Genomic DNA, 48,133 nt, shown 5'->3' on the forward strand with positions numbered 1-48,133 from the left:
GAAAGGCCTTATTATACACACTGACCAGGGATGGCAGTACCAGCATTACGGATATTGCAGAAAACTACAAAGCCATGATATCATCCAAAGCATGTCAAGGAAAGGGAACTGCTTAGACAATGCTGTGGCTGAGAATTTCTTTGGGATAATGAAGTCGGAACTGCTATATGCAGAAAACTTTGATTCCCCAGAAGAATTTATCAAGGCTTTAGAAGAATATATTGACTATTATAACAATAAAAGAATAAAAATCAAGTTAAATGGTATGAGTCCAGTACAATACAGAATGACTCAATTAAATACGTAAATGTTTAACCCGTCCAACTTCTTGGGGTCACTTCATAAGATACTCACGCTCGAAACTAAAAATATATCGCGATTTATTTTGTAGTTTGCTCGCTTATTCGTATCTTTGCAAAATCGCTTGTTAGCCCTTAGGGGTAAGCGGGCGGTCTTATTTTATGAGAAAGACGTTTTCGGACGTCTGTCGTTGTGAGACACGAACTTCGCAAATCCGTAAAACCACAACAGACAGATGACAACGAAGCGTCACGTGGGGCGTATCTATATACCTCTTTATATATAGTTCGTTCTGGCGTGGGCTAACTGCGTTGTCTATCCTGTGTGGTTTGGGCAATGCGAAGGCCTGTGTCTCCGGGATGGGCAGAGAAACAGACACCTACGCCTTTTTTGTATCATAAGCTGAACCTAAAGCAAATGTTTAACTGCCTACTCTGGGGTGTTTGTTGGCATCAATAACTATGAGATTACTATGTATAAATCAAATAATACCTCTAACCAGACAAAATGTGAAGTCAATTTGTATTCCAAGATGATAGAATATGTTCATAGTCATAATGGTTATAAGTCTTTGAATGGATGTGATATTCTGTGGTTTCCATTAGTAACTCCACTGAATGTTTCTATGTATGATTATCTGAAAGATGTTTTTGAAAAATATGAAGCCCTTATTAATCTGCATGAATTTACAAACGAAATATCATCAGAAATAAAGGATGAAGTAAAAAAAGTAATTAATGGATTGCTTAGTGTCTTGATGATGTACAAAACCGGTGATGTCATTGAAGCATTTAAGGAATTTGAGGTGTTAATGGATGGATGCTATAAAGATTCATTCCCTATAAAGAAACTCGAAATAGGTCATACTTTTTATAGAATGCGTGCTAATAAACATAACATTATGGATGAGAAGGAATTTTACCATATTCCATCAAAACTCAGACATTTATGTGCAAGCTATAGATTCAGTATTGCTGGATATCCTTGTCTTTATCTTGGTTATTCTAAAAACGTCTGTTTCTCAGAGATATCAAACAATGGCACCATGTGTGGCCTTGAACTATTACGACAACAATCAAACGATTTATTCCTTCTTGATTTGACATTCCCCAAAACCGTTGAAAAGGCAGAATCCGATACAATTTCAAATTTCATTAAAGCGTGGCCACTTGTGGTTTCATGCTATATTGTTATGGCAAACAGTCAAATTAACAGAGATAGTAAATTTAGGGAAGAATATATTATTCCGCAAATGTTAACTGCATATCTAAAGCACAAAACTAAATTGGATGGAATATGCTACTATTCTACTCGCAATGAGAATTTAGATCCATATGGTAAAGATGAAGAGGATTATAGAAATGTTGTGTTGTTCACGAATCTATCAGAGAATGACGATTACGACATAAGTTTGATTGAAAGATTTCATTGGTATAAACCTTTCAATGTTGGGACTATTGTATAAAATAGTTATTTACTGCTATCCAATAATTATATGTGTAACTTATGTGACATGGAAACTGTATTTATTAATAATAACTAAAAAGGAAAAACTATGAAACAGAAAAGAACATTTATGATGGTGATACTAAGTTTGGTATTTGTCATCTGTGGATTTGCACAAAGTCAAACTCAAATTCCTGTTGAGAAGATTGCCAAATTGTTTGCTCAAGGTTATAGTTACTGTGGAGAATTTCATGATGGAATGGCAAAGATTCAACGCAATGGGAAATATGGCTATATTAACAAAGATGGAGATTTAGTGGTCCAATGTATATACAAAGAAGCAAAAGATTTTTCTGATGGAATTGCATTGGTGGCAATTGAACGAATGCAAGATGTAGAAGATGTGGAATCAGAAGAAAAAGGAACTGGAAACCAAAAGTATATTGTAGATAAAACTGTTATAAAAAAGGAATTAGTAACATTATGGGGAATGATAGATAAAACAGGAAAGAGTGTATTACAATGTGAATATAATGATATCCAAAAATACACTTCTGATTTTTATGTAACAATCGTGATACCAAACAAATTGCCTCGGAAGTGGAGATATGGTGCGGTGGATAGAAACGGGAAAAACATCATACCAATTATTTATGAAAATATTGTTTGTTTTAGATTATCATCTGAAGAACCCATGGCGACTGAAGCTCCTGTCGTAGTATGGAAAAAAGACGGTGACTCATCTAGTTGCGCATTGTTTAACACAAAGGGAAATGTGATTGTTCCTTTTGGCAAATACGGTGGTATCGGAACATATAAAAATTCTTACTACATAATTCGTGATAAAACAATAGGATGTGGGCTTTTGGATAAGAATGCCAAAATTATTTTCCCTGCATCTATGTGTAATGATGTATTTGAATATGATGAGATAATATATGCAGAAATTGACAAATCAAAATATAAAGTTGCAGTAAAGGGTGGAGCACAAATATTACCTGAAGTGTTTGACGATTATGATAAAAGAGAAGGTTTTATGGAATTTAAAAAAGGAAATGAATCGTTCTATATAACTCCCAATGGAGTTAAGCTACCCAAATCGAAATATCCTAATTATAGATTCGAGAAGTATAAAAATGGTCATTATATAGTAAAAAGTGACAAGGGCTATGCCATAATGGATTCTTATGGAAAAATAACATCGGCTTTTTACAAGAAAATACATCGGATAACTGATGATGGCTTCGCTGTTGTTGAGAACGAATCAAAAAAATGGGGGGTTATCGATTTTAAAGGAAATATAATATTTCCGTTTAAATATAATAGATTTAGTATTGCAGAATGTAAAGTTGATAATAAGGATTATGTATATCATCCTATAAATAATTATATGGTAGTGTCAGAATTCGGAAAGAATGGGAAATCTAACTCTGCTTTGTTTGACAAACAAGGAAATATAGTAATTCCATTTCGTGAAATGGAAGGAGGTTATACTTTTAAAAATAATGGTGATATATTATATAGAATTATTTGGGGTGGAAAGTGTGGCTTGCTAACAAAAGAGGGAAAAGAATTGCTACCTATGATTTATGATGAAATTGGAAATCGTTGTGACGGCCTTATTCCTGTAAAGAAAGACGGTGTGTGGGGATATGCAGATGAAAACGGGCACAGCACCTTTGACTATAAGTTTGAAAACGTTAAGAATGAGCAAATAGAGGCAAAACCTGCACAAAAGGAAAACAAACCTCAGGTTAAAGAGAAGAAAAAGAAATCAAAGTTTTTGAATTTCATAAATAAGGTGATGGAAGAAGGTAAGAAACAACAATAAAGAGGAAACAGATGAAATGTAAATATTGTCAGGCAGAGATTGAACAAGATGCAATGTTCTGCACTAATTGTGGAAAGGACTTGTCAAAGTTTCCTAGATGTGTGAAATGTGGCGAGATTCTGGACGAAGATTCGGAGTTCTGTCCATATTGTGGTACTAAACAGCCTAAAAAAGAACCTATTTTGAATGAAGAAGAACCTAAAAAGTCAAATAAGTGGCCTTGGATAGTAGGGTGTTTGGCACTACTCATTTTAATCATTGGTGGTGCGTTGCTTTATTTCAATAGGTCATCGGAAACGTCAGGAAATGAGTTGGCACAAGATTCCATTCCTGTTGTAGAGAAAACGGAAAATGGTGTTAAGGAGAATATTTTTAAAGAGATTAACAAGAAAGACGTATGGGTAAAAGCTGCTGATGAATATAAGATTATTTATATTAATATAGATTGGCCGGAAAATTTGGAAGTAGGAGATGTTAAGACTCTACAAGACAAATTGTCAATGGAAGGATTTGGATTTAAGGGTCTCAGCATTGACGAAGCTATAACCAAATACATTTCAAGCATAGGAACTCCAATAAAGACGCCTGAACTCTCACCTGACGACAGAGACTATAATGGGTGTGAAGTAACCGATGTTTGTTTAGAAATTAAGAAAGTAGCTTTTGAGCAGGGTAAATTTATTACGTTCTATGTACAAAAGAATGAGGCTCCACATTTTTCATCGGCTTATCCTGGTGACTATGACTATTTTACCTACGACTTGAAAGAAAGTAAGTTCTTGACAAAGTCTGATATCATTAAGAATTTTAGTCCTACAAATGCTGAGTTAATGGATATTGTTAAAAGTAATATTCGAAAAGAGGATATAGATGTCCTGACCTTTAGTGATGCTGATGGGATTAATAATTTGGACCTTTCTAATGATATATATGTAGGTGATAAGTCTGTAGTGTTTACTTTTACAGGATACCATAATTATGAAGTAAAAGTGCCTATTTTCTATAAAGAGATAAGTGACTTCATAACCAATAGAATATACGAATATTTTAAGGAATATAATTAAATAGCGTATGTATTGCAAAAAGTGTGGAACAGAACAACATTTGGGGCAGAAGTTCTGCCCTAAATGTGGTACACCATTTCCCGTCATTGAAAAAGAGGAAAAAGTAGTGGAAGAAAAAGAAACTATGGTTGAAGATGTTGAGCCAGAAACTGTTGAACCTGAAATAGTTGAACAAGACAATGCAACGGTGACAGAAGAAACAGAATCCATTGTAGAAACTCCTGCCGATATTGAAAAAGAGGATAAGGAGGAAATAGTGGAGAATGAGGAGGTAAAAGAGGATAATACTGTCGCTGACGATTATGTAGAGAAATTGAAGACGGTGATAGATACGAGTAAGGGAGCTGAGGCTATAGACAACTTAATCACAAATTTGAAAAGTGTAGATTGGGAAGAAAAGAAAGTAAAAACTATCAATACATTGCAGAACTTCATTTCTGATTCCGATAAACTTAGGAAAGCTACTATATGGATAGCTATTATTGCTGTTTTATGGTTCTTCGTTTTTAATCATGGATTTTCCTCATCTTGGACATGGTGGCTGTTTTCTATTGCTTTTGTTGTTGGCGCTTTCTATAAGATTGAGGCAAAAGACAAGATTGATGAATTGAACAAGGCGCGATGGTCATTTGGAATAGCAGTTATACTTGGTTTTGTTTTTCTATTTCATAGTCCAAGAAATGATGCTTTTGGCGATTTCGATGATGATATAAATGTTGAGGCTAACTCTTCAAGTGAAGAGCAAATACTTATGAAAATGTCTAATATAAAAGCAGAAATTAGATCATTGCTTCCTGAGGTTGAGGAACTTTACAATATGCACCAACAGCATTTAGCACGCGGAGGAATGGATTTGAATTCTCCAGCATGGGGAAGGTGGCAAAAATATAATAATAGGATTAATAGACTATGGGATGAGTATATCAGTTTGGCCAGACAACTAAGTGATAATGAAGACATAATACAAGAAGCTAAAGAGTCGAGGAATAAAATGGACAGGGCTTTTTCAGAGATGTTTGTTCGTCATAATTATTAGGCGTAATGGATAGTAAGAAGTGTAAGACAAGAAATGGATGTATAAAAGCATTTGTCTTATCCGTCTGTGTTATTGGATGTGTTTTGCTAATATGGGGGTTGTTAAAACCTTCATCTACAGAAAGTAATAATAGTAGCAATCCTTCTGAATACAGCAGCGGTGCTGATGTGGAATTCACAAGGGAAGGGGACGTTTGGCTGTACTTAACAAGCCATAGTTTCACTTCTCAGGATGGACGCACTATTTCCTTTTCTTATCGTTCAAGCATGTTGTATAGCAACGGAAAGGCAATTCCACAAAGTGCCGAGATGCAGACTTTTTCAAGCACTTCTGCAACAATTCGTACTCGAAACCCTTATGGTAAAACAACATTGTATCTATCTAATGGCTTTTTAAAAGATTCAGAGGGGACATGTTATTACGCTAAGTAAACAAGACAAAACAATTGGAATAAAAAACAATAGGAAAACTATGAAATGTAAATATTGTCAAGCAGAGATTGAACAAGATGCTCAATTCTGTACAAATTGTGGAAAGGATTTATCTAATCTTCCGAGATGTATAAAATGTGGTGAGATACTGGACGAGGGTTCAGAATTCTGTCCATATTGTGGAACCAAACAACCAATGCAAGGGAGCCCACAAATAGAAAAGGCTAATGGCAAAACAAAGTATTGGATTGTCGGCGGTATCATTGCTATTCTAATAATTATAGGTTGTGGTCTGTTCTATTATTCTCAAACGAAAGGTAACAATGAGCAAACGGAATCAGACTCAACAGCCGTAGTAACAGAAGAAATAAAAGCGACCGATAATATTTCTTTTGAAGACATGTTAAAGGTTGCCGATGTGATTTTTTCTTATGGAGAAAGCGGTGATAAGGATATGTCAGCACTCAATAAATTGGGTGTAGAATTATTATATGAATATCGGGTTGAACGAGTTGACGAATATGGTGATGAAAATATATATTATGGCAAAGATGCAAAAGTATTACCTTCATCAAACGGGATAAAGTTTGAAGCCAAATCGTCACACGCTATCGTCATCGACAAATCCTTTACGACAACAGACATCTATTTTATAAATGAATCAGACTATGAGCTATTTAAAAAACAAGCTTTAGAACATGGGTTAATAAAGGTAAAAGGTAATCAATCTAATTATTATATAATTCCAAACGAAAAACATGAAGAAGGTGTTATCGAGAAGGAAATGATGGATGCATATAAAGATGCAAAATACTATCTTAATCTCGGTGGGAAAAATGATAATGGATGGTATTCTTGCTCTGTGAATGAACCTACTTGAATTAATCTGTTGAAATTATGTTTTGTAAGAAATGCGGTAAAGAACAAACGGCTGGGCAGAAATTTTGCCCGGTCTGTGGTGAACCATATCTGGATGAAAATGGTAAGCCATATTTGAAAGGATTTAAGAAAGATATTCAGGATGCTAAAGAAAAGGTCTCGGACAGGATTGATGAGATCTCTCAAAAAAGCATTGATTTTGGAGCAAAAGCCAAAGAGAGAAGCAAGGTGTTTGCAGAAGAGGGACAGAAGGCTTTAAAAGAGAAAGTTGTTCCGAAATTGAACAAGGCAATAGAAGAGGTAAGAAACTTGCGTCAGCGTCCCAAGAAGCTGACACTTTACATTATAGTCATTATTGGAATAATCTTTGTCCTTCGTCTTATATTCGTAAATGGGGGTGAGGGTACTTCACAGTCCTCATCCATTTTCTCTGTTTTTTCGTCATCAAAAGAGGTAAAGATAGAATTGTCATTTGAAGGAGAACGACAAGTTGACGAAAAAAGAAATTATGTTACTGATGTAGTTACATCCGTATCCAGCAATTATGGAGGAGGGTCAAACGATAGGGCAGTATTTACTGATTGTATTCTTGTCCCCAATGGAAAGATGTGGATTTTTAAGAATTACACCACAAAAATTAATACAAGCGAAGGATTTCATGCACAATTGTACTATTTTCGCGGAAAGAATCTCAATAATCGTCGTGTCTATTATTTCCCCAATGATGAAAGGGATATCCCGATATTTAGAGAAGGGGATATAATCCAAATTGTTGTACCTCGATGGGTTGCAAATGTACCTGTAAAGGGTGAATTTGAAGTAACATTTGTTGAGAAGGATAATGAGTATTGATATGTGAGATTCGTGGGGTACTGCTGATTCTTTCTTGAAGTTTCTCCGGCAGTAATTTCAAATACTCCGAATAGAAATTAAATTTCTCCAAAAGTAACGAAAAATACTTTCGGAAAATTAGGAATGCGATTTTACCCTCCCTTCCTCCCGTCACCTCCCTCAAATGCCGATGTACAGGGCGTTTGAGGCACGGGAGGGAGAATCATTCTCCCTCCCGTTACCCTCCCTTTTTTTAGTTCGCTCCCTCACATTTTGAAAACAAGGGACCCTAGACGGGAGGGAGACGGGAGGGACATTTGTTTTCCCTCCCGTCCGTGAACCCCAGTAAATAAAGACGTTCCGAGCGGAAAAGGGAGGAAGGGAGGGTAAAATCGCAAAAACTTTTTGTGGCGCGAATAAGAAACGGTTATTGATGAATAAGGAACGGTTATTGGGAAATAACCCAAGGTTATGAGGGAACAACCTTGGGTATTAATGGTAGCCGGGAGTCCGTAGGCTTCGGACTCTCAGTCCGAGCCGTACGGACTGAAAGTCCGTCGGGACGGACTAAAACAAATGCCGGGAAATGAAAAAAATGGTGTTTTGTTTTGAGTTTCTCTTAAAATATATTAATTTTGCACGTTGAAACAGACGTCCTGATGAATAACATTAAACGAATCGTATTGACTGGTGGTCCTTGTGCTGGTAAGACAACGGCCCTAGTGCGCATCATTGAGCATTTTTCGAATCTGGGTTTCAAGGTGTTTACCGTCCCGGAGGTTCCAACCATGTACAGTCAGGGAGGGTGGAGTTATCTGACGCCTAATCCTAAGCTCTATTACGAGGGCGAACTGGCTATCCTGCAGACGCAGCTGGCGCTGGAAGACTCGTTTATGCGACTGGCAGAGACTTGCACGAAGCCTACCTTTGTGGTGTGCGACCGCGGAACAATGGACATTTCCGCCTATATCGCTCCCGAGATGTGGCAGGACATTACAGCCAAGTGCGGCACGTGCAGCAACCAGCTTCGCGAGCGCTATGATGCCGTGCTCCATCTGGTGTCAGCAGCCGATGGTGCCGAGCAGTATTATACGGTGGCAACCAATGCCAATCGCTATGAGCAAGCCAACGAGGAAGGCCTTCAGTTGGCACGTGACTTGGACAAGAAGGTAAACCGCGCCTGGACGGGACATCCCCATCTGCGTGTCATCAACAACCACGACGATTTCGATACCAAGATTCATCGTGTGCTGAAGGAGATTTCCAACGTGCTGGAAATTCCTCAGCCCATCGAGGAGGTGCGCACCTATATCGTTGAGGTTACAGGACAATTGCCTGAGTGCATCGAGAGTGAGATTACCCAGACGTACCTCGTGGCCGATCCCGACTGTGAGGTACGCCTGCGCCGTCGCGACTGGGGTGGGGAGGTGGTTAATGTCCACAAGACCAAGAAGCGCATCTCAGCTACTGAGGTGCTCGAGACGGAGCGCCAGGTGAGCAATGCCCTCTACGAGTCGCTGTTGCAGCAGGCCGATCCGTATCGTTTCACGATTCGCAAGACGCGCCGTTCGTTCATTTGGAAAGGCCAGTATTTCGAGATTGACTTTTTCCATACGCCCGTCAGCAACCTCACCATCCTTGAGACTAAGGGTGTGGCAGAGCAGGAAAATGTCAACTTCCCGCCCTTCATCAAGGTCGTCAAGGACATTACGGGAAACAAGGAGTACTATAATTATAATATAGCATTGAGAAGATAACTATATAGTAAATTGAACAAACTAAAATGAAGAAAAAGTTTTTATTATTGGTTGGTACATTGATGCTGACCATGGCGGCTCATGCCCAGTGGAGGCTGGGAGCCACTGTGGGAACCACAAGCAACCACTATCGTATGGACCGACAGTACTTGACGGACTATTACTTGAAGGACCGCTGGGGCCTGACGTTAGGCATTACCGGTCAGTATGACATCAACGAATGGCTGGGCGTGCGAGCCGACCTGAACTGGACGCAGAAGAACCACCGTATAGGGCGCGATCGCGTGACGATGTGCTATGACTACACGAACAACTACTTGCAGCTTCCTGTCATGGCGTCGTTCAGCTTCGGTGGCAAGAAGTTGCGCGGCTTCTGCAATGCAGGCGTCTATGGCGGCTACTGGCTTTCGAGCAACTATGAAGGCTATGACTTTAGCAGTATCAGCGATGTCAATTTCAAGGTCAAGGGACACGTCGACTTCAACTCCGATCGCGACCAACGCTGGGACTTCGGACTGGTGGGCGGTCTAGGCATGGAGTATCGCTTTGCCCCTCACTGGGGAGCACAGGTGGAAGCTCGCTACTACTATAGCGCAACCAGTGTGCAGAAACAGTATATGCGCGTGGATGACTACCGCTACAACTCGACTTTGGCTTTTCAGGCTGGCGTGAGTTACTTCTTTTAATGTTTGAGCATTAACAAATAGAAAATGACAATGAAAAACAAGATAGGTTTACTGGGAGCACTGCTCCTGTTGCTGACTTTCGGCTCGTGCCAGAAGGAAAGTACGACATTGATTCCTTACGACCACGAGAACGTCGTGTCCTTTGCGGCAGCCGACACCAGCTTTGCCGCTAAGTATGATGTATTCTGGAACGGTATGAACCAGAACTATGCCCTCTGGGACTACGAGATGGAACACGGACTGGACTGGGATGCCGAGTACGAAAAATTTTATCCTCAGTTTGCGGCACTCGACAAGCAGAAAATCGTGATGGACGAAGACCTGAGGGCACTGATGGAACAGATGGTGGCTCCCCTGCACGATGGTCATATGTATGTTGACTTTTTGAATCATCGTACGGGAAGATATGTTACCGTCGATCCACAAAGCCTTCGCATTAAAGAACGCGCAGACTACAAGGACGGATACATTCCTCCTGTGTTTACGGAGCGTTGGGCACTACTGGCAGCAGTGAATCAAAATGATTTGCTGGAGGAGTACCTTGGTTCTACGCACCTGAAGACAGCTTTTTCCCATGTGCTGAAAGGAGGCAGTACCAACCGGTGGATAGAAACGGAGATTGAAAGGCTGTCAGCAAAGACCACACCTACCGAGAAAGAGGTGGAAAGGCTGCATGGACTCAAACAGCTGTCTGAGTCCCTGAAAAATATTATTCAATCTTATTATGGCACACAGCTCGTCAATAGCTACAACCAGCTGGTGATGGTCTACGCCTATCTGAATGTGCCCGGATTGGAGGAAATCAGTCCTGAATTCGTCAATAATGGCATGAGGGTGTCCTACGCACTCTTTAAAGGAAATATTGTCTATATGTATCTGAGTGACTTTAACCTGACAACCTATCTACTCCCCTCATCCTACAACAAAATGAACCTGACGGGTAGCAATGACGTGATGGGCAAGAGCATTCAGATAGCTTGGCAGAAGTGGTTCAATAAGATTCAGGAACTGCACAAGGCAGGCACCTTGGGGGGTGTCATTATCGACCTTCGCGGCAATGGTGGCGGAAAGCTTAACGACTTTCAGTTCGTATTGGGAGCCTTATTGCCCTCCGGCGGCTTCACTCCTTGCCAGTTACGCTTTAAGCGCGGCACCGGCCGACTGGACTATTCGCCTCTGATGCCTCAGGTGATGCCGACTTTACCTGATGAGCATGCTGTCGTTACCGAGCCTATCGTTGTGCTGGGTGACTGCAACTCTGTCAGCATGTCGGAGATGACTGTACGTAGCTGTCAGCTGATTCCTAATGCACGCTTCATTGGTAAACGCACTTGGGGCGGTCTGTGCGGCCTGAATGATAATTACTTCTATTCTATCAACTATTCTGGTCACGTCGGTGTGAAAGGACAGACGAGCGTCTATGTCTATACCCCTGTGATGGCTTCTTTCTCTATGGATGGAAAGCAGCTTGAAGGAGTCGGCATTGATCCCGACATAGAGGTTGACCTGGATACCAAACTCTTTAATGCCAACACCAAAGACACCCAGTTGGAGCGGGCTCTTCAGTACATCCGCACTGGGAATTAACAGACAATTCTTTGACCTAAAGGTACAAAGCGTTTTAGAAACGATTAAAAAAGAGAATTGAAAGATGAAAACAAGACGTTATAATAATAAGCTATGGGCGCTGCTGGTCGCTGTGCTGTTGGGCACCATGACGACCAGTTGTGAGCGCGACAACGAGGTGGAAGCCCTCAATAATCCCTATGAGGCAAAGCAAGGCGAGTCGGAGTCAACGACCCCCGAAGAAGAGGACTATATAGCCAAGGCACTGAGTGCCATCCCCGGCATCAGCGATGTGCGCATGGATCTGCAAGTTTTATCAACTCGGAAGGGCTACTACTTCAAGGTTGAGCAGCTTGTCGACAACAGCGATGTCTCCAAGGGTACCTTCAAGCAGCTCTGTCTCCTGGAGGTCAATGATCTCGATGCTCCTGTGATGCTCTATACCAACGGCTATAACCTCGATTCATACATCGGTAATATAGGACCCGAGGATATCGCCAAATATCTGAATGCTAACTCGCTGTATGTTGAGCACCGCTACTTCGGACAATCATTGCCCGAGGATGCCAACGACCTCAATTTCACGTACTTCAATGCACAGCAGGCCGCTGCCGACCTACACCGTGTGGTGACACTGTTGAAGCAGTATCTCTTCAACAAAGGCAACAAGTGGGTAAGCACCGGTGCCAGCAAGTGTGGCATCAACACAACGCTTTACGCCTATTACAGCGATTTGTACGGATGGGACGACATAGACCTCTATGTGCCTTTCTGCGCTCCCTTCCTGGTTGGTACGCCCCAGTCGCCTGCCGACAAGTCCGTAGGAACCTACCTCAAAGACGTGTGTGGCAGTCACTATCCTGCCAACAGCCCGCAGGCTAAAGCCTATCAGTATCTGCGTGCCTATCCTTCAGCCATCGCTAACAACAAGGCCCTGCGCGATGCCTGTCTGCGCTATTTTAACCAGACGGATAGTTATGACTATCTGCGACTGCTGAAGGACTATCCCAACGACATTGAAAGGGCTGCCACTGCTGGTGTCTTATACGTATTCTACGCGTATTTAGCTGAGAAGTTTGCATACCTTGACTTCAGCGACTGGTGTTCCTTGGTACCTGATCCTACGGCTATCAGTACTACCAAGCCGGAGGACGACTTTCGTCTGTATGAAGTGCTCGAGTTTATATTTATGGACAAGAAAAAATTGGAGGCGAAATTGCCGGAGCAAGACACTTCTGAGGAAGGTCCCGCCTCAGTCCGTCGCCGTAGCGGATATACCGAGGAAGAAATCCTAAAATTGCGTAGCACCTATCCGAACGCTCCTTACGATATCCAGGCAGTCCGCGAACTCGGCAGTATATTCTTCGATTTCTCGCTGCTGCCCGCTAATAGCTTTGTCACTAGCGACTATTGTGAGCAGGTTGTCAAGAATAGCTTAGCCCCTGTGGCCAACTACGGACTCTATGCGGGACAATGGGATGGTGGCAAACTGATGACGAGTGTCCGCAACTGGGTCAATACCACCAAGAAGCACATACTCTTCGTCTACGGTACCAACGACCCATGGACGGGTGGTGCCATTGACAGCGGCAATCCTTGGCCGGGTGAGGTCATTGCCGTCAATCCGGCTAATGCCAACGTCAGCAAAGTCCTGTCGTTGCACACCAACCATAACAGTGATATTCTGGATGCCAAAAGCTATCCTGTAGCTGCCTCTAATGCCATCAAGCAGGCACTGGATAAATACATTAAAAGCAAGTAAAAAAGCCTTTTCGCTGAAAAAATAAGACCGTTCACTGAAATTTTCATGTGGACGGTTTTACTTTTGGTACCTTTGCAACGTCTTATTAATGTCGGCGACAAAAAACGAAAATGAATGTTTCACTAAAAAACAACAAAACAAAATGAAAAAGATTTTATTGACAATGGTTGCCCTGCTCTCAATGACAGCAGTAATGGCACAGGATGGTGACAAGAAAGAACGTAAGGCTCCCAAGGAGATTACTCCTGAGCAGATAACAGATCGTATGGCAAAGGATCTGGAACTGACGGACGACCAGAAGGCTAAGGTGTTGGCTCTCAATGCAGAATATAAAGATGTGCTTCGTGGTCCGGGTATGCGTGGCGGACATCGTGGTCCGCGTCCAGATGGGCAGACAGGTGCTACCCAACAGAACCAGCAACAGCGCCCTGAGCGCCCTCAGCTGACCGACGAACAGAAGGCCCAGATGAAACAGCAGATGGAAAAGCGCAAGGAGTATGACCAGAAGTTGAAGAGTATCCTTACCGATAAGCAGTACAAAAAGTTCCAGGAGCAGCACAAACGTGGTCCTCGTGGAGGTCGTCATGGCGGTCCTCGTGGTCCTCGCGCCGAAATGCAGGATTAACAAACGGATAGTGCTATGAGACGGAGAATGGCGATTCTGCTGTGGCTGACGAGTTGCTGGGCAACGGTAATGGCGCAGGGATTGACGCGCTCAGGACTGGATCCCCAGCGATTCGACTCCGTGATGGACGGTACGCGCACAGCACTCTATACCCTCGTCAATCGGCAGGGCATGGAGGCTTGCGTGACGAACTACGGAGCACGACTGGTGAGTCTGGTGGTCGACGGCAAAGACTGTGTGACGGGCTTTGACAACGTGGGCGACTACCGGCGCTACCGGCAGAACTATGGGGCTACGGTAGGTCGCTATGTCGGTCGAATCAAGGGTGCCCGTTTCGTGTTAGACGGCATGGAACACCGGCTGCAAGAGAACGGGCGGGGCGTGACCTCGCATGGGGGCTATCCCGGTTTTGCCGACCGCATCTGGACGATGACGGCGCTGACGGACAGTACGGTGACGCTACAGTATGTGTCGGCAGACGGAGAAAATGGATTCCCCGGAGAACTGACCGTGCGGCTGACCTACACGGTGAGCAGCAGGAACGGACTGGAAGTGAGCTATGAGGCTACGACGACAAAGCCTACGGTGCTGAACTTGACGAACCACTCGTTCTTCAATATCAGCGGACGGATGGACCGTGAGATTACTGACGAACTGTTATGGGTGAACAGTAGACGCATAGCCGAGTTCGACGCACAGAAGAACCTGACCGGACGAATGATGAAAGTGAAGGGTACGCCCTTTGACTTCAGAAAGCCGCGGAGGATAGGCGACCGCATCGATGAGGATCATGCACAGCTGAAGGTAACCAAAGGCTACGACCATAGCTTCGTGCTGGACACGAAAGGCAACGACCAAAAGGCTGCTGCCATCGTGACGGACGAGGCGAGCGGGATGCAGATGACGGTTTACACGACAGAACCAGTGCTGCATATCTATACGGGCAACGGACTGAAAGGCAACACCCGAGGCAAGCAGGCTGTATGCTATCCGCGTCGGTCGGCAGTATGCTTCGAAGCGATGCATTTGGCAGACTCGCCCAACCAGCCGTCGTTTCCGTCGACTGTGCTGAGGCCTGGCGAGACATTCCGCTCGCACACAGCCTATGTGTTTTCTAAGATAAAGTAAGTACGACCTCGCGGTTGGGTAGAATGTCCACCGACTGGTCTTTGTAATAGAGCGTGCCGCGGCCTTCCGTGGCACGTACTTTTATCTGTCTGCGGTCCATCGAAACGTGTATCATGCCATGTGGTGTGGGCACATCTCCTTCCATCCATTCCAAGTCACCCAAAGCAGGACGCACCTCGTATTCCTCGTAGCCAGGCTTGGTAGGTTTCACTCCTAAGTAATACTTGCCCAGCAGATAGACTGGCGAGGCACCCCAGGCGTGACATAGTGATTTGCCGTAGGGACGCCCGTACATGGCGAGATGCTGGGTCCCCTGTTCCGTAGGGACATATTTCTCCCAGAACGAGGTGGCTCCTTCGCGCAGCATACCGCCCCAATAGTCGCGCATCTCCTTCAGCACTTGTGTGTGCAGACCGTCCATGCAGAGCACTTCCAACTCGTAGAATCGCATGTAGGGGGTAGTGATGGGGGCAACGTCAGGATTGAGCATGACGCTTTGCATGATGTCACGCCGTTGGTCCTCGTGAGACAGTCCGTAGAGAATGGCAAACATGTTGGGGAACTTGGTGATCTGCTTGTTCATCTGTCCGTCCTCGATGGCGTGATAGTAGGCCTTCTCGTCGTTGCTCCAGAAGGTTTGGTTGATCTTCTCGCGCAATGCTTCAGACTTCATGTGGTAGTCGTTCTTGTCGATTCCCAGCAGTTGGGCACAGACTGCCATCGTCTCCATCGCCTTCATGAGTAGGATCTGTTCGAAACACAACGTACCGCGCTTGTGCATGGGGAAGTCCACCCAGTCGACGAAGATCCAGTCGTCAGGCTGTCCTTCTGCCATTCCATCATTGTTCAGGCGCCCCTCGACATAGTCCATGAGTGTTACCATTCGCGGCCACATCTCACGAACGAAATCCACATCGCCCGTATATTGGTAGTAGTCAAGAACGGACTTAAACCAATAGAAAGTGTAGTCCATGATGGTATTCACATGAGCTGTTACAGGGTCTTTCCCTCTGAGTTGTCGAATGGTGCGCTTCACACATTCTGTATCGAAGCGCAGGTAGTAGTTCATCAGGTACGATTGGATGGCATCGCCCGACCAAGTCCAGCGGTCGCGCTTGATGCCGTCCATGAAGAACTCGCGGGTGGTGAGGTCCATCGTGTAGGCTCCCACTTGCCATATCTTGTTAATTTCCTCGTCGGAACAACGGAACGAACCGCTATGGTTCTGGTCGTGCGGGGCGTATTCGTAGTCCATCAGTACCTCGCCATAGGTGGTGCCTTCCTCTTTCTCTATATATACATAGCGGAAAGCCTTGCTGGCGATGTCTGAGGGATGATGGCTGATGGATGATGTTTGAGGGCTGACGTCTGATGTTAGCACATCCAGCGTTTCGCAATGCTCCTTATCCTGTGCTTCCTCAGGGCTCTCTCCGTAGTATATGCGGATAGACCCTTGAAAATCTTTCACTTTCAGATAGCCGAAGGTCTCCTTTCCGAAGTCGTAAAGGGTGCCGCCTGTTGCTGTGGTACTGCAACTTACAGGACGGTGCTCCTCGCGCGCTAAGTGGTAGGAAGAGGGCGGGGTGTCGGGACTGTCGAAGCACCAAGAAGCTGCAGGGACGTAGATGCCTGAACCATGGGCTACACCGTTCTCGTCAATCCACAGTTTGTCTTCATAGGTGGCGAGCCAGGTGGAGTCGGTTATGATGGTCTTACCCTTGATAAAGAGGGCAGGAGGCGTGGCCTGGTTCCATACCTTCAGGTTGAGTTTGTGCGCTCCTGCTGGAATGGTGTAAGTGGTGGAGGGAAACAGTAACTTTCCATCGAGTTGGAAGTTGAACTGACCTTCGCAGACTATCGTGATGGTTTCCGATTCCTGGAGGTTGAAAGCCTTCGAGAATTCTACCGTCGCATAGTGGGAGTCTTGTTTCCAAAACGGTGGAAACATGGCGCCACGCTCCGTTCTGCGATTGTTGAAGATGTTGCCGAGCCATATCTCGAAATCGCCCGGATACCATATCCATGTTGGTTTACTGTTTGCCTGCATTGCGTTTGATGTTTTCGTTTACTTGTGGTCCGTTATTCTCCCAGATGTTGCCAGGGCCGTTGGCATTCTTCAGGAACTTCTCCTCGGGGGTCCAGTTGTCTTTCAAAGTGATGTTGCTGGAGCCTTCGTCGGTATAGAGATAGAACCAGTGGTTGGGGTCGTGAACATAGGAAGGCTTGGCAATGTCGCGCACCACATTCTCCGTAATCAGGGTGCCTGGTTGGTTGCCAAGGGTATAGATGCCGGCACAGTCGTACATGTGCTGGGCGTAGTTGTAGATGAGGTTGGCGTGTACTTTGTTGTCCTTCATGCACACCAAGTCGCGGTTCCATCCCCAGCCAAGCGAAATACCTGTATAGGATACGTCGTGGATGGTGTTATGCTCGATATTGATGCCACTCACGTAGCCTGCACAGATAGCTACACAGCCCCAGTCTTCGTTGGTGATGTTGTAGAACTCGCAGTTGCTCACCTCCTGTTGTGTGCACACCTCACGGAAGTCGGTGGGTTGGTAGGGCAGATGGGTCTCCAGTCCCTCGGGTGAGAATGAACCGCAGACATACCCGTTCATAGCGATATCGGTAAACGTGCAGTTGGTCGTCGTGCCACGACGACATGCCGTTATGTAATCCAGGCCAGAGCCGCCTAAATGTTCGAAACGGCAGTCGCTGAAGTGACAGTCTTCCGTGTAACGCAGCTCCACCGCAGCATCAGCACGCCCCAACCATCCTTGGTTGTCCAACTTATGGTTGTTGGGACGGTCAATGGACGGACGTAACTTATAAGCCTCCGTCAGGTACATGCCGGCCTGCAGGGGAACATGTCCTTTCTGCGAGGGACGCATCCAGGTGGTATGCTGGAAAGAGATACCCTTGATGGTGACGTTGCGAACTGGACGTTCTGGAGAACCGATGAACTCCAACAACGTCTCCAACAAAGGGACGACGGCCTCTTGTATCGTCTCACCCTGATGAGGCATATAATACAGCTTGTGGACACGGATATCGTGATACCATTCTCCAGGCTCATCCAACAGCTCTTTGGCATTGGTCAGATAGAACGGCGAAGGGTGCTTGGTGTCGGGTGTCATGGGTGAAGGCCAGGGGTGCTCAAACTGAAGCTTAGCCTCCGGATTGTGGAATCGGACGGCGACAGAGTCTCCTTGTGGAGTCAACGACTTAATACGTAAGTTGCTGGTGCACCACATCTCATGCAGCACCATCTCGGCGTATGGTGCCTTAAGAATCTTCTCTACTGCCTTCTTGGGAACCCAAAGCACATGGTTCTTCTTGTCGTAAGTGCGAATGCGCGTCATCTGTTCGAAATCGCTGACGTCGCGAGCCCGAGCGGCCTTCTTTCCATTTATCCACAACTGACGGAAGTCTACGGGACATCCGTTGAAGTCTGGCACGTCTGCAACCATTAGCTTGCCTTGCTTCTTCCAGTTGGTAACCTGCATACCACCACTGATGACGGCGTTATGCCCTTCTATTGTCAGACCACTGTCCTCTGGGCGCAACCGGAGTGGTTCGTAAAGATGGTAAGTTCCTGCCGATAGGTGAATAGTGACCTCTGTAGCCTTGCCCAGACGGCGCATCTCACGAGCCTTGCGGACTGCATCGGTGAGTGACGAGTCGGGTGTGATGTTGATTTCTGCAGCCTGCAGTCCGATGGTGCAGAACATGCAGATGGAAAGGAATAACTGTCTCATATATTTCTAAGACGCATCAATTGCCAAATTGTCACTAGTAAGGTATTAAACCTTAAGACCGTGAAAACGTCTAATAGGCATGTTATAAATTACTATTATCAATATTGCAATATGAGAGATTTTAATTATTATGCCCCTACGGAGGTGGTTTTCGGTGAGCAGGCTGAAGAGCAGGTTGCTCATCTGGTGAAAAAATACGGTGGAACGAAAGTACTCGTGCACTATGGCGGAAAGAGTGCCGTCAAGTCCGGGCTTTTGGATAAGATATGCGGCCTGCTTAGCGAGGAAAATATCGCGTATGTGACCTTAGGCGGTGTTGTGCCAAATCCACGCCTGTCGCTGGCCCAACAGGGTATTGAACTCTGCCGCAAGGAAGGTGTCGATTTCATCCTGGCCGTAGGTGGTGGTAGCGTTATTGACTCTGCTAAGTGCATTGCCTATGGTGTACCCTATGAGGGTAATGTGTGGGACTTCTATCTAGGTAAGGCGCAGCCCGTGAGCATGTTGCCTGTAGCCTCGGTGCTCACCATACCTGCCGCTGGTAGTGAAATGAGCGAGAGCAGTGTTATCACCAACGAGGACGGCGACGTGAAACGGGGCTACTCTCACAATATGTCGCGCCCCAAGTTTGCCATCATGAATCCGCGTAGAACGTTTACCTTGCCTCCTTATCAGACGGCAGCTGGTGTGACGGACATGATGATGCACATCTTTGAACGCTACTTTACCAAGGACGATGATATGGATCTGACTACTGATCTGGCTGAGGCGACCTTGCGCAGCATCAAGAATGCCGTGTTTGCCGTGCTGAAGAATCCTGAGGATTACCGCTATCGCGCTCAAATCATGTGGGGCGGCAGTGTAGCCCATTGGGGACTGCTGGGTAAAGGTGTTCAAGAAGACTGGGCCACCCACCAATTGGAACATGAACTCAGCGGTATGTTTGATGTGACTCATGGTGCCGGTTTAGCTGCCGTATGGCCTAGCTGGGCCCGCTACTGCATGCACGAGAATCTGAGTCGTTTCGTGCGTTTCGCCGTCAATGTGATGGATGTGCCTAATGACTTTACAGACCCTGAGGGCACAGCCCTGCGTGGTATAGAGGCTGTAGAGCGCTTCTACCACGCCATCGGTATGCCTGTCAATATCAAGGAACTCATCGGACGCGACATCACAGATGATGAAATCAAGGAGATGGTGCGCAAGTGCAGCCGTAATAATACCGCTACCTGTGGCGCTCTTAAGGTGCTCAAGGCTGAGGATATGGAAAAAATCTATCAAATGGCACGCGGATGAAAATCTTAATCATCGGTGGAACAGGTACTATCAGTAGTGCCATTACCCGACAGCTCGCTGCTGCAGGTCATGACCTGTGGCTGCTAAACCGCGGCACACGCAAGAGCGAGGTGCCCTCCAGCGTTCGTCAAATTATCTGTGACATCGACGACGAGAAAACCGTGTTTGACAACATTCAAGACGAAATGTTCGATGCCGTCTGCGAGTTCATCGGATTCGTGCCTGCCCAGGTGGAGCGCGACATCCGACTCTTCAAGGGACGCACCCGGCAGTATGTCTATATCAGTTCGGCATCGGCTTATAACAAACCTGCTGCCAACCACGTGATAACCGAGGGTACTACTCTTGCCAATCCGTATTGGCAGTACTCGCGCAACAAAATAGCCTGCGAGGAACTTCTGATGAAGGAGTACCGTGAGAATGGCTTCCCTGTCACTATCGTACGTCCCAGCCATACCTACTGCGAACGTGGCGTGCCGACTAGTGTACATGGACCGAAAGGCTCGTGGCAGGTGCTAAAACGCATCATAGACGGGAAACCTGTTATCATACAAGGTGATGGCACCTCGCTATGGACACTGACGTGGAATGAAGATTTTGCCCGTGGGTTCATCGGCTTGCTGGGCAATCCGAAAGCCATTGGTGAGGCTTTTCAGATAATGAGTGACGAACAGCTCACATGGACGCAGGTGTATCAGAGTGTGGCTCGTGCTTTACACACCACACTGAAGCCGTACTACGTTTCTTCTGAGTTCTTGGCCGCCGTGGCTCCCAAAGAGTGGGAATTCGAAGGAAACCTGATGGGCGACAAGTCGCTGACAGTTATCTTCGATTGCTCAAAGCTCAAACGCGCGGTTCCAGGCTGGCAGGCTACTACTCGCTTCGACGAGGGGGTTCGCCGCAGTGTCGCATACTTGCTCAGTCATCCGGAACTACAGATAGAGGAGCCAGATTTCGACGCATGGTGCGACCGTGTCATTGAAGTACAGGAGGAAGCCAAACGCAAATTCTAAGATGGATTATGGATAAAAACGGAACTATGCGCGTCGGCATTATCGGCGCAGGTTGGATAGCCGAGAAGGCTGCCATTACCCTCAATGGAATGACAGACTGCGAGGCCTATGCTATAGGCTCGCGCTCGTTGGAGAAAGCTGAGGCATTTGCCCGAAAGTGGAACATGCCAAAGGCTTATGGCTCTTATGCCGAAGTCATCAACGATCCGGCGGTAGACATTATTTATGTCGCCACACCACACTCGCATCACTATGATGTGACACGCCATGCTTTATTGGAGGGCAAACCCTGCCTGGTCGAAAAAGCATTCATGGCTAACTATCGGCAGGCTAAGGATATCATCGACTTGGCATATGAACGCAAGGTGTTCATCGCTGAGGCCATCTGGACGCGTTATCAGCCCTGTGTAGGCATCGTTCGCCAATTGATAGCTGAGGGCATTATAGGTACGCCGCGACTCATCACGGCTACTTTGGCTTACCCGATGATGAAGAAGGAGCGCATCTTCCGTCCCGACCTCTGTGGCGGTGCACTGCTTGATGTCGGGGTCTATGCTCTCAACTTTGTCCGCATGTTCACCGATGCTCCTGTGGCTACGCTTGACGGCCATTGTGTCAAGAGTGATAAGGGCATGGATCTGACCAATACGATGACGATGGTACTTGAAGATGGCATCGTGGCTAATCTGCAGTCGAGTGCCATGTGTGTGGGAGATAACACCGGTGTCATTGCCGGCTCAGAGGCTAATATCGTCATCGACAACATCAACAATCCGCAGACCATCACCGTCTATAAACGAGATCGTGTTCTGGTCGATCAAATCTCCGTACCCCAGCAGATTACAGGCTACGAATACCAGTTCTCTGCCTGCCGTCAAGCCTTGATTGATGGCCTGCTGGAACCTCGCGAGATGCCCCATCAGGAAACGCTCTACGTCATGCAACTCATGGATGATCTGCGTGCTAAGTGGGGCGTGCGCTACCCGATGGACTAACTGATTAGTATTACCAAATTACAATATACGATGAAAAAGATTGCATTGATAACAGGCGCCACCAGCGGTATTGGTGAGGCTTGTGCAAGGAAGTTCGCCCAAGGAGGCTATGATGTCATTCTGACAGGAAGAAATGCAACGAAGCTACAGGCGTTGCAGACTGAGCTGACCCAGCAGGGGACGAAGGTGCTGACACTGACCTTCGACGTGCGCGACAAGGAGGCTGCCCGACAGGCGGTGGACAGCATCTCTGACGAGTGGAAACCGATAGACGTGCTCATCAACAATGCCGGACTGGCTATTGGTATGGACAAGGAGTACGAGGGCGATGTGGATGAGTGGGCGGTCATGATTGACACCAACATCAAGGGACTGCTGACGATGACACGCCTGATAGTGCCCGACATGGTGGCACGCAACGACGGACATGTCATTAATATCGGAAGCATAGCGGGCGATGCAGCCTATGCCGGTGGCAATGTCTATTGTGCCACCAAGGCTGCTGTCAAGACTCTGACCGACGGCCTGCGCATTGACTTAGCCGAATCGGCTGTTCGCGTGACGAACATCAAGCCCGGACTGGTAGAGACCAACTTCAGCGTTGTCCGGTTCCGTGGTGACCAGCAGCGTGCCGACAATGTCTATAAAGGCGTGAAACCGCTGATAGGCGACGACATTGCCGATGTCTGCTTCTATGTAGCATCCGCACCCAAGCATGTGCAGATAGCCGAAGTCACCATCCTGGCTACCCATCAGGCCAGCCCGTTCCTCATTGCACGCAAACTATAGACCTCTTTCTGATTAGTATGATAAAAAAATCCCTCCTTCGCTGAAATCCTCGTTGATAGGAGTAATAGGCGAAGGAGGGATTATTATATTTTGCCTTATCGTTCCAACGGCAACCAAAGCGACATGTCGTCGATACCTCGGTTGTCCCAGGCATAGTAGGGGATGAGTCGAATTTTGGTCTTCTTGTTCTTCACGGGACGCAGTTCGCGGTAGAGCTCGTCCTTGCCCCAGGAGCCTTGGCCTGTCACGGGGACTTCGGCTTCGAGGGCTACCATCTCGTGGCCTTCAATCGTTATTTTGGTTTCCTTGAACTGAACATCCGTAGGAATCGCAATATCGTTTATGCGATAACCTCCTTGAATGTCCTGACCTTCCAGACAGTAGACGATAGGACCGCGCATGACAGCAATCTGGTTCTTTGCCTCCTCAACCAACGGATTCGCCTCCATGAGACGGGGCTTCATGGGGAGTTCGAGTTCGACGACGTCGCCCTTCTTCCACTTGCGCGGTTGGCGCAGGTCTTCAGCCAGGATGGGCTGGCCGTTCAGTCGCAGCTGCACGCCGGTAGCCCATCCGGGAATGTGCATGCGGATGCTTTTCAGCGTCTTGGCTTTCTTGATAGTCAGCGTGATGTGTCCGTCCCAGGGATAGTCGGTCGTCTGTTCTACCTCGAGGTCCTTGGTCTTGAGCGCATTCTGGCCGTAGAGGTTCACCCACAGCGTATCGCCCTTGACGGAGTAGGCGTACTCCTGAGCTTCGCAGAGTGTGCGTAACGTGTTAGGAGGACAGCAGAAACAGGTGATGTAACGCTGACGATGCTTGGGCCAGCGCATGACATAAGGAAACTCTTTGGTACGACGCAGGGCCTCGGTGTAGAAGAAGTCTTTTCCGTCGAGTGAGATACCGCTGAGAATACCGTTGTATAGCTCGGTCTCGATGTTGTCGACGTATTTCGGATCGCACGTTGTCTGGAACATGCGCCAAGAGAAGAGCAACATGCCAATTTGGGCACATATCTCGTTGTGGGCAGCCTCCTGAGGCAACTGAAACTGGCGGCCATAGGCCTGGTGAATCTGCTGGATGGAGGGTTGGTTGTAGGTGGTTCCGTCGGGCGAGACACCATCGTACAAAGCACCGCATCCGCCCATGATGTAAATCTTGTGATTGACGATGTCGTCCCAGATAGCCGACAGGTTTTTCATCAACTGACGCTCGCCCGTCTCTGCATAGAGGTCTGCTACTCCCGCATAGAGGTAGTTGGCGCGTACGGCATGCCCCATCGCCTCGTACTGGTCGCGGAACTTGTGGCGATCCTGGTTGTGGTCCTCACCATTTGTCACAGAGTCACGGATGGCAATCAACCCCTTGGCCAGCGTCAGGTATTTCTCGTCACCCGTCTCACGATACATCTCAGCAGCACCCATATAGTGACTGGGACAGATGGCATTACGCGAGAGCTCGGCAGCATCGTTGGTCAGGAAGTTGTAGAGGAAGTCGGCAGCCTTTTTACCACACTCGAATAGCGTGGTCTTGCCCGTGGCGCGCTTGTGGATGATGCCGGCGGTAATGAGGTGTCCGAGGTTATAGGTCTCGAAATTCAGTCGTGAGGCAAAGGCATGCTTCTGGTCTTTCCCAATCTCAATACCTGCTGCATTTTCCTTGACGGCATGTGAGTCAATGCCTGCATTGCGTTCGGAAATAACTACGGGAGTGTGGATATAACCGTCGGCACGCTGGGCGAGAGCAACCTGTTCGATGAACTTGTCCATCAATGCATCTATCTTAGGGTCTTTCGTTACCGCATAGACTGCAGCACATGCTTCTAACCACTTATACATATCACCATCATGGAAGGGAGGACCGTGATGCTTGCCCTTGACGGTGCCAGCAGCCACTTGGAAGTTAGCAAAGCCGTGAGAGCCATGCAGTCCTAATGCGTCAATCGTCTCGTAAGGAGTGTTCCAAGTGTCCCACATATCCCATATACCCGTTGTCGACAGCATGTTGAAACGGTCGCCCCAGAAACCACCAGTCCATTTGACAGTTCCCATAGGGGTATTCTGCATCAGGGCTTGTTGACTGTGACTCATGTCTGTCAGTCCCTGAGCCATGGTGTTCATTGCTGTGCCACAGCAACCTACCATACAAAGAAGGAAGAACTTTTTCATATCATTATTTAATTAAAATACACATAGAGACCTATCATGACAATGGCAAGTGTTATCCAAAGCGAAATAGCCAGTTTCGACCACCCTTCATGGATAGGCTCAGGAATCTTGTACTCTGTCTTGTCCTTGTCGGTGAGGGAGATAAGAACCATTGCTACGACAAGAATGACAAACAACTCAAAAGAGAGCATCATGAAATGTGGCCAGGCTACATGCAGCCATTCGGGTGGCCAAAGATATAGCACTCCAATGGTGAGACAGAAAAGAGTTCCTACGGTCAGTGAGAAATTTGCAGCACGTGCTGTACAGCGCTTCCAGAAGATACCTAACAAGAAAACGGAAGCCATTGGTGGAGCGATGAAACCTAACACCGATTGGAATACATTGAAGAGGTTGAGCCCCTTAATAGCATCAATAGCAACCGTCATAACGATAGCTAGAATAGCACCGATGAGCACCACGATGCGTCCTACCAGGTTGATTTCCCACTGAGGTGCTCCTGGCTTGAAATTCTTGACATACACATCCATCGTGAAGACGGTGGAGAGAGCGTTGAGGGCAGATCCGATGGTGGATACGAGGCAGGCCGTCAGCACGGCAAATACCAGTCCGACCATACCTACAGGGAATAAATTCTCGACCATTGTCAGATAGGCTTCATCAGGATTCTTTAGCGTATCTCCAAACAAAGCGAAACAGATGATGCCGGGCAGGATGTAAAGAGCTACATCAAGAATCTTCAACCATCCGGTGAAGTTGGTGCCTAACTGTCCTTCGCGAAGGTCCTTGGCGGCCAGAACAGGCTGGACCATGGATTGGTCGGTACACCAGAACCAAACACCCATTACCGGATAGCCCAGTAGGATGGGGAGCCAAGGAAATGCCTCGTCGCTGTTGGGCTTGAACATCACCCAATAGTCAGAAGGTACCTTGTCGACCAAGGCTGACACTCCACCCACTTTGTCAAGTCCGACAAGTACTAGGATGAGAGACACGATAATCAGTAGTACCATCTGGTAGACATTCGTGTATGCCACAGCCTTCAGGCCGCCTAGCATGGTAAAGAAGGCAGAGATGACGACCAGTACTAATGCAGACATCCACATTGGGATATCGAATACCTGTCGGATGAGTACGCCACCGGCAAAGAGTGTCAGGGCCAGCCACGAGATAATGACGGTAACAATGGTGTACCACGCCAAGATATTACGGGTGGATTGTCCGAAGCGTAGTCCCATGAATTCAGGCAGTGTTTGGATGTTTGCACCTAAGTAACGAGGAGCAAAAACGAAGGCCAGCAATGCAATGAATACAAAGGCATACCAGGCATAGTTTCCTGATACAATACCTGTGGTGAAACCTGCTGAGGCAGATGCGATAAGCATAGACGGTCCAACGTTGGTTCCCCACATGGAGAAACCGATATGGTGCCAACGGAGTGAGTGCTCGGCAAGAAACAGTGAACCGCCTTTCTTTCGTTTACTACTGGCCCATAGACCAATAGCAATAAGCACAAAGAAATAGATTGCTAAGATGAGCCAGTCAAGACTCTGCATGTAGTGACTTTCCATTATAATCCTTTATAGTCTTTAGTTATTCTGATTGTAATTGCTTTGTTCAAATCCATGTCATCGGTAGAGTCCACCTCTTCGGGATAGACGCTAATCTGCGCACTTGGACGGACAAAGACGGGCATTTGGTCGAGGGGTACTTCTACGTCATAGTACCAACGGCCGCCATCTACTCGCTCGCCTGTAAAGAAATTCACCCACAAACCCTCAGGCAAGTAGATATCCCGTTTGTTCTCGCTATTCATCACTGGACAAACCAAGAATTCTGAGCCGAAATAGTATTCATCGTCAATATGCCAACACTGATGATCGTGTGGGTGATGGAACAACAAGGCGCGTACCATTGGATAACCACTCTTACAGGCCAGTTCCGATTGCTCTATGATATATGGTAAGAGTCGATAGCGTAACTGCCACCAGCGTTTCACGATGGGAGCAATGGCAGGGTAATGCCAAGGCTCACGTTTACAGGTTCCGTGATAGCGCATGTGGCTGGAGAAGACACCAAACTGCGTCCAACGTACATAGACATTCTCGTCCAATGGTGAGTTCATGAAATCTGGGATGCTATGGAAGCCAGGGACATCGTGACTCCAGAAGGCAAAACCGGAAAGACCGAAGTGCAGACCGCCCTTCAGAGAACCTGCCATGCCGTCCCATGATGATGCACTGTCGCCGCCCCAATGTAGTGGATAGCGTTGACAACCAGCCCAAGCTGAACGTGCCCATACAATGCCGTCGCCTGTAACTTCTTTTGTCACCTCAAAGGCTGCACGCTGATAGAGCAGTGAGTAAATGTTGTTCAGTCGCTCGGGTTTCATAGCATGATAGCGATGGTCCATATGGATGTTCTCGCCGAAGTCGGTCTTAATGCACTTAACGCCCATCTCCAGCAGGGGCTTTAGCAACTTATTCTTATACCAGTCGGTGGCACGGTCGTAGGTGAAGTCAATAGTACCTGCATAATCAAGCGCAGAGAAATTGGATGCTCCACCTGTAGAGGAATCAACTTCCTGGGTGGACTGACTGATATATTTGTTGGCTTTAGCTTCTTCTAATTGCTCGGCACCCTGAGCCACATAAGGCAACTGCCACAGCGACACCTTAAAACCTTGTCGGGCAAGTCGCTGAACGAAACCTTTGGGGTCGGGGAATCGCTCAGGATTGAACTTCCATTCACACAGCCAGTCAGTACGGAACCAGCCAGTGTCAAGATGGATAACGTCGCATGGATAATGCTCACGTCGAAGATGGTTGCAAATGTCGTCAACTTCGTCTGCCGAGAAATAGGTCATACGACTCATCCAAATACCAAATGACCACAGGGGAGGCATCTGCGGGAAACCGGTTAGCATACGGTACCCTTTCAAGATTTCTTCTGGTGTTTGTCCGCCAATAAGGAATACGTCCAACGTGGCGTGGTCATTGAGAAATTGGACACTACGGGTAGAGTGGTCGGCTAACGAGAGTTTGCAATAATCTGAGGTGTGATAGAAACAGCCATACATCCTGCTACTAAGAAAGAATGGGATGTTCTTATAACAACGACGGTTGTTGACACCTTGTCCATCCTGATTCTTCAACTGGAAGGTCTGTCCGCTTAGGTCCATCTTACGGAAACGCTCACCAGTGCCCACAAAACACTCGCTGGGAGTACATTTAAAGGAAATCGTAGCACGCTCTGCATGAGGTGCTGTGACAAAACCAAGAGGCAAGGCATCATACCTGGGAGGCGAGAAATGATCATCACTCAAGGCTATTCCTTTCGTTTTGTCGCCATCGGGATAGAAAGTAATGAATGGTGCCGGCTGGGGAGCAGGAAGTAGGTCACTCCAGTGGTCTAATTGAGGTGCACTGAGGTTGATGGCGGCAACTTTTTTCCCGTTTATGGCAACAATGTCGCTGCCTTCAGATCGGAGTGGGAGGCGCTTGATCTCAGAATCAAACTGCAACATATCATCAGCTTCTACCATTTCGTCACCATTCATCGTGGTAAACAGACGGATGATGTTGGGCTCATAAGCACGGATAATGAGGTCGAACGATTGTTGAGGCGCCTCAGTATCTGGCGCCATGTCTTCCTGGTGCAGTTGCTTCTGATAGGGGATGGTGACGATGATGTCGCCCTCGCGCTCTTCTATCTTCGTGGGTGCATATGCTTTCCACAAGGCTTCGTCCTTCTGCAAGGACGGATCAAAGTCCATGAAGTCGAAGAGATGATAGTTTGTCTGTTTCATTGTTTGAATATGAGGTTAGGACCGGGGTGGTTGTCGCCAATCTCGTCACGACGTATGGGCCGTTGGTTAGTGAGAGGACGACCGGCAATCCCGGGGGCGATGTCGCCGGTGTAATTGTTCTCGATAGTAAAACCGTCGGTACGGGCATCCAGATAGATGCAGAAACCGCGGTCGTTGGTAGCATATGGGGCAGGGTAGGGACGTGAGACCTTGTTGCCGCTAATCACGGAACCTGGCTGGTTGCTGAGCGTATAGATGCCGCCGGCGTCATAGAGCTGACGGGCATAGTTGCTGACATTGTTACCCTCGATGCGGTTGTTCTCCATACCCGTGTTGAGGGGTGTCCAACCCCAACCGACGCAGATGCCCGAGTAGCTGAGAAAAAACACGTGGTTCTTGCTGATGGTGCAGTGGCGTACATAGCCCAAGCCGATGCCTACGGCTCCCCAGTCCTCGTTGGCAGCATCCAAAACGATGTTGTCTTTGATGGTAAGCCGTTGGCAGCGCTTCGCCAAGTCGGTGTAGGGACGGTGCACCTCGCGAGGACTCTCTGCAAAGGAACCGCCCATGATGGCCGTGCCGCCAATGTTGCCGAAGGTACATTTCTGCACTACACAGTCGCTGATATTATCGACAAAGTCCAAGGCTGTGGCTGCCAGATTCTCGAACACCACCGAGTAGAAGTCAACGTGGTGGGCGTTGCACACGGTGACAGCACTCACGGGGCGCTCAATCCACGCCTGGTTCTCGAGATCCTTATCCCAAGGTAACCCTGGGTTTTCTTTCAGCTTATAGGCATCAACGAGAGGGAAACCGCCCTGTAGGGTAACGTGACCTTTGTGCAAGGGACGGTTCCAGCAAGTATGTTTGAAGGTTATGCCTTCAAAACGTATATAGTTGGCGCCGTCGACGATGACCAACTGTTCAATGCCGTCACGCTGTTCTGTGGTGCGAAGCAGGAAAGAACTGTTCCCCTTCTCACCTCCGATGACGGGTTGTGGCCAGGGGTGCTCGAACTCCAGACGGCTCTCAGGTTCCATAAACGATACCACTGTCTTGTCGCCCTCTACTTTCATATCCTTTACACGCAGAATGGCGATGGCCCATCGCTGGTGAACCACCATTTCGAGTGGGGTCTTCTTCGAGACAAAATCTCGAAGCACAGTGGCGGGTGGAGTAGGGATGGTTATCGTTCTATCGTTGGTGTTGAAGTCGAGCATGCGCTCCATGCCTTTCATTGGAAGACCGTCATCGTGTTTTATCGGAAGGCTGTCACATTGTTCTTTTAACGGCCACACCTGGGTGTGACGTTGGCGGGCATCGCCACAAATGACACTTGTGTGCTTCTCTCCAATACCTCGGATGACGAGTGGTGACTCCTTCGTGCCGCTGTCCTCGGGGCGCAGGAACAACGGCTCGTTCATATAGTAACGACCAGCTTTTAAAGTGATAGTGATACCTCCCTTGCAGCGAGGATCGTTGGTGCGTCGCCACTCGCGTGCTTGTCGCAATGCGTCATGGATACTATTGCCTTCGCTGACAATAATTTCTCCAGCATTTGCGTAGATGGCAATCAACAACGATAGTGTGGTTAGTAAACGTTTCATGTATATGCGCATTATAGTTTTATGACGTAGCGAAAGGCGATTTGTCATCATTAGTGACAAAATGAACCGTTTCTCGTCTATTATTAAAGGTATAGAAGTGACGACGTTATGAAACGGAATATGAAACAATGGGTGGCTGATGTCATCAGACAGAAAGAGGTAATGGCTGTGCCCGTAATGACACACCCAGGTATCGAACAGAATAAGCATACTGTACGCGAGGCTGTAAGTGATGGACGTGTACATGCAGAGGCTGTCGTTTGGCTGACTCAACACTATCCCTGTGCTGCTGCTTGTACCATCATGGATTTGACCACGGAGGCCGAGGCCTTTGGTGCTGAGATTGCTTTTAGCGATATCGCCGTTCCTGCCGTGAGCAGTCGACTACTACCTGATGCGGAGAGTATTTATCGTCTGCAAGTTCCTGCTCTTTCTGCAGGACGTATCCCTGCCTATCTGAAGGCAAACCTGCTGGCTGCCCGTGCTATTAACGATCGTCCCTTGTTCGCAGGATGTATTGGTCCGTTCTCGTTGGCAGGACGTCTTTATGATATGTCGGAAATCATGGTGCTTATCTATGAGAACCCAGATGCTGCTCACACACTGTTGCAGAAGTGCACCGATTTCATTATGAAATATTGTATGGCTTTAAAACTTACGGGGGCTAATGGCGTGGTAATGGCTGAGCCAGCTGCTGGTCTGATGTCGAATGACGATTGCAAGACGTTCTCATCGCAATACGTAAAACGTATCGTCGAAGCCGTACAGGACGACAACTTTATCGTTGTCTTGCACAATTGTGGAAACACAGGACATTGCACAGAGGCAATGGTCGCAACCGGTGCAGCTGCCTACCACTTCGGTAATAAATGTCGCATGGAGGAAGTCATCCGTGAGGTGCCGCCAACGGCTTTGGCGATGGGAAATATTGATCCTGTCAGCGTCTTCAAAGATGGTATCCCTTCGCAGATGAGAACAGCGGTCATTGACCTCTTGGAAAAGACAAAGGGGTATCCTAATTTCGTGCTGTCCAGTGGCTGCGACACGCCGCCACACACACCACTGCATAACATTGATGCATTCTTTAAAGCTTTGGCCGAATACAATCAGCAGTGACGGAGAAAACCCTGACATATGACGAACTGAAGATTACCCTTGCTGATATCTACGAACAGATGGGGTATCATGATGCGCAGCCTGATGAGGCGACACAACAGGAGACACAGTTAATCATCAACGAGGTGCGCCAATGGTTGCGCCCGCAGTTCTGTTATCTGGTCGTTCCTGAACAGCCAGACTTTGATATGGGAAAGATTATCCTTCGTCAGCTGCGAGGTTCTCAGGCCTACGTTCTTTTCATCTGCACCAGTGGCGGGGAATATGAAGCATATCAGCAACGGTTAAAGGACCAAGGCGATATGGTGCGTGTATTCATTGCCGATGCTTTGGGCTCTGTCATTGCAGAGAAAACGGCAGACCAGATGGAATGTCATCTGCAGGAGAGTATTGAAAAACTTCATTGGCATCACACCAATCGCTTTTCACCAGGCTATTGTGGTTGGCATGTATCTCAGCAACAACGGCTTTTTCCTATGTTTAACGAACATACCTGTGGCGTCCGCCTGACGGATTCATCGCTAATGGTGCCTATCAAGAGTGTTAGTGGTATTATCGGTATTGGTGAAAAAGTCCGCAAGTTGGATTACACCTGCGGACTCTGTGATTTCAAACAGTGTTATAAACGGAAGTCAAAGTTTGCCAAGTAGTTGCTTGGCTACGGTGACTGCAGAGTTGGCGTTGTCGCTGTAACCATCGGCCCCTATCTCATCGGCAAAGCCTTGTGTGACAGGCGCTCCACCAACCATGACCTTTACTTGGCTACGGATGCCCGCTTCTTCCAGCGCGTCAATCACTTCTTTCATATAGCCCATCGTGGTGGTAAGCAAGGCCGACATACAGAGAATATCCGGCTGGTTCTTCTTGACCTCTTCAATAAACTTGTCTGCCGATACGTCAATACCGATATTGACAACCTCAAAACCACATCCTTCAAGCATAGATGCCACGAGGTTTTTTCCGATGTCGTGGAGGTCTCCTTTCACAGTACCGATAACCACCTTACCTATGGCAGTACTGGTTGCTCCTGACATCATAGGTTTAAGTAGTTCCAACGCGGCTTTCATGGCGCGTCCGGCCATAAGTAGTTGGGGAACAAAGGCCTGTCCGTCTTGGAATCGCTGGCCGACCTCACCCATGGCTCGAATCATCTGCCCGTTGATCAGGTCTTGAGGAACTGCGTTGTGAGCTAAAGCATTTCGGGTTGCTGTAGCGGCATCATCGCTTTTTCCGTTTAAGATGGCTTGGAATAGTTGTTCTTCTGGGGAATCTTGTGGCGTACTTTGGGGTGCGGGGTTGATGGTGCGAACCTCGTTAGTAATGCTTGTCAGAGTTGTTGCCCGCTCTTCGCTCAGTGCGGACAGACGCAGCCCTGGTATGGGCTCAATGGCTTTGGCTATCATGCCTATGTGAGTGTCTGTGGTACCACAGCATCCGCCAACAATACTCAGACAATGGTTCTCCAAAAGTGGCCATAAGTCGGCAACCAGGCTCTCGGGCGTTTTGTTGTAGCGTCCGTTGCCATCAGGCATACCAGCATTGGGATAGAGACTGACTCGGGTACCATACCGACTCAGTTTCTGTACCAATGGTGACATGGCTGGTATATCGGCTACACAGTTGATACCAACAGAATAAATGGTCTTTGCTTCTAACGACTCGATAAATTCAAATATATTCTGTCCTAGCATATTCTGTCCGTTGACTGTAGAAACATTGAAACTCAGCATGATGGGTTTTTGAGGGGCAATACGCTTCGCCTCCTCTATAGCTATCCGGGCATTTTCAACATCGAAAATGGTCTCAATGAGCAAGACGTCTACACCGCCATCCACTAATGCTTGTATCTGTTCGGCATAAGCCTCTCGAAGCAGGTCTTTGCTAAGCGGTTCTCCACTGGTTGCTACTGATGTCGTGCGACTGGTCGGTCCAATACTACCTGCTACAAAACGCGGATGGTCTGGGGTGGAGAATTCGTCAGCACATTTGCGAGCTATCTGTGCTGCTGCCAGGTTGATGTCGCGACAGCATCCTTGTAGGCCGTAATCGCTCATTGAGATACGTTGCGCATTAAATGTGTTGGTTTCGATGATGTCGGAACCTGCCTGAAGATATTTGCGGTGGATGTCGCTTACCACAAAGGGCGCAGTAAGTGATAACACGTCATTGCAACCCTTCAACTCCTTGGGATGATTGGCAAAACGTGCACCACGGAAATCCTCCTCACGCAGTTCGTATCGCTGAATCATGGTACCCATAGCTCCGTCAAGTAAGAGTAATCGGTCTTTGGGGAGTTCACTCGTATTATTAGTCCCACCAGTTATACCAGCCTCTACTTTCTTAATAATCTCGGCCACTTCACGGTCGGCTTCATCGGTCATGTTGGCAGGGTGTAGGTTGCGGCAGTGATTGAAATCGTCTACGATTTTTAGTGCTTGTTCTACTTCACGCTCATGGTGAAAGTCCATCTCCAGATGTACTCCATCGCCACCGATATGGTCGAGAAGCGGTCTTAGCTCATCCAGTGTTACCCAGCATGCCATGATACTCTTGCCGCCTGCCAGAATCTTCTTGTACAGGTCGTACCATTTCGGGCTGCCGCCCTGTGGCTCGCCAACGCCGGGAGTCCACTGGATAGCGTTCAGCTCTTTGATTTCCAGCAAGGCGTCCAGATGGTGCATGGCTCCGACACCATCAAGATGATACAATGTATAGTCAATCTTCTGACATTGTTCACGGATAAAGGGTTGTACGAAACGGCGATAGTCATCAATGCTAATCATCGTTGAAATGTCACTTTGTAGTTTCGACATCTTACCAGGCGCCCAGGAAGAGAAGTAGCAGAATGCCATTTCGTCACCCTCGCGGATAATGTCGTACAACTCGTCAAAAACTTGGAAGTAAATGTCGTTAATCTGTTGCATCTGTTGCTCCAGGACCTCAGGCTGCATCACGGTGTCAAGCAGCACCTTGTCAGTGCCCTTAATGGCAGCAAGAACGTCGAGTCCTTCCATTAAGTCGGGCATCCCTACGTAGTAATGTCCTTTTGCCTTTTTCTTGCAGGCTCGTAGCAACTCTTTGTGCAACAGCCAGTTGGGGTGGGTGGGGTCAAACTTTATCTCGTCCGTATAATTGGGATTAGGGTGAATCCAAATAGTATCTTCACCGCCTTCAAAAACACCACCCAGTATCGCAGCTAGCGAGCCTGGTCCCAGTTGGGTGTTTGCTACGGGAAGCATGTCGGCCATCAGACTCGAGTGTGCCACATACCAGTCTAAGTATTCTGCACGCCATTCTGGGTCGAACCATCGTTGGTTCAGATCCTTGTAAGGTTTAGGCTCCGGAACGTCAGCATGCGGTTTTACACCCTCTTGAAAGTGTTCCCACATGTTGAGTACGATGCCTTTGTGGTTCCACCAATTGATATAATGCTGTTTGGTCTCTTCGAGATTTGGTTTCCAAGTATTCATTGTTAGTTCGTTTTATCTATAGACGGGTTGACAGGCGAAATGTCATCAGACGTACATGAGCCCGCTCATTACCATGTCGCTGACAAATAATCCTTTGCGAGTCAGGGCTAACTGGTTGTCTTGCAGTTGTAGCAAACCATCATTGAGGAACGTCTGTGCCTCCTTGATACAATAGTGGCGGAAATGGTTGTCGAGTGTGGTGAGGTCTAGTCCTTCTTTGGTTCTTAAAGCTACCGTTATGCGGTCGTTATAACGGGTGTCGTCATCCAGCAACTCTTGTTCGCAGGGAATGATACCTTGTTCAATGGATTGGATGTACTGATTGATATCGCTGATGTTCCAGCTTCTGCTCTTTTGGTCAAAGCTATGCGCAGCAGCTCCTAGTCCGATATATGGTACATCATGCCAATAGCAGCTGTTGTGTTGTGAACGGAACCTTGGTTTAGCGAAGTTGCTGATCTCATAATGCTCATAGCCTGCTTGTGTGACTTTGTCAATGAGTTGTTCGTACATCTGTCGTTCTGTCTCTTCGTCGCATGGATTGGTACGCATCCGATAAAGTGGCGTACCTTCTTCCACCATGAGGCAGTAGGCAGAGATGTGCTCCACGTCCAAAGTCAATGCCGCTTCAATGTCGCATAGCCAATCCTCCAATGTCTCGTCAGGGAAGCCATACATCAAGTCAATGCTGATGTTATGGATACCAGTTTTCCTTAATAATTTTACGGCGTTAGTCACTTGCTCTGACGTGTGTCGCCGGTGCAAGAATTTTAGCCGTTGGTCGTTGAAAGTCTGGGCACCCATAGAAACTCGATTGATGGGAAGCAGTGACAACGTTTCGGCAAATTCGGGCGTGACGTCGTCAGGGTTACATTCTATGGTGACTTCTGAAGCAGCAGAAGGCAAAGCGTTGAAGATCTGTTGTAATTGTGTCGGAGTCAATAGGCTAGGCGTACCACCTCCCAAGTAGATTGTATTCAGAGGTTCTTTTAATTCCTGCTGTCGCAACTGCCATTCACGGCATAGAGCATTGACATACTGCTGGCGCTTCTCCATCTTTGTGGTGGAGTAGAACCCGCAGTAGATGCAACGACTTCTGCAAAATGGAATATGAAGGTAGATTCCTGCCATAGTGATGGCAAAGTTACGAAAATAATATGAATAATGTATAATGCATTTGGAATTATCCTGTTTTTTATGCTAATATCGTCGGATAATTACTAATAAAGTTTAATATTTGGAAGGAATCGTTGGTTTTTTGCGGAGAAATGTCTACCTTTAGCCTCCGATAACTGAAACATTAACAACTTAAAACAATAGCCTTATGAAAGTTTATCAAACTAGCGAGATTAAAAACATTGCATTGCTTGGCAGTGCGGGTAGCGGCAAGACCACACTTGCCGAGAGTATGCTTTATGAAGCTGGAATCATCAAACGCCGCGGTACGGTAGAGCAGAAGAATACCGTCAGCGACTATTTCCCAGTAGAGCAAGAGTATGGTTACTCAGTATTCTCTACTGTCTTTCATGTGGAATGGAACAACAAGAAGCTTAACATCATCGACTGCCCGGGTTCTGATGACTTCGTAGGAGGCGCCATCACGGCACTGAACGTGACCGATCAGGCTGTTATCCTCATCAACGGTCAGTACGGTCCTGAGGTTGGAACACAGAATGCCTTCCGTTATACCGAGAAGTTGCAGAAGCCCGTTATCTTCCTCGTCAACCAGTTGGATCGCGAACATTGCGACTTTGACGTCATTCTGTCGAACATGAAGGAAATCTATGGTGACAAGTGCGTTCCCGTGCAGTATCCTATTGCTACAGGTCCTGGTTTCAATGCCGTTATCGACGTGCTGCTGATGAAGAAGTATTCTTGGAAGCCCGAGGGTGGTGCGCCTATCATCGAGGACATCCCCGCCGAGGAGATGGATAAGGCCAAGGAACTCCATGCTGCTCTTGTTGAGGCTGCTGCTGCCAACGACGATACCCTGATGGAGAAGTTCTTCGAGAGTGAGAGTCTGACCGAGGACGAGATGCGCGAAGGTATCCGTAAAGGTCTTGTCACCCGTTCTATCTTCCCCGTTTTCTGCGTTTGCGCAGGCAAGGATATGGGAGTTCGCCGTTTGATGGAATTCTTGGGTAATGTCGTTCCTTTCGTCAGCGAGATGCCTAAGTTGCACAACACCCGTGGCGAGGAGATTAATCCTGATGCTGCCGGTCCTACATCCGTTTATTTCTTCAAGACAGGTATGGAACCACACATTGGTGAGGTTAGCTACTTCAAGGTGATGAGTGGTACGTTGAAGGCAGGTGCTGACCTGACCAACGCCGACAGAGGCTCTAAGGAGCGTCTGGCTCAGCTCTACGTTTGTGCTGGTGCTAATCGTATCGCCGTTGACGAGTTGCAGGCTGGTGACATTGGTTGCACCGTGAAGTTGAAAGATGTGAAGACGGGCAATACGTTGAACGATAAGGATAGCGAGAACCGCTTCGACTTCATTAAATATCCTAACTCGAAGTACTCTCGTGCCGTTAAGGCCGTCAATGAGAGCGAGACCGAGAAGATGATGGCTGCGCTTACCAAAATGCGTCAGGAAGATCCTACATGGGTTGTCGAGCAGTCTAAGGAACTTCGTCAGATCATCGTTCACGGTCAGGGAGAGTTCCACCTGCGTACCCTAAAGTGGCGCATGGAGAACAACGAGAAGATTCAGATTCAGTATGAGGAACCCAAGATTCCTTATCGTGAGACCATCACGAAGGCCGCTCGAGCTGACTATCGTCATAAGAAGCAGTCGGGTGGTGCCGGTCAGTTCGGTGAGGTACATCTTATCGTTGAGCCTTATGCCGACGGAATGGAGTTGCCCAGCGTCTTTAAGTTCGGTGGTCAGGAGTTCCGCATGAACGTGAAGGGTCAGGAAGTCATCGACCTCGACTGGGGTGGTAAGCTGGTCTTCATCAACTCTGTTGTCGGTGGTGCTATTGACGCTCGCTTTATGCCTGCCATCCTCAAGGGTGTGATGGAGCGCATGGAACAAGGTCCGCTTACTGGTTCGTATGCACGCGACGTCCGCGTCATCGTCTATGATGGTAAGATGCACCCCGTAGACTCTAACGAACTCTCGTTCATGCTTGCGGCTCGCAATGCCTTCTCTGCTGCTTTCCGCGAGGCAGGACCGAAGATTCTGGAGCCCATCTACGACCTCGAGGTATTCGTACCAGCCGACTATATGGGTGACGTGATGTCCGACTTGCAGGGTCGTCGTGCCCTCATCATGGGCATGGACTCAGAGGCCGGTTATCAGAAGCTCAGTGCCAAGATTCCTTTGAAGGAGTTGTCTAACTACTCCATCGCGCTCTCGTCACTCACTGGCGGACGTGCTTCGTTTACCACCAAGTTTGCTTCCTATGAACTCGTTCCGAACGATATTCAGCAGGAGCTCATCAAGCAGCATGAGGCTGAGGCTAAGGAAGATGAATAATGATCAAATGATAGAAGAAAAGGAAAGGGAACCCAACAGAGGGTTCCCTTTTCTTATGCAAACTTAACAAGAATGCGGAACACTTTGGCAGGAGCCTCCATCCATTGTTTCATTGCCTCTTCGGCTTGTTCCGGATTTACCTCATTGGAAATCAGGATGTCGTAGGGTGGGTTGTTTTTCTCGAGATAGCGGATGACACCTTCGAAATCCTCTGGCTGGGCATTGCGTGAGCCGCGGATGTCCAATTCTTTCTGCACGAAGAGCTTGGTGGTGAACTGAACGTCCTGCTTGGCATAGCCGATGCAAACGACACGACCGGTAAAGGCTACCTCGTTAACAGCCATTTGGTATGTCACAGGAGCACCGACAGCCTCGATGACGACATCAGGACCAGCACCCTTGGTGATTTCCTGCAAACGCTCGTGAACATTCTCCTTGGCAGAATTGATGGTGTATTCAGCTCCCAAACCACGTACAATGGCCAACTTCTCGTCGTCCATGTCGCAGGCAATGACCTTGGCGCCGCGCATGATGGCGCGAACCACGGCACCTACGCCCACCATGCCACAACCAATGACCATGACGGTATCAGTGTCAACAACCTGAGCGCGGCTGACAGCATGGAATCCTACGGACATCGGCTCGATAAGGGCGGCATGCTCCACGGTGATGTTACCGATGGGGATGACCTTCTGCCAGGGAACGGCGATATATTCACGCATGGCACCATTGCGCTGAACGCCCAGCGTCTCGTTGTGCTGGCAAGCGTTGTAGCGGCGGTTCTTGCATGAAGGACAGTGTCCGCAGTTGGTGTATGGATTGACGGTGACAGCCATTCCTGTCTTCAGGTGAGCAGGAACATTGGCGCCAGTCTCAGCAATCTCTGCACCAATCTCATGACCAGGAATCACTGGCATCTTCACCATCGGGTTCAGTCCGCGATAAGTGTTCAGGTCACTTCCGCAGAAGCCCACATAATGTATCTTGAGCAGCACCTCGTCTGCTCCGCATTGAGGTTTCTCAATGTCTACAACCTTCATCACGGAAGGTTCTGTAATCTGTATTGCTTTCATTCGCTCATATTTTTAATATACGGTAATTCTTTCAGTTCGCCGAAACCAAAGAAGCGACGGGCATTGTCAGAGAGGAAGAGCTGTTTCTCCGCGTCGTTCAGTGCCTGGGATTTCGTGACGAAGTCGTACGACATCTTATAGGTGATTGCCGTAATGGTGCGCGGATAGTCCGAGCCCCACATCAGTTTCTCGATGCCTACTTCGTCAGCCGCTTCCTGTATGGCGCGAACAGCTGACGGGAAGGGGTAGAACTCGTCGTTGAAGAGCCACGTGATGCCGCCGCTCTCCACGTAGACGTTCTCGTGGCGTGCCAGTCGAATCTGTGACATCCATCCCGGACGCGTCACCATGCCGAAGTGTCCGATGGCTATTTTCAACTGCGGACACTCACTGATAATCTCTTCCATCTGTCCTACCTGTGCGTCGCCGTCGGCAAGCTCGATGCCGAGAATGATGCCGCGGTCTTCCATCAGGTGCATCAGCTGCATCATCTCGTCGTTGAGGAACTGCTGTGGCAGTCGCGCAGCGGGAATCTTCAACCCACGGAAACCCTGTTGGACGAGCGCTTTGCCTTCAGCGAGGAATCCAGCCTTCCGAGTGTCCGGCATTCCGAAGCAGAAGAAGCGGTCGGGGTATTCGTGCTGCACTTGCATCAGATAGTCGTTCTGCAGTCCGTCGATAAATTCCTGTGTAATGACGGCGGCTGATACTTGCGCATAGTCCATGTTCGACAGGAATCGCTCTGCAGTGTTCTGTCCGTCCGTCATATAAGGAGGCAACATCTGCCGCTCCTCTCCGAAGAAAAGGCTACGGCTGCGGTTCGGTTCCAACGGGTGAATGGGCGAGCCATTTACCACCGTGTCGACATTCAGCCACAAGTGGGCATGCGCATCAATTATCTTACATCTTACTTCTTCCATCAGACATCTTTATGTGTTCGCCCATGAAACCCGCTGTTGGTCACCGATGATGTCACGTACTTCCTTGACCAGTTCTTCGTCCATCGGTTCACTGAGATATTCCAGATTTTTCCTAATGGCTTCTGGACGGGTAGTACTGAATACGGTTGTTGCTATACGGGGATTGGAACAAGAGAACTGCATGGCGAGTTTCTCGATGGGGTAGCCCTTTGCCTTGCAGTGTTCTGCAGCCTGACGGCATACTTCCACTAATGGCTTGGGAGCCGGGTGCCAGTCGGGCACGCCACGTTCTGTGAGCAAACCCATAGAGAAGGGTGATGCGCTCATCACACCAATGTGATGTTGTTCGAAGAAGTCCATAAAGTCTACCAGTTTGTCGTCACACAGACAGTAATGGCAGAAGTTCATGACACTCTCCACCGTGCCTTCTTCCGTGTGCTCAATCACCCAGCGCAGGTTCTCCAGCTGCAGGTCGGTAATACCCACATGCCTGACGACACCCTCTCGTTTCAGTTCATGCAGTGCGGGTAGGGTCTCGTCAACCACCTTCTGCAGTCCGCCTTCCATACGGCCTTGGAACTCAATGTCGTGAACGTTGATAATGTCGATATAGTCGATGTGCAGGCGCTCCAGACTCTCGTAGACACTCTCTTTGGCACGTTTGGCAGAGTAATCCCAGGTGTTGACACCATCTTTGCCATAGCGACCAACCTTCGTCGACAGGTAGAACTTGTCGCGTGGAATGTCCTTCAGGGCTTTTCCCAGTACCGTTTCAGCCTTGTAGTGTCCGTAGTATGGCGACACGTCGATGATGTTGATGCCGGCGTCGACAGCGGCAAATACGGCATCAATGCCGCGATGCTCGTCAAAAGAATGGAACACACCGCCCAAAGAAGAGGCGCCGAAGCCTAGCTCCGACACCTTCATTCCTGTATTTCCTAATTCGCGATATTTCATAATGCTCTTATACGTGGAAAGCATCGCTCTCGTTCGGACGGTATGCCTTGCCGTCTTCGTCCTTCACATAAACTTGCAAGTCGGTGAAATAACCGGTCTCTTGCAGCTTCTTCAATTCAGCCTTGGTCTCTTCAAAGCCGTGAAACTCCTTGGCCGATGCGATGTGGTTGGTAAACTCCAGTTTCTTCTTCTCAGTGTCGAGAACAGAGATCCACTCATCCTTGGTGCGATCTCCAATAATGAATTTCTTGCTCATAATTGTATAGTTTTAAATAGTTTTGTGATGCAAAGATACAAAAAATATTTGTTTGGCAGCAGATAATTGACATTAATTAAACGTAATCGTTATTATTTTATCAATTCTGCGGCTTCTTTGGTCAGATATGGACGAATCTTGTCGTAAGGAATGCAGAAGCTGGGCAGTCCGGCAGCGTAGGGCGCTATCTCGTACTGTTGGTAGCCAAATTCCAGTCCTCGCTCTGAGAAGTAGGGGGCAAACTGGGGGAGTGGTATCTTGTTGATGTCTTCCACGCCATTGAGTTGTTCGCTCAGCTCCTCGTCGCTGATCGGGTCTTTGCTGAACTCGGCAAAGTAACTGCGCACACCTTCTTTCAGCATGGCTTGCAGTTTCGGATTCTCCGTAATGCGGAAGAGAGTCTGGTTCTTGATGACAAATTTCTCCGCCTTGCTGTCGTACTCGCTCTCATAGCCGATGCGTTGTCCGTTGCGCTTGCTGAACGTCATACCGTAACCCATATTGTATCCGTGAGCACCACCCGTAAAGCCCTCTGTATGTGAGAAATAGCTCACGTATTTGTCGGTCTCAATCTGGAAGTGGACGCCTTTGAAGTAACCGTAGGTCATGCCTTCCGCATAGCCTTCTTCCTTGCTTTCGTGCCATATCTTCGCCAACTGCTTGTAACTGTTGACTCCGCAGGCTTCTACGGCAGCCTTTCCGTCTTCATAAAGCTTCACCTGGGGCTTGTCCTCGCCTATGACGGGTTCACCGGAAAGTTCCTCGCAGATGAATTTCCGAATGCTGTCCACGAGAGCTTTTGGACCGTTCTTTGGCCAGATGATGCTGATCTTTACCGATGCGATGCTGTCCTCTTTCTCATACTGTATGGTGTCGAGGGTAAGTTCTATCGGCGTGTCGGGGATTGGCATGCTGTCGACAGCCAGCGAGTCGTTGTCACTGCTGGTGTTAGAAGCACGATGGCCGCATGCTGTTAGCAGTGCGACCATCATGATATACAGGAAGGTAGATTTCATATTATTCACCCTTGATAGCAGCTACACCGGGCAGAACTTTACCCTCGATAGCTTCGAGCAGAGCGCCACCACCAGTAGAGATATAAGAAACCTTGTCAGCCAGACCGAACTTGTTGACACAAGCTACAGAGTCACCGCCGCCAATCAGTGAGAAAGCGCCCTCGGCAGTAGCCTTGGCAATAGCATCGCCAATGGCACGAGAACCCGGAGTGAAGGTGTCGCACTCGAAGACACCGGCAGGACCGTTCCACAGGATGGTCTTAGCACCAGCGATAGCAGCAGCGAAAGCCTTCTGGCTCTCAGGACCGGCATCAACACCCTCAAAACCAGCGGGTACGTTGTTGGCAGGGCAGGTGATAATCTCAGCACCGGGCTTTACGCTCATGGTGTCGAAGTCGAGGCCGTTGGTTGCGGTGCAGTCTGAACCGAGCACGAGCTCTACGCCGTTCTTCTTGGCCAGTTCCTCAACGCCCAGGGCTACGTCCAGCTTGTCCATCTCAACGATAGAGTCGCCAATCTCGCCGCCGTGAGCCTTTGCGAAGGTGTAGGTCATACCACCGCAGAGGATGAGCTTGTCAACCTTGCCAAGCAGGTTCTCGATGATACCAATCTTAGAAGATACCTTAGAACCGCCCATAATGGCGACAAACGGACGCTTGATGTTGCTGAGCACATTGTCAACAGCCTGAACCTCCTTCTCCATCAGCAGACCCAGCATCTTGTTGTCAGCGTCGAAGTAGTCGGCGATGACAGCGGTAGAAGCGTGTTTGCGGTGAGCAGTGCCGAATGCATCCATCACGTAGCAGTCGGCGTAAGATGCCAACGTTTTTGCAAACTCCTTCTGGCTGGCCTTCATAGCCTTCTTAGCCTCGTCGTACTCAGGAGTACCCTTCTCTACACCTACGGGCTTACCCTCTTCCTCAGGATAGAAGCGGAGGTTCTCCAGCAGCAGGGCCTCGCCCATCTTCAGGGCCTTGGCAGCATCAGCAGCCTTGGCGCAGTCGGGAGCGAAAGCAACGGGAACACCCAGAGCCTTCTCGACAGCCTCGCGAATCTGACCCAGCGACTTCTTCATGTCCACCTTTCCTTTGGGTTTGCCCATGTGGCTCATGATGATGACAGCACCACCGTCAGCCAGAATCTTCTTCAGGGTGGGCAGGGCACCGCGGATACGGGTGTCGTCTGTAATCTTACCATTCTCGTCCAAGGGTACGTTGAAGTCTACACGTACAATTGCCTTTTTGCCGGCAAAGTTCATTTCATTGATAGTCATAATATTAATGTATTTAAATGTTGAATATTCAAAACTGGACGCAAAGATACAAATAATAAGTGAAAAGTGAAAGGTGAAAAGGGAAAAATTAAGTCTTTTTTGCGAAGTATTCATAATAATGTAAAATAGAGTTTGCAAAACTCAGAGAAAACTATTACCTTTGCATGCCAAAACAGGAAAAAACGTATAGATTAAAATGGAACCAATCAAGAATATTCCCGTCCTGTTGTTGACGGGTTATCTGGGCAGTGGTAAGACCACGCTGTTGAATCGTATCCTGAAGAATCAGGAGGGTATTAAGTTTGCGGTTATCGTCAATGACATCGGCGAGGTGAACATTGACGCCGACCTGATAGAGAAGGGTGGAGTAGTGGGCCAGCAAGACGACTCGCTGGTGGCGCTGCAGAACGGCTGTATCTGTTGCACACTGAAGATGGATTTGGTGAAGCAGTTGCAGGACATTCTGGCCATGCATCGCTTCGACTACATCGTCATCGAGGCCAGCGGCATTTGCGAACCGGCACCTATTGCACAGACCATTGTCAATATTCCGTCGCTGGGCCCGGAGTATGTCAAAGACGGTTATCTCCAGCTCGACTGCATTGTGACCGTAGTTGATGCGCTGCGCATGCGCGACGAGTTCAAGAACGGCAACGACCTGCTTCGCCAGCATATTGACGAGGAAGATATTGAGAATCTGGTCATTCAGCAGATTGAGTTCTGTAACATCATCCTGCTGAACAAGGCTTCTGAGGTGTCGAAGGAGGAACTGGCTGAAGTGCGTCAGATTATCCGTGCCATCCAGCCTAAGGCCGAAATCATTGAATGCGACTATGGCAATGTGGAACTTGATAAGATTCTGCATACCGAGAAGTTTAACTTCGAGGAAGTTGCCACCTCTGCCACCTGGGTTCGTGAGTTGGAAGGTCACGACGATGATGATGATGACGATGACGACGATCATCATCATGCCCATGAGTCCCATGAGCCCCATGATGATCACCATCACCATCACCACCACCATGACGAAGGCGAAGCCGAAGAATACGGCATAGGCACCTTCGTCTACTATGCCCGTCGCCCGTTCGATTTAGGACTCTTCGACGACTTCGTTGCCCGCAAGTGGCCAAAGAGCATTATCCGTGCCAAGGGAATCTGCTATTTCAAAGGCGAGGAAGACATCTGTTATGTCTTCGAGCAGGCAGGCCGTCAGGTATCGTTGCGCAATGCCGGTCAGTGGTATGCCACGATGCCCAAGGACGAGCTCGACCAGATGATGGCACAGAACCCGCAGCTCCGTAACGATTGGGACGACCAGTACGGCGACCGCATGCAAAAACTGGTCTTCATCGGGCAACACCTCGACAAAGACCAGATTACGGAAGCACTCGACTTCTGTTTAATATAACGATACTTTCACACCGGCAGTCACCCATGCGCCCGGCTGTGGCACGTTGCCGTAGTCGACGTATCGGTGACTGGTCAGGTTGTTTCCTTCCACGTAGATAGCATAGGTTTCTTCCTTCCACGTCACCTTACCGTCCAACACGGAGTAGGGGTGATAGTTCTTGACCGTTCCCTGCGTGTCGGTATAGCTGCCCATGCGGTCCTGATAGCGATAGCCTATCCTCACCTCCAGCTTCTCGGTCAGTCGTGCCGTCACCTGTGCCGTCACTTTGTGGCGCAGGTATTCCAGCGAGTATTGCGACTGCACGTATTCCGCCTCGTTTTTGTTTTGGTGTAAATGACAATAGGCTATTTCGAAAGAGGTAAGAGGTAGGAGGTGAGAGGTGAGAGATATCTCTTGTCCCAGGGTGTTTACCTTGGTGTGGTTCACACTCTGCCAGACGGCATCAGCCTCGCGCGTGTCCATGACCCAGTCTATCATGTTGCGGGCATGGTGGTGAAACACGCAGGCCTTGGCTGTCAGCCATCGGTTGCTGAACTTCACACCACCCTCCACGGCGCGCAGTTCCTCGGGTTTCAGGTATTTGTCGGCTTTGTGTCCGCCTACGCTATAATAGAGTTCGGTGAACGACGGCATGCGCAACGACTCGTTGTACGAGGCATATACCTTCCAGTTGTTGCCTATGCGGTAACTGGCGTCCACACCGGGATAGATGGTGAAAGGCATCTCGTTCCACGTGTTCTTGATGGCGAGGAAGCCTGCCGACAGCGTGAAACGGCTGAGCAGGATGTTGTGCTCCAAGTGGAACGAGAGGTTCGACCTGTTCAGTCCCATTTTATAATGGCTGAAGGGATTGTTCAGCGCCTCGCCCAGATTGGTGCTCACAATGTCTTCGTTGCGAAACTCGGCACCTAAGGCAGTGCGTCCTAACAGCCAGTCGAAGTAGCTGTTCAGGTTGATGCCGAAGACATCGGTGCGGTGGTAGTTGAAAGGCACCTTGGCCTCGGAGCCTCGGATAAGTTCAAAACGGTCATAAGAGCGATTCCAGTAGATGGATGGGCTGAGGTGAATACATCCACCGGTCTCGCCCTTAATGGCCGTATATATCTTCGTGGTTTTCTCGTATTGTTCGTCGTACTTGGCACTGTAGAACGTGTTCGAACCGTAGCCCTTGGTGCTCATTCCCACATGCCAGGATATTTTAGGGGTGAGAGATGAGTGGTGAGAGGTGAGAGAGTAGCTGCCTTGATAGAAGACTTTTACCCCATCGTAGTCGCTGTTCAGCGCACCCGACTTGGCGCGCTGGTAACCGTCGCTTCGGGTGTAGTTGGCAGAAAGGCTGTGGCTTGCAATCCCCACACGTCCGGCAGCAGACAGATAGCCGAACGAGCCACCCTCCAGTCGCGCTTCTACATTTCTCTTACCTCTAACCTCTAACCTCTCACCTCTCACCTCTCTCCTCTCACCACTTTTAGTTACGATATTGATCGCTCCCAGCAGCGACGACGTGCCATACACGCGTCCGGCAGGACCTTCCAACACCTCGATGCGCTCGATGTCGGAAATGTCGCAAGGCAAGTCGAAGGCGTTATGTCCCGTCTGCGGGTCGCAGATGTTGATGCCGTTCAGCAGAATCGTTATCTGCTCACTCGTGCCGCCCCGGATGCTCACATCCGTTTGGGCACCGATAGGACCGCGCTGGCGTACATCTACGCCAACAGCCATCTTCAGCAAATCGTTAATACTTTGTACTGGCGCCGCCTGAATGTCCTCGCGGCTCAGTACAGTGACCATTCTCGCGGCTTGCCCTAATGCAAGCGGTGCGCGCGAACCCGTTATCTCGACATCGTCGAGCGTCGCCTCCTTGTCCGTCTGTTGCTCGTCGCTCGTCTTCTCCGTCTTGGTGCTGATGTCATCCGTTGCAGCACTGGCACTCTCCAGTGTCGCAACGCTCAGCACGCCGATGGTGACGACGCGTCCCAGGCAGGCAAACAGGGCATACCCCTTCCGTATAAACTGTCGGAAGCGGAGGGCCTTGCGCTGATTGAAAATTGGTTTGTACATACTTTGTTATCTAAAAAACGCTGACAAAGGTACGAATAAGCGAGCAGAATACCAAAAGAATTTTGAGTTTTCTCGAGCGTGAGTACCTTCGACCGCAGGTCAAAGGTAGTGCAAATCGAGCAGAAAAACCAAAAGAATTTTGAGTTTTCTCGAGCGTGAGTACCTTCGACCGCAGGTCAGAGGTAGTGCAAATCGAGCAGAAATGCAAAAAAAATCCCGCCGACTAGCAAAACCCAGTCAGCGGGACCTCCTCACTCTTACCTCTTAAAAAGGTCCGTGCCCCATGCAACTGGTTGTACCCAGTGCCGTCAGGAAAGCTG

Annotated in this window: 36 protein-coding genes and 3 pseudogenes; 22 read left to right on the top strand and 17 right to left on the bottom strand. The window is 48.3% G+C overall.

Annotated elements, in window-relative coordinates; all coding sequences use genetic code 11:
* The 14 genes from BLU47_RS13580 to BLU47_RS13640 all read left to right on the top strand — a co-directional run.
* Positions 1-307 (top strand): IS3 family transposase (locus BLU47_RS13580; protein WP_143025582.1); only part of this gene is annotated, 307 nt, incomplete at its 5' end.
* 525 nt (positions 308-832) lie between these two features.
* On the top strand, positions 833-1,765 hold the full coding sequence (locus BLU47_RS13585; RefSeq protein ID WP_176780599.1) for an RES domain-containing protein: 933 nt from the start codon (positions 833-835) through the stop codon (positions 1,763-1,765).
* Positions 1,766-1,855: 90 nt separating this feature from the next.
* On the top strand, positions 1,856-3,577 hold the full coding sequence (locus tag BLU47_RS13590) for a WG repeat-containing protein (protein WP_091964011.1): 1,722 nt from the start codon (positions 1,856-1,858) through the stop codon (positions 3,575-3,577).
* 11 nt (positions 3,578-3,588) lie between these two features.
* Positions 3,589-4,641, top strand: a complete 1,053-nt coding sequence (locus BLU47_RS13595; protein ID WP_091964014.1) for a zinc ribbon domain-containing protein — start codon at positions 3,589-3,591, stop codon at positions 4,639-4,641.
* A 7-nt stretch (positions 4,642-4,648) separates the two neighbouring features.
* Positions 4,649-5,677 carry a zinc ribbon domain-containing protein gene (locus BLU47_RS13600; RefSeq protein ID WP_091964017.1) on the top strand — a complete coding sequence of 343 codons (1,029 nt, stop codon included), beginning with the start codon at positions 4,649-4,651 and terminating at the stop codon, positions 5,675-5,677.
* A gap of 5 nt (positions 5,678-5,682) precedes the next feature.
* Complete coding sequence (locus BLU47_RS14590; RefSeq protein WP_143025583.1) at positions 5,683-6,108, top strand: hypothetical protein; 426 nt, start codon at positions 5,683-5,685, stop codon at positions 6,106-6,108.
* Between the two features lie 40 nt (positions 6,109-6,148).
* Positions 6,149-6,988 carry a zinc ribbon domain-containing protein gene (locus BLU47_RS13605; RefSeq protein WP_091964020.1) on the top strand — a complete coding sequence of 280 codons (840 nt, stop codon included), beginning with the start codon at positions 6,149-6,151 and terminating at the stop codon, positions 6,986-6,988.
* 17 nt (positions 6,989-7,005) lie between these two features.
* Entirely contained in the window at positions 7,006-7,839 is an 834-nt protein-coding gene (locus tag BLU47_RS13610) for a zinc ribbon domain-containing protein (protein ID WP_091964023.1), read from the top strand.
* A 638-nt stretch (positions 7,840-8,477) separates the two neighbouring features.
* Positions 8,478-9,575, top strand: coding sequence for an AAA family ATPase (locus BLU47_RS13615; RefSeq protein ID WP_091964025.1), 1,098 nt, complete (start codon positions 8,478-8,480; stop codon positions 9,573-9,575).
* Between the two features lie 26 nt (positions 9,576-9,601).
* On the top strand, positions 9,602-10,261 hold the full coding sequence (locus BLU47_RS13620) for a porin family protein (protein WP_091964028.1): 660 nt from the start codon (positions 9,602-9,604) through the stop codon (positions 10,259-10,261).
* Between the two features lie 30 nt (positions 10,262-10,291).
* The gene (locus BLU47_RS13625; RefSeq protein WP_176780600.1) at positions 10,292-11,848 is read left to right on the top strand and encodes a S41 family peptidase; all 1,557 of its coding nucleotides are present in this window, start codon (positions 10,292-10,294) and stop codon (positions 11,846-11,848) included.
* Positions 11,849-11,912: 64 nt separating this feature from the next.
* On the top strand, positions 11,913-13,589 hold the full coding sequence (locus BLU47_RS13630; RefSeq protein WP_091964034.1) for a S28 family serine protease: 1,677 nt from the start codon (positions 11,913-11,915) through the stop codon (positions 13,587-13,589).
* Between the two features lie 142 nt (positions 13,590-13,731).
* On the top strand, positions 13,732-14,214 hold the full coding sequence (locus tag BLU47_RS13635) for a DUF4890 domain-containing protein (protein ID WP_176780601.1): 483 nt from the start codon (positions 13,732-13,734) through the stop codon (positions 14,212-14,214).
* Between the two features lie 15 nt (positions 14,215-14,229).
* Positions 14,230-15,342: an aldose epimerase family protein gene (locus BLU47_RS13640; RefSeq protein ID WP_091964040.1), complete on the top strand. Its 1,113-nt coding sequence runs from the start codon at positions 14,230-14,232 to the stop codon at positions 15,340-15,342.
* Here the strand turns inward: BLU47_RS13640 and BLU47_RS13645 are convergent.
* Together BLU47_RS13645 and BLU47_RS13650 are read right to left on the bottom strand one after the other, a co-directional pair.
* Positions 15,329-17,389, bottom strand: coding sequence for an alpha-L-rhamnosidase-related protein (locus tag BLU47_RS13645; protein ID WP_091964043.1), 2,061 nt, complete (start codon positions 17,387-17,389; stop codon positions 15,329-15,331). The genes BLU47_RS13640 and BLU47_RS13645 overlap by 14 nt on opposite strands.
* A complete protein-coding gene (locus BLU47_RS13650; protein ID WP_255402224.1) occupies positions 17,373-19,073 on the bottom strand; it encodes a right-handed parallel beta-helix repeat-containing protein in 1,701 nt (566 codons plus the stop codon). Before BLU47_RS13650 ends, BLU47_RS13645 begins: the two co-directional genes overlap by 17 nt.
* Before the next feature lie 138 nt (positions 19,074-19,211).
* Here BLU47_RS13650 and BLU47_RS13655 point away from each other — a divergent pair, with 138 nt between their 5' ends.
* From BLU47_RS13655 to BLU47_RS13670, 4 genes are read left to right on the top strand one after another with little or no spacing between them, the layout of a single operon-like run.
* A complete protein-coding gene (locus tag BLU47_RS13655; RefSeq protein ID WP_091964049.1) occupies positions 19,212-20,396 on the top strand; it encodes an iron-containing alcohol dehydrogenase in 1,185 nt (394 codons plus the stop codon).
* Entirely contained in the window at positions 20,393-21,409 is a 1,017-nt protein-coding gene (locus BLU47_RS13660) for an SDR family oxidoreductase (protein ID WP_091964051.1), read from the top strand. The genes BLU47_RS13655 and BLU47_RS13660 overlap by 4 nt, the downstream gene beginning before the upstream one ends.
* An 8-nt stretch (positions 21,410-21,417) precedes the next feature.
* The gene (locus BLU47_RS13665; protein WP_091964054.1) at positions 21,418-22,404 is read left to right on the top strand and encodes a Gfo/Idh/MocA family protein; all 987 of its coding nucleotides are present in this window, start codon (positions 21,418-21,420) and stop codon (positions 22,402-22,404) included.
* Positions 22,405-22,434: 30 nt separating this feature from the next.
* Entirely contained in the window at positions 22,435-23,193 is a 759-nt protein-coding gene (locus BLU47_RS13670; protein WP_091964057.1) for an SDR family NAD(P)-dependent oxidoreductase, read from the top strand.
* 95 nt (positions 23,194-23,288) lie between these two features.
* On the opposite strand, the gene BLU47_RS13675 is transcribed toward BLU47_RS13670, so the two are convergent.
* The 4 genes from BLU47_RS13675 to BLU47_RS13690 are packed head-to-tail and all read right to left on the bottom strand — an operon-like array spanning position 23,289 to position 30,776.
* Positions 23,289-25,361 carry a glycoside hydrolase family 127 protein gene (locus BLU47_RS13675; RefSeq protein ID WP_255402223.1) on the bottom strand — a complete coding sequence of 691 codons (2,073 nt, stop codon included), beginning with the start codon at positions 25,359-25,361 and terminating at the stop codon, positions 23,289-23,291.
* 8 nt (positions 25,362-25,369) lie between these two features.
* Positions 25,370-26,932, bottom strand: coding sequence for a sodium:solute symporter (locus BLU47_RS13680; protein ID WP_091964063.1), 1,563 nt, complete (start codon positions 26,930-26,932; stop codon positions 25,370-25,372).
* Positions 26,932-29,169 carry a glycoside hydrolase family 31 protein gene (locus BLU47_RS13685; protein WP_091964066.1) on the bottom strand — a complete coding sequence of 746 codons (2,238 nt, stop codon included), beginning with the start codon at positions 29,167-29,169 and terminating at the stop codon, positions 26,932-26,934. Before BLU47_RS13685 ends, BLU47_RS13680 begins: the two co-directional genes overlap by 1 nt.
* The gene (locus BLU47_RS13690) at positions 29,166-30,776 is read right to left on the bottom strand and encodes a right-handed parallel beta-helix repeat-containing protein (protein ID WP_176780602.1); all 1,611 of its coding nucleotides are present in this window, start codon (positions 30,774-30,776) and stop codon (positions 29,166-29,168) included. Before BLU47_RS13690 ends, BLU47_RS13685 begins: the two co-directional genes overlap by 4 nt.
* A gap of 108 nt (positions 30,777-30,884) precedes the next feature.
* Between BLU47_RS13690 and BLU47_RS13695 the strand changes: the two genes are divergently transcribed.
* On the top strand, positions 30,885-31,892 hold the full coding sequence (locus BLU47_RS13695) for a uroporphyrinogen decarboxylase family protein (RefSeq protein ID WP_091964075.1): 1,008 nt from the start codon (positions 30,885-30,887) through the stop codon (positions 31,890-31,892).
* Positions 31,889-32,542: a vitamin B12 dependent-methionine synthase activation domain-containing protein gene (locus BLU47_RS13700; RefSeq protein WP_091964080.1), complete on the top strand. Its 654-nt coding sequence runs from the start codon at positions 31,889-31,891 to the stop codon at positions 32,540-32,542. Before BLU47_RS13695 ends, BLU47_RS13700 begins: the two co-directional genes overlap by 4 nt.
* Here BLU47_RS13700 and BLU47_RS15300 read toward each other — a convergent pair.
* From BLU47_RS15300 to hemW, 4 genes and pseudogenes are all read right to left on the bottom strand, one after another.
* A pseudogene (locus BLU47_RS15300) lies at positions 32,525-33,145 on the bottom strand (corrinoid protein); the annotation flags it as partial. The gene BLU47_RS13700 and the pseudogene BLU47_RS15300 overlap by 18 nt on opposite strands.
* Before the next feature lie 144 nt (positions 33,146-33,289).
* Positions 33,290-34,273: pseudogene (locus tag BLU47_RS15305) on the bottom strand (homocysteine S-methyltransferase family protein); the annotation flags it as partial.
* Between the two features lie 30 nt (positions 34,274-34,303).
* Positions 34,304-35,362: pseudogene (locus tag BLU47_RS15310) on the bottom strand (cobalamin-binding protein); the annotation flags it as partial.
* 45 nt (positions 35,363-35,407) lie between these two features.
* Positions 35,408-36,493, bottom strand: a complete 1,086-nt coding sequence (hemW, locus tag BLU47_RS13715; RefSeq protein WP_091964083.1) for a radical SAM family heme chaperone HemW — start codon at positions 36,491-36,493, stop codon at positions 35,408-35,410.
* A gap of 193 nt (positions 36,494-36,686) precedes the next feature.
* Between hemW and BLU47_RS13720 the strand changes: the two genes are divergently transcribed.
* On the top strand, positions 36,687-38,846 hold the full coding sequence (locus tag BLU47_RS13720; protein ID WP_091964086.1) for an elongation factor G: 2,160 nt from the start codon (positions 36,687-36,689) through the stop codon (positions 38,844-38,846).
* A 53-nt stretch (positions 38,847-38,899) separates the two neighbouring features.
* On the opposite strand, the gene BLU47_RS13725 is transcribed toward BLU47_RS13720, so the two are convergent.
* The 6 genes from BLU47_RS13725 to pgk all read right to left on the bottom strand — a co-directional run bounded on the left by BLU47_RS13725 (position 38,900) and on the right by pgk (position 44,341).
* The gene (locus BLU47_RS13725) at positions 38,900-39,919 is read right to left on the bottom strand and encodes a zinc-binding alcohol dehydrogenase family protein (RefSeq protein WP_091964090.1); all 1,020 of its coding nucleotides are present in this window, start codon (positions 39,917-39,919) and stop codon (positions 38,900-38,902) included.
* Positions 39,916-40,839 carry an amidohydrolase family protein gene (locus tag BLU47_RS13730; RefSeq protein ID WP_091964095.1) on the bottom strand — a complete coding sequence of 308 codons (924 nt, stop codon included), beginning with the start codon at positions 40,837-40,839 and terminating at the stop codon, positions 39,916-39,918. Before BLU47_RS13730 ends, BLU47_RS13725 begins: the two co-directional genes overlap by 4 nt.
* 9 nt (positions 40,840-40,848) lie before the next feature.
* Entirely contained in the window at positions 40,849-41,796 is a 948-nt protein-coding gene (locus BLU47_RS13735) for an aldo/keto reductase (RefSeq protein WP_091964098.1), read from the bottom strand.
* A 7-nt stretch (positions 41,797-41,803) separates the two neighbouring features.
* Positions 41,804-42,052: a hypothetical protein gene (locus BLU47_RS13740; protein WP_091964101.1), complete on the bottom strand. Its 249-nt coding sequence runs from the start codon at positions 42,050-42,052 to the stop codon at positions 41,804-41,806.
* 92 nt (positions 42,053-42,144) lie between these two features.
* Entirely contained in the window at positions 42,145-43,068 is a 924-nt protein-coding gene (locus BLU47_RS13745; RefSeq protein WP_091964104.1) for an RsiV family protein, read from the bottom strand.
* Between the two features lies 1 nt (position 43,069).
* Complete coding sequence (gene pgk, locus BLU47_RS13750) at positions 43,070-44,341, bottom strand: phosphoglycerate kinase (RefSeq protein ID WP_091964107.1); 1,272 nt, start codon at positions 44,339-44,341, stop codon at positions 43,070-43,072.
* Between the two features lie 196 nt (positions 44,342-44,537).
* Between pgk and BLU47_RS13755 the strand changes: the two genes are divergently transcribed.
* On the top strand, positions 44,538-45,749 hold the full coding sequence (locus BLU47_RS13755; RefSeq protein ID WP_091964110.1) for a CobW family GTP-binding protein: 1,212 nt from the start codon (positions 44,538-44,540) through the stop codon (positions 45,747-45,749).
* Here BLU47_RS13755 and BLU47_RS13760 read toward each other — a convergent pair.
* Positions 45,741-47,813, bottom strand: coding sequence for a TonB-dependent receptor plug domain-containing protein (locus BLU47_RS13760; protein WP_091964113.1), 2,073 nt, complete (start codon positions 47,811-47,813; stop codon positions 45,741-45,743). The two genes, BLU47_RS13755 and BLU47_RS13760, sit on opposite strands and share 9 nt — an antisense overlap.
* Positions 47,814-48,133 lie beyond the last annotated feature (320 nt).

It is taken from the genome of Prevotella sp. tc2-28 (assembly GCF_900107705.1).
GTDB lineage: Bacteria > Bacteroidota > Bacteroidia > Bacteroidales > Bacteroidaceae > Prevotella.

What these genes read in the sequence shown, in the direction of transcription:
- BLU47_RS13650 (WP_255402224.1), bottom strand. Translation starts at nt 19,073, where the DNA reads ATGTTCTGCACCATCGGACTGCAGGCTGCAGAAATCAACATCACACCC.
- BLU47_RS13675 (WP_255402223.1), bottom strand. Translation starts at nt 25,361, where the DNA reads ATGAAAAAGTTCTTCCTTCTTTGTATGGTAGGTTGCTGTGGCACAGCA.
- BLU47_RS13615 (WP_091964025.1), top strand. Translation starts at nt 8,478, where the DNA reads ATGAATAACATTAAACGAATCGTATTGACTGGTGGTCCTTGTGCTGGT.
- BLU47_RS13735 (WP_091964098.1), bottom strand. Translation starts at nt 41,796, where the DNA reads ATGAAATATCGCGAATTAGGAAATACAGGAATGAAGGTGTCGGAGCTA.
- BLU47_RS13630 (WP_091964034.1), top strand. Translation starts at nt 11,913, where the DNA reads ATGAAAACAAGACGTTATAATAATAAGCTATGGGCGCTGCTGGTCGCT.
- BLU47_RS13680 (WP_091964063.1), bottom strand. Translation starts at nt 26,932, where the DNA reads ATGGAAAGTCACTACATGCAGAGTCTTGACTGGCTCATCTTAGCAATC.
- BLU47_RS13685 (WP_091964066.1), bottom strand. Translation starts at nt 29,169, where the DNA reads ATGAAACAGACAAACTATCATCTCTTCGACTTCATGGACTTTGATCCG.
- BLU47_RS13655 (WP_091964049.1), top strand. Translation starts at nt 19,212, where the DNA reads ATGAGAGATTTTAATTATTATGCCCCTACGGAGGTGGTTTTCGGTGAG.
- BLU47_RS13610 (WP_091964023.1), top strand. Translation starts at nt 7,006, where the DNA reads ATGTTTTGTAAGAAATGCGGTAAAGAACAAACGGCTGGGCAGAAATTT.
- BLU47_RS13690 (WP_176780602.1), bottom strand. Translation starts at nt 30,776, where the DNA reads ATGAAACGTTTACTAACCACACTATCGTTGTTGATTGCCATCTACGCA.
- BLU47_RS13645 (WP_091964043.1), bottom strand. Translation starts at nt 17,389, where the DNA reads ATGCAGGCAAACAGTAAACCAACATGGATATGGTATCCGGGCGATTTC.
- hemW (WP_091964083.1), bottom strand. Translation starts at nt 36,493, where the DNA reads ATGGCAGGAATCTACCTTCATATTCCATTTTGCAGAAGTCGTTGCATC.
- BLU47_RS13590 (WP_091964011.1), top strand. Translation starts at nt 1,856, where the DNA reads ATGAAACAGAAAAGAACATTTATGATGGTGATACTAAGTTTGGTATTT.
- BLU47_RS13720 (WP_091964086.1), top strand. Translation starts at nt 36,687, where the DNA reads ATGAAAGTTTATCAAACTAGCGAGATTAAAAACATTGCATTGCTTGGC.
- BLU47_RS13600 (WP_091964017.1), top strand. Translation starts at nt 4,649, where the DNA reads ATGTATTGCAAAAAGTGTGGAACAGAACAACATTTGGGGCAGAAGTTC.
- BLU47_RS13635 (WP_176780601.1), top strand. Translation starts at nt 13,732, where the DNA reads ATGAAAAAGATTTTATTGACAATGGTTGCCCTGCTCTCAATGACAGCA.
- BLU47_RS13665 (WP_091964054.1), top strand. Translation starts at nt 21,418, where the DNA reads ATGGATAAAAACGGAACTATGCGCGTCGGCATTATCGGCGCAGGTTGG.
- BLU47_RS13640 (WP_091964040.1), top strand. Translation starts at nt 14,230, where the DNA reads ATGAGACGGAGAATGGCGATTCTGCTGTGGCTGACGAGTTGCTGGGCA.
- BLU47_RS13605 (WP_091964020.1), top strand. Translation starts at nt 6,149, where the DNA reads ATGAAATGTAAATATTGTCAAGCAGAGATTGAACAAGATGCTCAATTC.
- BLU47_RS13625 (WP_176780600.1), top strand. Translation starts at nt 10,292, where the DNA reads ATGAAAAACAAGATAGGTTTACTGGGAGCACTGCTCCTGTTGCTGACT.
- BLU47_RS14590 (WP_143025583.1), top strand. Translation starts at nt 5,683, where the DNA reads ATGGATAGTAAGAAGTGTAAGACAAGAAATGGATGTATAAAAGCATTT.
- BLU47_RS13585 (WP_176780599.1), top strand. Translation starts at nt 833, where the DNA reads ATGATAGAATATGTTCATAGTCATAATGGTTATAAGTCTTTGAATGGA.
- BLU47_RS13620 (WP_091964028.1), top strand. Translation starts at nt 9,602, where the DNA reads ATGAAGAAAAAGTTTTTATTATTGGTTGGTACATTGATGCTGACCATG.
- BLU47_RS13745 (WP_091964104.1), bottom strand. Translation starts at nt 43,068, where the DNA reads ATGAAATCTACCTTCCTGTATATCATGATGGTCGCACTGCTAACAGCA.
- BLU47_RS13760 (WP_091964113.1), bottom strand. Translation starts at nt 47,813, where the DNA reads ATGTACAAACCAATTTTCAATCAGCGCAAGGCCCTCCGCTTCCGACAG.
- BLU47_RS13660 (WP_091964051.1), top strand. Translation starts at nt 20,393, where the DNA reads ATGAAAATCTTAATCATCGGTGGAACAGGTACTATCAGTAGTGCCATT.
- BLU47_RS13740 (WP_091964101.1), bottom strand. Translation starts at nt 42,052, where the DNA reads ATGAGCAAGAAATTCATTATTGGAGATCGCACCAAGGATGAGTGGATC.
- pgk (WP_091964107.1), bottom strand. Translation starts at nt 44,341, where the DNA reads ATGACTATCAATGAAATGAACTTTGCCGGCAAAAAGGCAATTGTACGT.
- BLU47_RS13755 (WP_091964110.1), top strand. Translation starts at nt 44,538, where the DNA reads ATGGAACCAATCAAGAATATTCCCGTCCTGTTGTTGACGGGTTATCTG.
- BLU47_RS13695 (WP_091964075.1), top strand. Translation starts at nt 30,885, where the DNA reads ATGAAACGGAATATGAAACAATGGGTGGCTGATGTCATCAGACAGAAA.
- BLU47_RS13730 (WP_091964095.1), bottom strand. Translation starts at nt 40,839, where the DNA reads ATGGAAGAAGTAAGATGTAAGATAATTGATGCGCATGCCCACTTGTGG.
- BLU47_RS13670 (WP_091964057.1), top strand. Translation starts at nt 22,435, where the DNA reads ATGAAAAAGATTGCATTGATAACAGGCGCCACCAGCGGTATTGGTGAG.
- BLU47_RS13595 (WP_091964014.1), top strand. Translation starts at nt 3,589, where the DNA reads ATGAAATGTAAATATTGTCAGGCAGAGATTGAACAAGATGCAATGTTC.
- BLU47_RS13725 (WP_091964090.1), bottom strand. Translation starts at nt 39,919, where the DNA reads ATGAAAGCAATACAGATTACAGAACCTTCCGTGATGAAGGTTGTAGAC.